At 67.0% G+C, this 57,186-nt stretch carries 52 protein-coding genes (2 of these 52 running past the window's edge); 29 read left to right on the top strand and 23 right to left on the bottom strand.

Translation table 11 applies throughout. From position 1 onward, the window contains the following. On the bottom strand, positions 1-133 hold the beginning of the coding sequence (locus RQG77_RS00765) for an Lrp/AsnC family transcriptional regulator (protein ID WP_311242991.1). 305 nt of this gene lie to the left of the window's left edge; 133 of the gene's 438 nt are visible here — the first part of the coding sequence; the start codon lies at positions 131-133; its stop codon lies beyond the left edge, outside the window. A gap of 151 nt (positions 134-284) precedes the next feature. Here RQG77_RS00765 and pdhA point away from each other — a divergent pair, with 151 nt between their 5' ends. The 3 genes from pdhA to RQG77_RS00750 are packed head-to-tail and all read left to right on the top strand — an operon-like array spanning position 285 to position 3,834. Beyond that, complete coding sequence (gene pdhA / locus RQG77_RS00760) at positions 285-1,412, top strand: pyruvate dehydrogenase (acetyl-transferring) E1 component subunit alpha (protein WP_311242990.1); 1,128 nt, start codon at positions 285-287, stop codon at positions 1,410-1,412. Continuing rightward, on the top strand, positions 1,409-2,452 hold the full coding sequence (locus RQG77_RS00755) for a transketolase C-terminal domain-containing protein (RefSeq protein WP_311242989.1): 1,044 nt from the start codon (positions 1,409-1,411) through the stop codon (positions 2,450-2,452). Before pdhA ends, RQG77_RS00755 begins: the two co-directional genes overlap by 4 nt. Next, positions 2,449-3,834, top strand: a complete 1,386-nt coding sequence (locus RQG77_RS00750; RefSeq protein ID WP_311242988.1) for a dihydrolipoamide acetyltransferase family protein — start codon at positions 2,449-2,451, stop codon at positions 3,832-3,834. The genes RQG77_RS00755 and RQG77_RS00750 overlap by 4 nt, the downstream gene beginning before the upstream one ends. 131 nt (positions 3,835-3,965) lie before the next feature. Here RQG77_RS00750 and RQG77_RS00745 read toward each other — a convergent pair whose 3' ends face one another. Continuing rightward, positions 3,966-4,478: a hypothetical protein gene (locus RQG77_RS00745; protein WP_311242987.1), complete on the bottom strand. Its 513-nt coding sequence runs from the start codon at positions 4,476-4,478 to the stop codon at positions 3,966-3,968. A gap of 138 nt (positions 4,479-4,616) precedes the next feature. Between RQG77_RS00745 and RQG77_RS00740 the strand changes: the two genes are divergently transcribed. Continuing rightward, entirely contained in the window at positions 4,617-5,936 is a 1,320-nt protein-coding gene (locus RQG77_RS00740) for an MFS transporter (RefSeq protein ID WP_311242986.1), read from the top strand. A gap of 37 nt (positions 5,937-5,973) precedes the next feature. On the opposite strand, the gene ptsP is transcribed toward RQG77_RS00740, so the two are convergent. Genes ptsP through dhaK form a run of 3 tightly spaced genes read right to left on the bottom strand, consistent with a single transcriptional unit; the run spans position 5,974 to position 10,183 of the window. Then, positions 5,974-8,529: a phosphoenolpyruvate--protein phosphotransferase gene (gene ptsP / locus RQG77_RS00735; protein ID WP_311242985.1), complete on the bottom strand. Its 2,556-nt coding sequence runs from the start codon at positions 8,527-8,529 to the stop codon at positions 5,974-5,976. After that, positions 8,529-9,191 (bottom strand): dihydroxyacetone kinase subunit DhaL, encoded by a 663-nt coding sequence (gene dhaL / locus RQG77_RS00730; RefSeq protein WP_311243453.1) that lies wholly within the window; start codon positions 9,189-9,191, stop codon positions 8,529-8,531. The genes ptsP and dhaL overlap by 1 nt, the downstream gene beginning before the upstream one ends. Beyond that, positions 9,191-10,183 (bottom strand): dihydroxyacetone kinase subunit DhaK, encoded by a 993-nt coding sequence (dhaK, locus tag RQG77_RS00725; protein WP_311242984.1) that lies wholly within the window; start codon positions 10,181-10,183, stop codon positions 9,191-9,193. The genes dhaL and dhaK overlap by 1 nt, the downstream gene beginning before the upstream one ends. A gap of 157 nt (positions 10,184-10,340) precedes the next feature. Between dhaK and RQG77_RS00720 the strand changes: the two genes are divergently transcribed. Then, entirely contained in the window at positions 10,341-11,108 is a 768-nt protein-coding gene (locus RQG77_RS00720; RefSeq protein ID WP_311242983.1) for an IclR family transcriptional regulator, read from the top strand. Between the two features lie 6 nt (positions 11,109-11,114). Here the strand turns inward: RQG77_RS00720 and RQG77_RS00715 are convergent, their stop codons facing one another. Continuing rightward, positions 11,115-11,726, bottom strand: a complete 612-nt coding sequence (locus RQG77_RS00715; RefSeq protein ID WP_311242982.1) for a TetR/AcrR family transcriptional regulator — start codon at positions 11,724-11,726, stop codon at positions 11,115-11,117. A 111-nt stretch (positions 11,727-11,837) separates the two neighbouring features. Here RQG77_RS00715 and RQG77_RS00710 point away from each other — a divergent pair, with 111 nt between their 5' ends. Genes RQG77_RS00710 through RQG77_RS00675 form a run of 8 tightly spaced genes read left to right on the top strand, consistent with a single transcriptional unit; the run spans position 11,838 to position 19,378 of the window. Then, positions 11,838-13,025: an acetyl-CoA C-acyltransferase gene (locus RQG77_RS00710; protein ID WP_311242981.1), complete on the top strand. Its 1,188-nt coding sequence runs from the start codon at positions 11,838-11,840 to the stop codon at positions 13,023-13,025. Further along, positions 13,022-13,753 carry an enoyl-CoA hydratase/isomerase family protein gene (locus RQG77_RS00705; protein ID WP_311242980.1) on the top strand — a complete coding sequence of 244 codons (732 nt, stop codon included), beginning with the start codon at positions 13,022-13,024 and terminating at the stop codon, positions 13,751-13,753. Before RQG77_RS00710 ends, RQG77_RS00705 begins: the two co-directional genes overlap by 4 nt. Then, a complete protein-coding gene (locus RQG77_RS00700) occupies positions 13,750-14,682 on the top strand; it encodes a 3-hydroxyacyl-CoA dehydrogenase family protein (RefSeq protein ID WP_311242979.1) in 933 nt (310 codons plus the stop codon). Before RQG77_RS00705 ends, RQG77_RS00700 begins: the two co-directional genes overlap by 4 nt. Further along, a complete protein-coding gene (paaZ, locus tag RQG77_RS00695) occupies positions 14,679-16,760 on the top strand; it encodes a phenylacetic acid degradation bifunctional protein PaaZ (RefSeq protein WP_311242978.1) in 2,082 nt (693 codons plus the stop codon). Before RQG77_RS00700 ends, paaZ begins: the two co-directional genes overlap by 4 nt. Before the next feature lie 5 nt (positions 16,761-16,765). Then, on the top strand, positions 16,766-17,149 hold the full coding sequence (gene paaI / locus RQG77_RS00690; RefSeq protein ID WP_311242977.1) for a hydroxyphenylacetyl-CoA thioesterase PaaI: 384 nt from the start codon (positions 16,766-16,768) through the stop codon (positions 17,147-17,149). A 44-nt stretch (positions 17,150-17,193) separates the two neighbouring features. Beyond that, positions 17,194-18,489 (top strand): phenylacetate--CoA ligase PaaK, encoded by a 1,296-nt coding sequence (paaK, locus tag RQG77_RS00685; protein ID WP_311242976.1) that lies wholly within the window; start codon positions 17,194-17,196, stop codon positions 18,487-18,489. A gap of 50 nt (positions 18,490-18,539) precedes the next feature. Then, the gene (locus RQG77_RS00680) at positions 18,540-19,034 is read left to right on the top strand and encodes a helix-turn-helix domain-containing protein (RefSeq protein WP_311242975.1); all 495 of its coding nucleotides are present in this window, start codon (positions 18,540-18,542) and stop codon (positions 19,032-19,034) included. Next, entirely contained in the window at positions 19,031-19,378 is a 348-nt protein-coding gene (locus RQG77_RS00675; RefSeq protein ID WP_311242974.1) for a HepT-like ribonuclease domain-containing protein, read from the top strand. The genes RQG77_RS00680 and RQG77_RS00675 overlap by 4 nt, the downstream gene beginning before the upstream one ends. 21 nt (positions 19,379-19,399) lie before the next feature. On the opposite strand, the gene RQG77_RS00670 is transcribed toward RQG77_RS00675, so the two are convergent. Continuing rightward, positions 19,400-21,523, bottom strand: coding sequence for a RecQ family ATP-dependent DNA helicase (locus RQG77_RS00670; protein WP_311242973.1), 2,124 nt, complete (start codon positions 21,521-21,523; stop codon positions 19,400-19,402). A 136-nt stretch (positions 21,524-21,659) separates the two neighbouring features. Between RQG77_RS00670 and RQG77_RS00665 the strand changes: the two genes are divergently transcribed. The 7 genes from RQG77_RS00665 (at position 21,660) to RQG77_RS00635 (ending at position 26,771) form a co-directional block, all read left to right on the top strand. Then, entirely contained in the window at positions 21,660-22,079 is a 420-nt protein-coding gene (locus RQG77_RS00665) for a hypothetical protein (protein ID WP_056308949.1), read from the top strand. Between the two features lie 87 nt (positions 22,080-22,166). Then, on the top strand, positions 22,167-23,168 hold the full coding sequence (gene paaA, locus RQG77_RS00660; protein ID WP_311242972.1) for a 1,2-phenylacetyl-CoA epoxidase subunit PaaA: 1,002 nt from the start codon (positions 22,167-22,169) through the stop codon (positions 23,166-23,168). Next, on the top strand, positions 23,168-23,473 hold the full coding sequence (gene paaB / locus RQG77_RS00655) for a 1,2-phenylacetyl-CoA epoxidase subunit PaaB (RefSeq protein WP_056308954.1): 306 nt from the start codon (positions 23,168-23,170) through the stop codon (positions 23,471-23,473). The genes paaA and paaB overlap by 1 nt, the downstream gene beginning before the upstream one ends. Further along, positions 23,470-24,312, top strand: a complete 843-nt coding sequence (gene paaC / locus RQG77_RS00650; RefSeq protein ID WP_396653369.1) for a 1,2-phenylacetyl-CoA epoxidase subunit PaaC — start codon at positions 23,470-23,472, stop codon at positions 24,310-24,312. The genes paaB and paaC overlap by 4 nt, the downstream gene beginning before the upstream one ends. Further along, the gene (gene paaD / locus RQG77_RS00645; protein ID WP_311242971.1) at positions 24,309-24,812 is read left to right on the top strand and encodes a 1,2-phenylacetyl-CoA epoxidase subunit PaaD; all 504 of its coding nucleotides are present in this window, start codon (positions 24,309-24,311) and stop codon (positions 24,810-24,812) included. The genes paaC and paaD overlap by 4 nt, the downstream gene beginning before the upstream one ends. Then, a complete protein-coding gene (gene paaE / locus RQG77_RS00640) occupies positions 24,812-25,990 on the top strand; it encodes a 1,2-phenylacetyl-CoA epoxidase subunit PaaE (protein ID WP_311242970.1) in 1,179 nt (392 codons plus the stop codon). The genes paaD and paaE overlap by 1 nt, the downstream gene beginning before the upstream one ends. Positions 25,991-26,000: 10 nt before the next feature. Then, positions 26,001-26,771: an enoyl-CoA hydratase/isomerase family protein gene (locus RQG77_RS00635; RefSeq protein ID WP_311242969.1), complete on the top strand. Its 771-nt coding sequence runs from the start codon at positions 26,001-26,003 to the stop codon at positions 26,769-26,771. 24 nt (positions 26,772-26,795) lie between these two features. Here the strand turns inward: RQG77_RS00635 and RQG77_RS00630 are convergent, their stop codons facing one another. Then, positions 26,796-28,007 carry a DUF4132 domain-containing protein gene (locus tag RQG77_RS00630; RefSeq protein ID WP_311242968.1) on the bottom strand — a complete coding sequence of 404 codons (1,212 nt, stop codon included), beginning with the start codon at positions 28,005-28,007 and terminating at the stop codon, positions 26,796-26,798. A gap of 48 nt (positions 28,008-28,055) precedes the next feature. Between RQG77_RS00630 and RQG77_RS00625 the strand changes: the two genes are divergently transcribed. The 4 genes from RQG77_RS00625 to RQG77_RS00610 all read left to right on the top strand — a co-directional run bounded on the left by RQG77_RS00625 (position 28,056) and on the right by RQG77_RS00610 (position 30,853). After that, positions 28,056-28,421 carry a hypothetical protein gene (locus tag RQG77_RS00625; RefSeq protein ID WP_311242967.1) on the top strand — a complete coding sequence of 122 codons (366 nt, stop codon included), beginning with the start codon at positions 28,056-28,058 and terminating at the stop codon, positions 28,419-28,421. 440 nt (positions 28,422-28,861) lie between these two features. Continuing rightward, positions 28,862-29,542 (top strand): hypothetical protein, encoded by a 681-nt coding sequence (locus tag RQG77_RS00620; RefSeq protein WP_311242966.1) that lies wholly within the window; start codon positions 28,862-28,864, stop codon positions 29,540-29,542. Between the two features lie 15 nt (positions 29,543-29,557). Beyond that, positions 29,558-30,256 (top strand): hypothetical protein, encoded by a 699-nt coding sequence (locus RQG77_RS00615; protein ID WP_311242965.1) that lies wholly within the window; start codon positions 29,558-29,560, stop codon positions 30,254-30,256. 267 nt (positions 30,257-30,523) lie between these two features. Next, a complete protein-coding gene (locus RQG77_RS00610; protein ID WP_311242964.1) occupies positions 30,524-30,853 on the top strand; it encodes a DUF1508 domain-containing protein in 330 nt (109 codons plus the stop codon). A gap of 503 nt (positions 30,854-31,356) precedes the next feature. Here RQG77_RS00610 and RQG77_RS00605 read toward each other — a convergent pair. The 4 genes from RQG77_RS00605 to RQG77_RS00590 form a co-directional block, all read right to left on the bottom strand. Beyond that, the gene (locus tag RQG77_RS00605) at positions 31,357-31,707 is read right to left on the bottom strand and encodes a hypothetical protein (protein WP_311242963.1); all 351 of its coding nucleotides are present in this window, start codon (positions 31,705-31,707) and stop codon (positions 31,357-31,359) included. A gap of 33 nt (positions 31,708-31,740) precedes the next feature. Next, the gene (locus RQG77_RS00600; protein ID WP_311242962.1) at positions 31,741-35,784 is read right to left on the bottom strand and encodes a hypothetical protein; all 4,044 of its coding nucleotides are present in this window, start codon (positions 35,782-35,784) and stop codon (positions 31,741-31,743) included. Positions 35,785-36,144: 360 nt separating this feature from the next. Then, complete coding sequence (locus tag RQG77_RS00595; RefSeq protein ID WP_311242961.1) at positions 36,145-39,315, bottom strand: hypothetical protein; 3,171 nt, start codon at positions 39,313-39,315, stop codon at positions 36,145-36,147. Positions 39,316-39,637: 322 nt separating this feature from the next. After that, positions 39,638-40,459 carry a hypothetical protein gene (locus RQG77_RS00590; RefSeq protein ID WP_311242960.1) on the bottom strand — a complete coding sequence of 274 codons (822 nt, stop codon included), beginning with the start codon at positions 40,457-40,459 and terminating at the stop codon, positions 39,638-39,640. A gap of 428 nt (positions 40,460-40,887) precedes the next feature. On the opposite strand from RQG77_RS00590, the gene RQG77_RS00585 reads away from it, so the two are divergent. Then, a complete protein-coding gene (locus tag RQG77_RS00585; RefSeq protein ID WP_311242959.1) occupies positions 40,888-42,411 on the top strand; it encodes an ATP-dependent DNA ligase in 1,524 nt (507 codons plus the stop codon). A gap of 29 nt (positions 42,412-42,440) precedes the next feature. Here the strand turns inward: RQG77_RS00585 and RQG77_RS00580 are convergent, their stop codons facing one another. The 5 genes from RQG77_RS00580 to RQG77_RS00560 are packed head-to-tail and all read right to left on the bottom strand — an operon-like array spanning position 42,441 to position 47,074. After that, the gene (locus RQG77_RS00580; protein WP_311242958.1) at positions 42,441-43,061 is read right to left on the bottom strand and encodes a hypothetical protein; all 621 of its coding nucleotides are present in this window, start codon (positions 43,059-43,061) and stop codon (positions 42,441-42,443) included. Between the two features lie 12 nt (positions 43,062-43,073). Next, positions 43,074-43,583, bottom strand: coding sequence for a phosphoribosyltransferase (locus RQG77_RS00575; protein ID WP_311242957.1), 510 nt, complete (start codon positions 43,581-43,583; stop codon positions 43,074-43,076). A 49-nt stretch (positions 43,584-43,632) separates the two neighbouring features. Continuing rightward, on the bottom strand, positions 43,633-44,478 hold the full coding sequence (locus RQG77_RS00570) for a transglutaminase family protein (RefSeq protein ID WP_311242956.1): 846 nt from the start codon (positions 44,476-44,478) through the stop codon (positions 43,633-43,635). After that, on the bottom strand, positions 44,475-45,401 hold the full coding sequence (locus RQG77_RS00565; RefSeq protein WP_056308973.1) for an alpha-E domain-containing protein: 927 nt from the start codon (positions 45,399-45,401) through the stop codon (positions 44,475-44,477). Before RQG77_RS00565 ends, RQG77_RS00570 begins: the two co-directional genes overlap by 4 nt. Continuing rightward, the gene (locus RQG77_RS00560) at positions 45,395-47,074 is read right to left on the bottom strand and encodes a circularly permuted type 2 ATP-grasp protein (RefSeq protein WP_311242955.1); all 1,680 of its coding nucleotides are present in this window, start codon (positions 47,072-47,074) and stop codon (positions 45,395-45,397) included. The genes RQG77_RS00565 and RQG77_RS00560 overlap by 7 nt, the downstream gene beginning before the upstream one ends. Before the next feature lie 203 nt (positions 47,075-47,277). On the opposite strand from RQG77_RS00560, the gene RQG77_RS00555 reads away from it, so the two are divergent. Together RQG77_RS00555 and RQG77_RS00550 are read left to right on the top strand one after the other, a co-directional pair. Then, on the top strand, positions 47,278-49,041 hold the full coding sequence (locus tag RQG77_RS00555) for a thiamine pyrophosphate-binding protein (RefSeq protein ID WP_311242954.1): 1,764 nt from the start codon (positions 47,278-47,280) through the stop codon (positions 49,039-49,041). 41 nt (positions 49,042-49,082) lie between these two features. Next, positions 49,083-49,517: an NUDIX domain-containing protein gene (locus RQG77_RS00550; protein WP_311242953.1), complete on the top strand. Its 435-nt coding sequence runs from the start codon at positions 49,083-49,085 to the stop codon at positions 49,515-49,517. A gap of 19 nt (positions 49,518-49,536) precedes the next feature. Here RQG77_RS00550 and RQG77_RS00545 read toward each other — a convergent pair whose 3' ends face one another. Beyond that, positions 49,537-49,917, bottom strand: a complete 381-nt coding sequence (locus tag RQG77_RS00545; RefSeq protein WP_056311863.1) for a VOC family protein — start codon at positions 49,915-49,917, stop codon at positions 49,537-49,539. A gap of 138 nt (positions 49,918-50,055) precedes the next feature. Here RQG77_RS00545 and RQG77_RS00540 point away from each other — a divergent pair, with 138 nt between their 5' ends. Then, positions 50,056-51,270: a hypothetical protein gene (locus RQG77_RS00540; protein WP_311242952.1), complete on the top strand. Its 1,215-nt coding sequence runs from the start codon at positions 50,056-50,058 to the stop codon at positions 51,268-51,270. Between the two features lie 3 nt (positions 51,271-51,273). On the opposite strand, the gene RQG77_RS00535 is transcribed toward RQG77_RS00540, so the two are convergent. The 5 genes from RQG77_RS00535 to RQG77_RS00515 form a co-directional block, all read right to left on the bottom strand. Beyond that, positions 51,274-51,903 (bottom strand): response regulator transcription factor, encoded by a 630-nt coding sequence (locus RQG77_RS00535; protein ID WP_311242951.1) that lies wholly within the window; start codon positions 51,901-51,903, stop codon positions 51,274-51,276. After that, positions 51,900-53,114 (bottom strand): histidine kinase, encoded by a 1,215-nt coding sequence (locus RQG77_RS00530; protein WP_311242950.1) that lies wholly within the window; start codon positions 53,112-53,114, stop codon positions 51,900-51,902. Before RQG77_RS00530 ends, RQG77_RS00535 begins: the two co-directional genes overlap by 4 nt. Positions 53,115-53,150: 36 nt before the next feature. After that, entirely contained in the window at positions 53,151-53,906 is a 756-nt protein-coding gene (locus RQG77_RS00525; protein WP_311242949.1) for an ABC transporter permease, read from the bottom strand. 1 nt (position 53,907) lies between these two features. After that, the gene (locus RQG77_RS00520) at positions 53,908-54,882 is read right to left on the bottom strand and encodes an ABC transporter ATP-binding protein (protein WP_311242948.1); all 975 of its coding nucleotides are present in this window, start codon (positions 54,880-54,882) and stop codon (positions 53,908-53,910) included. A gap of 83 nt (positions 54,883-54,965) precedes the next feature. Then, entirely contained in the window at positions 54,966-56,837 is a 1,872-nt protein-coding gene (locus RQG77_RS00515) for an FAD-dependent monooxygenase (RefSeq protein WP_311243451.1), read from the bottom strand. Positions 56,838-56,969: 132 nt separating this feature from the next. Between RQG77_RS00515 and RQG77_RS00510 the strand changes: the two genes are divergently transcribed. Beyond that, positions 56,970-57,186 carry the 5' portion of an IclR family transcriptional regulator gene (locus tag RQG77_RS00510; RefSeq protein WP_311242947.1) on the top strand. 485 nt of this gene lie beyond the right edge of the window, so the window shows 217 of its 702 coding nt (coding positions 1-217); the start codon lies at positions 56,970-56,972; its stop codon lies off the right edge, out of view.

Genomic DNA, 57,186 nt, shown 5'->3' with positions numbered 1-57,186 from the left:
TGAGTCGTTTGATGCGCGCGTGGGCTCCTGCCCGCGAGATGTGCACCGCCTCGGCTATCGCTGTCATCGAGGCGCGGGCGTCCCGTCTCAGCTCGCCGAGGATCGCGTCATCGGTCTCGTCCAGCGTGATCATGGCACCCCTTCGTCCGGTCACGGAATTCTGACATTTTGGCACAGGAGACAGCAGGGATCGCGCATTCGTCCATGATCCGCTGAATGCTCTTGGATGACTGTCGAGTGCGGGGCAAGCTGTCCCCATCAGGTTCGGCAAGGAGGGCGAACGGATGGAACACGCAGATCTGCTTCCGCGCGACGCGGCGGTGCAGCTGATCGATGCCGACGGTGCGACCGTCGTCGACGAGCACTACGCGATGCCCGGCACCGACATGTTGCTGGCCGCGTATCGGGGCCTCGTCGAGGGACGCCGAATCAACGAACAGGCCAGTGCCCTCGTGCGTCAGGGACGCCTCGCCGTCTACCCGTCATCGCACGGCCAGGAGGCCTGCCAGATCGGTGCCGCGCTCGCCATGTCCGACGATGACTGGCTCTTCCCGACCTACCGAGACTCTGTGGCCGTGATCGCGCGGGGCGTGGCCCCTGCCGAGGCGATGGTGCTGCTGAAGGGCGACTGGCATTCGGGCTACGACGTGCGCGCCCACCACGTCGCTCCGCAGGCCACTCCCCTGGCCACGCAGCTGCTGCACGCCGTGGGTTTCGCGTATGCCGCGAAACAGCGAGGAGAGGACACCGTCGTCATCGCCCTGTGCGGAGACGGCGCGACAAGCGAGGGTGACTTCCACGAGGCCCTGAACTTCGCCGCGGTCTTTCACGTGCCCGTCGTCTTCTTCGTGCAGAACAACGAGTTCGCGATCTCCGTTCCGCTCAGTCGACAGACCGCAGCACCCTCTCTCGCGCACAAGGCGATCGGCTACGGAATGCCGGGTCGGCGCGTCGACGGCAATGACGTCGCCGCGGTACTGGCTGTTCTCGGCGAGGCCGTCGACCGTGCCCGCTCAGGCGGCGGCCCCACCCTGGTCGAGGCGCACACCTATCGGATGCAGGCGCACACGAACGCCGACGACGACACCCGCTACCGCGAGCGCGCCGAAGTCCAGGCGTGGGTCGCCCGAGACCCCCTGGCACGTCTGCGAGCGCACCTGAGCGATATCGGCGCACTCACACCCGAGCTCGAGACCGAATTCGCGGCCGGGGCCGAGCGCATCGCGGCAGCGATGCGGGAGGCGCTCAACACCGACACCGACATCGACCCGGAGGATCTCTTCCGCTTCGTGACCGAGACGCGTTCCCCGCAGCTCGAGGAGCAGTGGCGGATGCTTCGAGGCGAGATCGAACGGACCCGTGCCGCGGAGGCCGGATCGACCGCGCAAGCGCTCCCCGGAGGTGCCCGATGACCATCGCACACGACGACATCCGCGTCGATGAGCGCTCGACGAGCGTGTCGACCATGAGCATGGCGGCTGCGCTGAATCTCGCCCTCGCAGACGCGATCCAGTCCGACCCCGAGGTCGTGGTCTTCGGTGAGGACGTCGGCGCCCTCGGCGGAGTCTTCCGCATCACCGACGGGCTCACCGCACGGTTCGGCGAGGAGCGCTGCTTCGATACCCCGCTCGCCGAGTCCGGCATCGTGGGCACCGCGGTCGGAATGGCCATGAACGGCATGCGACCCGTCGTCGAGCTGCAGTTCGACGCGTTCGCCCTGCCGGCGTTCGAACAGATCGTCAGCCATGTGGCGAAGCTCGGCAACCGCACCCGCGGAGTCGTGCGGATGCCGCTGGTGATCCGCATCCCGTTCGGCGGCGGCATCGGCGGGGTCGAGCATCACTGCGACTCGTCGGAGGCCTACTACGCGCACACTCCGGGACTCACGGTCCTCAGCCCGTCGACGCCACAGGATGCGTATTCGATGCTCAGAGCAGCCATCGCTTCGCCGGATCCGGTGATCTTCCTCGAGCCGAAGAAGCTCTACTGGACCAAGGGCGAGGTCGACACCTCCGTCTCGGCAGAGATCGGCACCGCCCGCATCGCTCGCGACGGTACCGATGTCACGCTCCTGGCTTACGGCGCGTCCGTGCCGCTCGCTCTGGAGGCGGCCGAGGTCGCCGCATCCGAAGGGCGCAGTGTGCAGGTCGTCGACATCCGCTCGCTCTCGCCCTTCGACGATGCCACCGTGACCGCAGCCGTGCGCGCGACCGGTCGTGCCGTCGTGATCGCCGAGGCGCCCGGCTACGCCAGCGTGGCATCGGAGATCCAGGCACGGGTCTTCGAGCGCTGCTTCGAATACCTCGAAGCACCCGTTCGCCGCGTGACCGGCTTCGACACCCCCTTCGCACCACCGAAGCTCGAGCACTGGTATCTGCCGGATGTCGACCGCGTCCTCGACGCGATCGACTCGCTGCACTGGGAAGACGAGTGCGGAGAGGACGAGTCATGACCGCCCTGACCGCCCGGGTCTTCCGCCTGCCGGACCTCGGTGAAGGACTGACCGAAGCGGGCCTCGTGCAGTGGCTCGTCGCGGTCGGCGACACCATCGTCACGGATCAGGCGATCGCCGAGGTCGAGACCGCGAAGAGCATCGTCGAGCTGCCCTCGCCGTTCGCGGGAGTCGTCACCGCCCTGCACGGAGAGCCGGGCGAGACCATCGACGTCGGAGCCCCCGTGCTCGAAGTGGACGACGGTGCGGACGCGAGTCCCGATGCGTCGGATGCCGTCGAGCGCGACGCGTACCGCGAGGAGGAGCGCGCGGGCTCCGGCAACGTGCTGATCGGCTACGGCACGTCCGAGCGGGCAACATCCGGCCGGAGGCGGCCTCGTGCCGACGTGCAGGTCGATTCTGCAACCGCACGGCCCACGACCGAGCAGGCTCGGAGCACGCCCGAATCGGATGCGCCTGTACGACGCCCCGTGGCAGTCCGCTCACCGCTCGTCCGACGCCTCGCACGCGACCTCGGACTCGACGTGCACACCATCGCCGCAACAGGACACGACGGTGCCGTGACCCGCGCCGACGTCCTCGCCGCAGCTGTCGATGTCGCGGTCGACGGCGTCACCGCCCAGCATCGCGGCGCGGGCGTGGGCGCGCCTGCAGATGCGAGCACCGCTGGAGATGTGCTCGACGGCCTTTCCGTCGCCTCACGCGAGCGCCTGTCTCCCCTGCGCAAGGCCGTCAGCGCCAAGCTCGCCCGCAGCCGCTCCGAGATCCCCGAGGCGACCGTCTGGGTCGATGTCGATGCGACCGAACTGTGGAACCTGCGCTCGCACATGGCTCCCGAAGGAGGCAGAGCGCCGTCCGTCACCGCACTACTCGCGCGATTCGTGCTCCTCGCTCTCGAGGATCACCCTGTGCTCGCGTCCCGTCTGAGCGACGACGCCTCGGAGCTCATCTCCTTCGAGGGCGTGAATCTGGGCGTAGCTGCAGACACCGCGCGCGGCCTGATGGTGCCGGTCATCCCGCGCGCGCACGACCTCAGCATCGATCAGCTCGACACCACCCTGCGCGAACTGTCGGAGACCGCACGATCCGGGTCAATGCCGGCCGAGCGCCTGCGCGGATCGACCTTCACGCTGAACAACTACGGCGGGCTCGGCGTCGACGGCTCCGCAGCCATCATCAACCACCCCGACGTCGCGATCCTCGGAATCGGACGCATCATCGAGCGCCCCTGGGTGGTCGACGGGCAGATCGTCGCGCGCCGCATCGTGCAGCTCTCACTCGTGTTCGACCACCGGGTGTGCGACGGCGGCTACGCGGCGAGCTTCCTGCGCCGAGTGACGGAGCTCATCGAGCATCCGCTGCGCGCATTCGGGAGGGTGTGAGGGGCGGGCGAGAACACCCGCCCCTCACGGTCACTCCACGGTGAGGTCTCCTCGCAGGGTGGTGTCAGCGGTCGTGATCCCGATGATCCGAGCCTCCGTCGAGTCGGTGTCCTCGCGCGTGGTGTGGAAGATCAGGAGACGCCCCGCTCTGTCGGCGACGAAGTAGGCCCATTGCCCTGACGAGACGACGTGCACCCGGGTTCCGGTCCAGGCAGTGTCGCCACGATGTCGTCATACGTCTCACCGAGGCGGATCGGGCCGACGCCCTGCCCCGTGATCGACCACTCGGCCCAGTCAGTGGACGCATCGCCCACCGGTTCCGTCGTCCCTGTCGGAGGGGCCTCAGTCAGAGTGTCGATGAGTTCGGACTTCGCATCGATCGCGGTCGCCTGCAGCAGCTCGACCGCGGCCGCCGCGTCGATCGGCGCGGAATCGGGAAGCGACGTGCTCAGGTGCACGAGCGTGTTGCCGACTGCGGCGGATCCGTGGAAGACCCGCCACCCGTCGGAGGCGGGGTCGGCGTTCATCGTTCCCGCCAGCGCACGAACGCCGCCTTCCTCCTCCGCGACGACCGCCTCGAAGGTGTTGAGCCCGTCATAGTCGAGCTCTCCGCAGTCCGCCGCTGCGCGCTCGAGCTGATCCATGCGCGCGGCGACGTGTGCCTCCTGCCCTTGGACTGCCCGCCCGCGTGCGCTACTCTCGCTTTACTGACCGATCATTCGGTAAGTGACCCGGGGCGATGGTGCATCGCTCTTCCCCCACCGCAGAACAATGGAGTTCGCATGACGTCAGCAGTGTCCGCACGCAGTTCGACCACCCGGATGCCCTCCGAGGAGCGGCGGGTTCTCGCCAGCACCCTCGTCGGCACCTCGATCGAGTGGTACGACTTCTTCATCTACGCGCAAGCCGCCGGCCTCGTGCTCGCTCCCCTGTTCCTTGCGCCGATCGCCGAGGAGAACAAGGGGTTCGCGCAGATCCTGTCGTTCGCCACGATCGGAATCTCCTTCCTCTTCCGTCCACTCGGAGCCATCGTCGCCGGGCACCTCGGCGACAAGCTGGGCCGCAAGAAGATGCTCGTCTTCACGCTCGTGATGATGGGACTCTCCACCTCCCTGATCGGCCTGCTGCCGACCTACGCGGCGATCGGCGTCGCCGCACCGATCCTGCTCATCGTGCTCCGCATCCTGCAGGGATTCTCAGCCGGAGGCGAATGGGGCGGGGCAGCACTGATGGCCGTCGAGCACGCGCCGACCACCCGCCGGGGGCTCTTCGGTGCGTTCCCTCAGATCGGTGTCCCGATCGGCATGATCCTCGCCACAGCCACGCTCTGGGTCCTGACAAGCTCGATGTCACCGGAGGACTTCCTCGCCTGGGGATGGCGCATCCCGTTCCTGCTGTCGATCGTGCTGATCGCCGTCGGCTACGTGATCAGGCGCGCGGTCGACGAGAGCCCGGTCTTCGAGGACCTCCGCCGTCGCCGGCAGGAGGCGTCGGCACCGCTGGGGCGTCTGTTCCGAAAGAACACCAAGCAGGTCGTGCTCACCGCGCTCATCTTCATCGGCAACAACGCGGCCGGTTACCTCCTCATCGCGTTCTTCGCCACCTACGCCGTCACGGCGCTGGGCATGGAACGACCTCCCGTGCTGCTGGCCACGACCCTCGCCTCGTTCGGATGGCTCATCTTCACGCTCTGGGGCGGCCACCTCTCGGATCGCCTCGGTCGCGTCCGCACCTTCCAGATCGGGTACATCGCGCTCGCGGTCTGGGCGGTGCCGATGTGGTTCCTGATCGATACGGCGAACATCTTCTGGTATTTCGTGGCGCTGTTCGTCATGACGTTCGCGCTCGGACTCTCGTACGGTCCGCAGGCGGCCCTCTATGCCGAGATGTTCCCCGCCAACGTCCGATACTCGGGCGTCTCGATCGGTTACGCACTGGGTGCCATCCTCGGCGGGGCGTTCGCCCCGATGATCGCGGAGGCTCTGATGAACCAGTTCCAGGCAGCCTGGACCATCGGCGTCTACATCGCCATCACGGCCGTGATCTCCCTCATCGCCGTCTCGATCGTGAAGGAGACGAAGGGCGTGGACCTGCACGCCTGAGCGGAAGCTCGCCAGACACTGTCGGCGGGTCGGTCGTTCAGACGACCGGTCCGCCGACGCTCTCGGACCCGAGGATCGCGAGAGCCGCTGAACGGGCGTCCGCGGTGGTCGCCGCCTTCAGCACGGCCTCCGCCGCCGCTCGACACTGCGCTTCGGTGACGGCCTCGAGTGCTGCTGCCACACGACCCAGCGCCCGCGGCGTCATCGACAGCGAGGTGACGCCGAGGCCCACGAGCACCGGTGCGAGAGCGGGGTCCGCTGCGGCCTCGCCGCACACCCCGACCGGAAGATCCCACGTGCGCCCGGCGGCGCCGACCGCCCCGATCAGCCGGAGCACAGCTGGCTGCCACGGGTCATTCAGCTCACCGAGCTCGGCGAGCAGGCGATCCGCCGCCAGTGTGTACTGGGCGAGGTCATTGGTGCCGAGGCTGACGAAGTCGACGACCTCGAGCATCTCCGAGGCGAGCAACGCCGCCGACGGCGTCTCGATCATCACACCGACGGTCATGAGCCCGACCGCACGCGCGCTCTCGGCGAAGGCACGCGCCTCGTCGACCGTGGCCACCATCGGCGCCATCACCTCGACGACCGCCGACTCCGCCTCGGCTGCCCGTGCCAGCGCGCGCAGTTGATCGTCGAGCAGCACCGGCGACCGCCGGGCGATGCGCAGGCCACGAACCCCCAGAGCGGGATTGTCCTCGTGATCCGCGTTCGCGAACGGCAGAGGCTTGTCGCTGCCCGCATCGAGCGTGCGCACGACGACCCGACGCCCCGGGAAGGCTGCGAGGACACCGCGGTAGGACGCCACCTGCTCGTCGATCGACGGCGCGTCGACGCGATCGAGGAAGCAGAACTCGGTGCGGAAGAGTCCGACGCCCTCTGCTCCGGCGGCAGCAGCGGTCACCGCCTCGGCCGCTCCCCCCACATTCGCGAGCAGACGGATGCGGTGCCCGTCGCCGAGCACACCCTCTCCCTCGAAGGGCACGACGACCGCTTCGGCCCTCGCCGCCTCCGCGCGCGCCGGGTCGGGTTCGACCTCGACGGTGCCCCGGTCGCCGTCGACGAGCACGACGGCATCGGGCGTGATCCGTGTCGCCCCGGCCGCCCCGACCACGGCGGGGATCCCCAGAGATCGGGCGATGATCGCGGTGTGCGAGGTGGGACCCCCCTGCTCGGTCACCAACCCGACGCAGCTGCCGCCTTCGAGGGCGGCGGTGTCGGCCGGGGCGAGGTCGACGGCCAGCAGCACGAACGGCTCCTCACGCTCAGGGACGCCAGGGACGTCGACGTCGAGGATCTCCGCGACGATGCGATCGCGGACGTCGCGGATGTCCGCCGCCCGCTCGGCCATCCGTCCGCCGAGTGCCGCGAGGCCCTGCTCGTGCGAGACCGCGGTCTCCCACACGGCCCGCGCCGCTGTGCGCCCCTTGATCCGGACGAGCGCCGAGGCCTCGGCCACGAGCTCCGGATCGGAGGCGAGCAGACGCGAGGCATCGAGGATCGCCCGCGCTTCCCCGGTCGCTGTGGACGTACGCGCACGCAGCTGATCGGCCACCGCCACCGCAGCCCACTCGATCGCGGACACCTCGCTCTCGCGATCAGCCGGCGCGACGACCGCGCTCGCATCGGGCTCGTCGAGTGGCGCGGCGAGGATCACCGCCGGGGCCGCGACCCGTCCACCGCTCACTCCCCTCCCGCGCAGCACGGTTCCCGCCGCGATCGGCGAGGGAGCCGGCGTCTCCGTCTCGACCGACGGCGTCGTTGCAGCTACCGGAGACTCCGCAACCTCGGTGACTCCCTCCCCGACCCCCTCGCCGAACCCGTCGCCGAAGAGAGCCACGAGACGCTCGACGACGCGCTCCGCGTCGGCCCCCGTCGCAGACAGCTCGATCTCGTCGCCCTGTCGAGCGCCGAGGATCAGCAGTCGCGAGAGGCTCGCGGCGGCGGCGCCGGGTCCGTCCGGCAACTTGCGAAGTCGCACATCAGCTCCCGCCGATGTCTCGGCGATGAGTGCGGCCGGACGCGCATGGATGCCGAGCGGATTCCGCACCGTCACCACGCGCACGACGGCATCCGGCCGAGCAGACGCATCCGGCTCGACGGAAGGTGCATCGGCGCCGTACTCGCTGGCACCGTGTGCAGGAGGGATGCGGCCCTCGTCACCGTCGGCGTTCGCGTCGCCGAGCTGGCCGGTCTTCGCGCCGAGGGCGGCCGAGGCCTCCTGCGCGACGACGTCGAGCGATCCGCCCGCCGCGGCCGACACGACCGCCGCGAGCAGTCCTTCCACGAAGGGGGCGGGTGCCAGGCGCACGGGCACGTCGCTCATCCGCAGCTCGAGTGCGAGCTCGGCGCTGAGCACCGCAGACCCCAGGTCCATCAGCACGAGCACCCCGTCGCAGTCCGTCGCGAGTTCGTCGATCGCCGCGGCCACTGCGACCGCGTCCGTGCCGAGGACGGGTGCGCCGTCGGCATCCGATCCCGCACCGGCTGCGACCCGCACGCGCACTCCCCCGCCGTGCACCATCTGCAGGGCGAGCTCCAGCGCCGCCTCCCCGAGTCGAGCGCTGTGGGAGACGGCGACGATGCCGATCATCAGGACGGTTCCGCGGCCGGTGAGGCGCTCAGCGCGGTGGCCTGGGCGAGTGTCTCGAACAGCAGCGTGGTCGATGCGGCGCCGGGGTCGAGATGACCGGCGCTGCGCTCACCCAGATAGCTCGCACGTCCCTTGCGGGCGACGAGAGGTTCGGTGGCGTCCCGGCCCGCAGCAGCAGCCGTCGCCGCGGCCGCGGTCGCCGCCCCGAGATCCGCTCCGCCGGCGATCGCCTCATCGAGCGCGTCGACCGCCGGAGCCATCGCGTCGAACATGGTCTTGTCCCCCGCTTCGGCCTTGCCGCGAGCGACGATCCCGTCGAGTCCTGCCCGCAGTGACGCGGCGAGCGCGGAGGAATCGAGCTCGGTGACCGGGCCCGCGGCCATCCCCATGCGCAGGAACAGCGTTCCGTACAGGGGGCCGCTCGCGCCGCCGACGGAGCTCACCAGGGTCATGCCCACCGTCTTGAGCAGCTCGTCGACGGTGGCCGGCGCTCCTGCGTCGAGCTTCGCGACGACCGCCTCCATTCCTCTCGACATGTTCGCGCCGTGGTCGGCGTCGCCGATCGCCGAGTCGAGCTCGGTGAGCCACTCGCGCTTCTCCGCGATCACGTCGCGGAAGCGGTGGATCCACTCGATGAGCGCTGCCGTGTCGACGCCCGTCATCATGCTCCCCACCGGAGGCCCGGCGTGCTGACCGGAGCATCCCACAGCCGCAGCAGCTCGTCGTCGGCCTTCAGCACCGTGAGCGAGCAGCCGGCCATGTCGAGCGAGGTGATGTAATCGCCGACCAGGTTTCGGGCGATCTGCACGCCGGCCTTCTCGAGCAGCGGCACGACCTCGCCGTACATGAGGTACAGCTCGATAAGGGGCGATCCGCCCATGCCGTTCAGCATCACGATCGCAGGGCCTGCGGCGTCGAGGTCGGCGAGGATCGGATCGACGAGCTGGCGGGCGATCTCGGATGCCGGAGCCAGCGGCTCCCGGTGACGACCGGGTTCGCCGTGGATGCCGATGCCGATCTCCATCTGATCCTCAGGCAGGTCGAACGTCGGCTTGCCGGCGGCGGGCACGGTGCAGCTCGTGAGCGCCATGCCCATCGAGCGGCCCTGGCCGTTGATGCGCTTCGCGAGCTCGACGATCGAGGCGAGATCCTGCCCCTCCTCCGCGGCTGCGCCGACGAGCTTCTCGAGCAGCACGGTGAGTCCGACGCCCCGGCGACCAGCCGTGTAGAGCGAGTCCTGCACGGCGACGTCGTCATCGACGATCACGGTGCCGACCTCGATGCCCTCCATCTCGGCGAGCTCAGCGGCCATCTCGAAGTTCAGCACGTCTCCGGTGTAGTTCTTCACGATGTGCAGCACTCCGGCACCCCGGTCGACCGCCTTGGTCGCGGCCTGCACACGATCGGGAGTCGGCGAGGTGAAGACCTCGCCCGCGACGGCGGCGTCGAGCATCCCGACGCCCACGTAGCCGCCGTGCAGCGGCTCATGCCCGGACCCTCCGCCCGAGACCACCGCCACCTTGCCCGCGTCCTTCGGCGTGGCCCTGGTGATCACGCTGTTCTCGACGTCCACCGACAGCTCCGGATGCGCGAGTGCGACGCCCCGCAACGATTCGGCCAGCACATCGGCGGGGTTGTTGATGAGCTTCTTCATCGTTCGATCTCCCTTGATCTCTGCGGTGGCGATCTTTCGCAATATTGGAAAGTTATTCGTCAATGTCGAATATGCTCGGGCGCAGTCGAGTTGTCAAGATCTACCTGGCGGCCGACGAGACCACCCGGCTCGACGTCGACCGGAGGGAGGAGCCGCTGTGATCCAGGCCATCGATCGCGCAGCCAAAGTGCTCGAACTGCTGCAGGGCGCGCGCCACCTCGGCATCACCGATCTGGCTCTCGCACTGAACCTTCCGCCGTCGACCGTGCACGGGATCGTCAAGTCCCTGCGCGAGCATGGACTGGTCGCGAAAGAGCGCGGAGGGCAGCGCTACATGCTCGGCCCGACGCTGCTGCGCCTGAGCAACGTGTACCTCGACACCCTCGATGTCAGGGCGCGCGCCATGCGGTGGACGCAGGAGCTCGCGCGCCGCACGAACCTCCCCGTGCGGCTCGGGGCGCCGCACTTCCACGAGGTCCTCGTCATCCACCACGACCTGCGCCCCGATGACAGCCAGCAGATGCTCGAGACCGGCGTCGCCATCCCCGCTCACGCCTCGGCGATGGGGAAGGTGCTGCTCGCGCACGATCTCGGCTTCCAGCGCACGGTCTTCGAGCGCCCGCTGCCCAGCCTCACCGGAGACACCATCACCGATGTCGCCCGTCTGATCATGGAGCTGCCGACGATCGCCGAGCGCGGCAGCGCCACCGAGGTCGACGAGGCCGTGCTCGGCGAGTCCTCTGTGGCGGCGCCGGTGGCCGACTCCTCGAACGACATCGTCGCGGCGGTCGCCGTCGTGATGCCCACCTCTCACGCTCCCGCCCCGGATGCCGTGCTCCACGCGCTGCGAGAGACCGCGCGGAACATCTCACGCGAACTCGGGGCCACCAGCTGGCCTCCCCGGGTGGCTCCGGCCGACGACTGAGTCGACTCAGCGAGACTGCAGACCGTCCAGGCTCACCCGCAGGATGTCCTCGCCCAGTTCATCCGGGTCGACCGGACCACCGGGCCGATACCACTCGACGACCGAGTTGATCATGCCGAAGATCAGCCTGGTCGCGACCGCGGCATCGACGTCGTCGCGGATCAGCCCCTCTGCCTGAGCCTCGGTGACGATCGCGGTGACCCGCTGGTCGAACGCGCGGCGGCGCACGAGGGCCGCCGTCTCGACATCGCCGTTGCCCCGAACCCGCAGCAGCAGCGTGACCGACGGGAGCTTCTCGGTGAGCACGCGCACCGCCCCGCGGATGATCGATCGCAGCCGATCGGCGGCGAGCGGATGCCGTGCTGTCGCGTCGTCCACGACGGCCTCGAGAGCGTCGAGGGCGTCGGTCAGCGCGAGCTCGAGGATCGCCGACTTGGATTCGAAGTGATGGTAGAGCGCGGACTTGGTGAGCCCGAGGGTGGCGCTGAGGTCGGCGACGCTGGTCGCGTCGTACCCCTGCTCGTTGAACACCTTCACGGCGACCGCGAGCACCTGCTCGCGGTCGTAACCTGGCCGGCCGCGCTTCGGGGCCGGCGCGTCGAATCCGGGCTGCGCCATGGGCCCAGTCTGTCATTCCCGATGAGTTGCCATTCGTCCGCCGATCTGAGATCGTATTCCTGACCGATCGGTCTGAAATTATCGCCAGCGTTGGTGATCGAGAGGATGACGATGTCCGAGGCCTATCTCGTCGATGGCGTCCGCACCCCCGTCGGCCGCTACGGAGGCGCACTCGCGTCCGTCCGTCCCGACGATCTCGCAGCCCTCGTGGTGGGCGAGACTGCCCGCAGATCCGCGGTGCCCGTGGAGGAGATCGACGAAGTAATCCTCGGAGCCGCGAACCAGGCGGGCGAGGACAACCGCAACGTCGCACGCATGGCCGTGCTGCTCGCGGGCCTGCCCGACTCGATCCCCGGCCTGACCGTCAACCGCCTCTGCGCCTCGGGGATGTCGGCCATCGCCCTCGCCGCGAACGCCGTGCGCGCCGGAGACGCCGACCTCGTCGTCGCCGGCGGCGTCGAATCCATGACCAGAGCGCCCTGGGTGCAGGCCAAGCCCGAGAGGGCCTGGGCCAAGCCCGGTGCGGCCTTCGACACATCGATCGGCTGGCGCTTCGCGAACCCCCGGCTCAGCGAGCGCGACAAGGCGACCTTCTCGATGCCGGAGACGGCGGAGGAGGTCGCCCGCGTCGACGCGATCAGTCGGGCGGATGCCGACGCCTTCGCGTTCCTGAGCCATCAGCGTGCCATCGCGGCGATCGATGCGGGGCGCTTCGCCCCCGAGATCGTCGGAGTCGAGACGGGCCGCGGAATCGTCGACACCGACGAGGGGCCGCGACGGGACACCACCCTCGACGCGCTCGCGAGGCTGCGCGCCGTGGTTGCGGGCGGCGAGGTCGTCACGGCCGGCAACTCCAGCTCGCTGAACGACGGCGCCTCCGCGATCGTCGTGGCAAGCGCCGAGGCCGTCGAGCGGCACGGCCTGCGTCCGCGCGCACGGATCGTCGCGTCGGCTAGCGCCGCACTCGCTCCCGAGATCATGGGACTGGGTCCGGTGCCGGCCACGCAGAAGGCGCTCGCGAAGGCGGGCCTGCAGGTCTCCGACCTCGGGGCCGTCGAGCTGAACGAGGCCTTCGCGTCGCAGTCCCTCGCCTGCATCCGCCGCCTGGGGCTCGACCCGGCGATCGTCAACGCCGACGGCGGCGCCATCGCGCTCGGCCACCCGCTCGGGTCCAGTGGGTCTCGCCTGATCGTGACGCTGCTCGGTCGACTCGAGCGCGAGAACGCACGCTACGGACTGGCCACGATGTGCGTCGGCGTCGGGCAGGGCACCGCCATGATCGTGGAGCGTCTGACGTGACCCTGCACATCGACGAGCAGGACGACCGGATCGTCGCCACACTCGACCGACCCGACAAGCGCAATGCCATCGACCAGGCGACGGTCGATGCGCTGCACGAGCTGTGCGCGATGCTCGAAGAGGCTCCGCGCACGCTGATCCTCACGGGGTCGGGCGGGGTCTTCGCCGCCGGTGCGGACATCGCCCAGCTGCGCGATCGCACCGCGGACGACGCCAGGCGCGGCATCAACGCGACCGTGTTCATTCGCATCCAGGAGCTCCCGATGCCGGTGATCGCGGCGATCGACGGGTACGCGCTCGGGGGCGGAGCCGAGCTCGCCTACGCCGCAGACATCCGCATCGCGACGCCGTCGCTCCGCATCGGCAACCCCGAGACCGGGCTCGGCATCATCGCGGCGGCCGGTGCGACCTGGCGGCTTCCCGAGATCGTCGGCGACGCCCGGGCGAGCGAGCTGCTGCTCACCGGTCGAGCGCTCGATGCCGAGGAGGCGCTGCGCTGGGGGCTCGTCTCGTCACTGCATCCGGCCGAGGAACTGCTCGCCGCCGCGCACGGGATCGTCGACCGGATCGCGGCGAACGACCCACTGGCGACGCAGTACACGAAGCGCGCGCTGCGCGCCCCGCGAGCGCAGCATCCGGCGATCGAGCTCGAGCTGCAGGCCGAGCTCTTCGAGTCGACCGAGAAGCGCCGACGCATGACCGCGTTCCTGGAGAGGAAGAGCCGATGAGCGACACCCATCCCCGGTCGTTGAGCGACACCCATCCCCGGTCGTTGAGCGAGCGAAGCGAGACGAAACGCCCAGACGGCGCGCCCGCGAACGTCGGCGTTCTGGGCGGTGGGCGCATGGGAGCGGGCATCGCGCATGCGTTCCTGCTCGCGGGCTCGCACGTCTGCGTGGTCGAGCGCGATGCGGCGAGCGCTGACGCGGCGCACGCCCGCATCGGCGACAGCATCCGCAGATCTGTCGAACGTGATCCCTCGCTGGACGAGACGGAGCTCGCCGGCCGCCTCACGACCGGCAAGGATCTCGCATCCTTCGCCGCCGTCGACCTCGCGATCGAGGCGGTGCCCGAGGACCGTGCTCTCAAGGATGATGCACTCGCCCGCGTCGAGGCGGCGCTGCCCGAGCACGCGACGCTGGCGAGCAACACCTCGTCGATCTCGATCGACGACCTGGCCGCGGGCCGCCTGCGCCCGGAGCGATTCCTCGGTCTTCATTTCTTCAACCCCGTGCCCGCGTCGAGCCTCGTCGAGATCGTGCGCGGCACAGCGACCGACGCGGCGACCGTCGAGAGCGCGAGCGCATGGGTGGCCGCGCTCGGCAAGACGCCGATCGTCGTCAGCGACTCCCCCGGGTTCGCATCGTCTCGACTCGGCGTGATGCTCGGCCTGGAAGCGATCAGGATGCTCGAGGAGGGGGTCGCGTCGGCGGCCGACATCGATGCGGCCATGACACTCGGATACCGGCACCCGATGGGCCCGCTGCGCACGACCGACGTGGTCGGGCTGGATGTGCGACTCGGCATCGCCGAGGAGTTGGAGCGCACGCTCGGCGCTCGGTTCGCCCCGCCGGATCTGCTGCGACGAATGGTCGCCGAAGGAAAACTCGGCCGCAAGAGCGGCGAAGGGTTCTACGCATGGAACGAGGAGAGATGACCGAGTATCTGCCGAGTTACGTCCGGGGTGAGTGGTGGACGCCGTCGTCGCCCGAACGCTCCGCCGAGGTCCGCGACGCGTCGACCGGCGACGTCGTCACGCTCGTCTCCACCGAAGGCCTGGATCTCGCGGGGGCGCTGGAGCACGCTCGCTCCGTGGGGCAGAAGAGCCTCGGGGCGCTCACGTTCCACCAGCGCGCCGTACTGCTCAAGCAGTTCGCCCTCGCACTCACCGAGCGCAAGGACGAGCTGTACGCGCTGTCCTCCCGCACCGGTGCCACGAAGAACGACTCGTGGGTCGACATCGACGGCGGCATCGGGGTCCTGTTCTCCTACTCCGGCAAGGGTCGACGTGAGCTGCCGAACAGCCGCGTGCACGTCGACGGCCCGGTCGAGCCGCTCTCGAAGGACGGGTCTTTCCTCGGGCGCCACGTCTACACGACGCTGCCCGGCGTCGCCGTGCAGATCAACGCGTTCAACTTCCCGGTGTGGGGATCACTCGAGAAGTTCGCTCCGGCATTCCTCGCCGGCATGCCGACCGTCGTGAAGCCCGCGACCCCCACGGGGTACCTCGCCGAGGCCATGGTGCGCATCCTGGTCGAGTCCGGACTGCTGCCCGACGGATCGCTCCAGCTCGTCAGCGGCAGCGTTCCCGACCTCTTCGAGAACCTGAGGCTGGGCGACATCGTCGGCTTCACCGGCAGCGCATCGACGGCGGAGAGCCTCAAGGCCCACCCTGCGGTGCAGACCGGCGGCGTGCGGTTCACCGCCGAGACCGATTCGATCAATGCCTCGGTGCTCGGCACCGACGCGGTCGAGGGCACTCCCGAGTTCGACGCCTATGTGCGCCAGCTCGTCACCGAGATGACGACCAAAGCCGGTCAGAAGTGCACGGCCATCCGTCGCGCGATCGTGCCCACCGGGTCGGCGGATGCCGTGATCGCCGCTGTGCAGGCGCGCATCGCCGACAAGACCGTGCTGGGCGACCCGCGCGCGGAGGGCGTCACCATGGGCCCGCTCGCGTCGACCGCACAGCGCGACGAGGTGCTGCGACAGGTGGGCAGGCTGCAGACGGCGGGAGGACGCATCGTCGTCGGAACGACGGATGCTCCCGAGGTGCGGCTCACCGACGGGGGCACGGGTGTCGCTCCCGAGGGCGCGTTCGTCTCGCCGCTGCTCTTGCAGTTCGACGACTCGCGGACAGACGCAGCGCACTTGATCGAGGCCTTCGGCCCGGTCTCGTCGCTCCTCACCTACGACACCACCGCCGACGCCGCAGCACTCGTGGCACGAGGCGGCGGCTCGCTCGTCACCAGCATCGCGACACACGACCCGGTGCAGGCTGTGGATCTCGCGGCGCGCATCGCCCCGTTCAACGGTCGAATGCTGCTGCTCGACCGCGACGACGCACGATCGTCGACCGGTCACGGCTCGCCGCTGCCGAACCTCGTGCACGGCGGCCCCGGCCGGGCCGGAGGCGGCGAGGAGCTCGGCGGCATCCGTGCGGTGCTCCACCACATGCAGCGCACCGCGGTGCAGGGTTCGCCCGAGATGCTCACAGCGCTGACAGGCGTGTGGCATGCGGGGGCCGCCGCGCACAGCGACGGACGGCACCCGTTCCGCAAGTCGCTCGCAGAGCTCCGCATCGGCGACCAGATCGTCTCGGCATCGCGTGAGGTGACGCTCGCCGACATCGAGACGTTCGCGCACTTCACGGGTGACACCTTCTATGCGCACATGGACGAGACGGCCGCTGCGGCGAACCCGTTCTTCCCCGGACGCGTGGCGCACGGCTACCTGCTCGTCTCGTGGGCGGCCGGTCTCTTCGTCGACCCGGAGCCCGGGCCCGTGCTCGCGAACTACGGGCTCGAGAACCTGCGTTTCATCACGCCTGTCTCTCCCGGCGACACGATCCGGGTCGAGCTCACCGCCAAGCAGATCACTCCGCGCGAGACCGACGAGTACGGCGAGGTGCGCTGGGACGCCGTGATCCGCAACCAGAGCGACGAGCTCGTCGCGACCTACGATGTGCTCACGCTGGTGAACAAGGAGCCGACGCCCGAGGTCGCGGCCGCATGAGGCCCATGATGCAGCGCGATGCGGCGTCGGCGATGCTCGGCATGGTCGTCGAACTCGACGCGCCGGGAGAGGCCGTGGTGTCGATGACGGTGCGCGATGACATGCTGAACGGCTTCGCGATCACGCATGGCGGGCTGGTGTTCACGCTCGCCGACACGGCCTTCGCGATCGCCTGCAACGAAGACGAGCGCGTCACGGTCGCCGGCGGCGCCGACATCACGTTCCTGAAGTCGACCACTTCGGGCGACCGTCTGACGGCTCGAGCCGTTCGCCGGGTCGTCAGCGGCCGGAACGGGCTCTACGACGTGACGGTGACAGACGAGTCGGGCGATGTCGTCGCCGAGGTCCGTGGCCGCTCGCTCACGACCAACCGATCGCACCCGGGCTGAGCGCCCGAACGCTCAGTGTCCCGTTCATGACGAAGGAGTCGACGATGATCACAGCACGTTCCGAGATCGGCACCGAGGCGCACCTGCACTCGCCCGACCGGCTCGCCCGGCTGCAGCTGGAGCGCCTGCAGTGGACGGTGCACCACGCGTACGAGAATGTGCCGGTCTATCGCCGCAAGTTCGATGGGCACGGTGTGCACCCCGACGACATCCGCACCCTCGACGACGTGCAGAAGCTGCCTTTCACCACCAAGGCCGATCTGCGCGAGAGCTACCCGTTCGGGATGTTCGCCGTTCCCATGCCCGACGTCCGACGCATCCATGCGTCCTCCGGAACGACGGGGCGTCCGACCGTCGTCGGCTACACCGAGGGCGACCTCGACCGCTGGAGCGACCTGATCGCGAGGTCGCTGCACGCGGCCGGCATCCGGGCGGGGATGAAGGTCCACAACGCATACGGCTACGGACTCTTCACCGGAGGCCTGGGTGCGCATGCCGGCATCGAGCGGCTCGGTGCCACGGTGATCCCCGTGTCGGGCGGACAGACAGCGCGGCAGGTGCAGCTGATCACCGATTTCGAGCCGGACGCGATCCTCTGCACCCCCAGCTACCTGCTCACGATCGCTGACGCGATGGAGGCGGCGGGGATCGATCCGACGACCACGTCGCTGCGGGTGGCGGTGCTCGGCGCAGAGCCCTGGACGAACGAGATGCGGCGGGAGATCGAGCGACGGCTGAACATCGACGCGGTCGACATCTACGGGCTCAGCGAGGTCATGGGACCAGGTGTCGCGAGCGAGAGCGTGCTCACGAAAGACGGGCCGCACATCTGGGAGGACCACTTCCTGCCCGAGATCGTCGACGGCGACACAGGCGATCGCCTGCCGGACGGAGCGCTGGGCGAACTGGTGTTCACGTCTCTCACCAAGGAGGCGTTCCCTGTCATCCGATACCGCACACGCGACCTGACGCGACTTCTTCCCGGCACGACCTACCCCGCTCTGCGGCGCATGGAGAAGATCACCGGACGCAACGACGACATGATCATCCTGCGCGGCGTGAACCTGTTCCCCACGCAGATCGAGGAGCTCGTGATGGGGATCGAGACGCTGACGCCGCACTTCGTGCTCGAGCTGCACCATGTCGCGCACCTCGACACCATGACAGTGCGCATCGAGCGGCACCCGTCGTTGAGCGCCGAGGAGTGCGACGCCGCGGCGGCGGTGCTCCACCACCGCATCAAGATGCACATCGGCACCAGCGTCGACGTCAAGGTCGAGGAGCCGGGCACGCTGCCCCGCAGCGAGGGCAAGTACAAGCGCGTATACGACCTGCGCTGAAAGCGGTATCACATCTACGCAATATCGCGAATATGCGATATTGTCGATTTATGAGTCGCGCCGCCGAGCTAATTCGCTACGCCCGCCGCCAGAGCGGGCTGACGCAATCCGCGCTGGCCCGGCTCGCCGGCGTGACGCAGAGCGTCGTCAGCGAATATGAGAACGGCAGGCGCGAACCGTCGTTCGACGCAGTCGACAGGCTGATCTCGGCTGCCGGGCTGGTCGTCGAGATCGCGCCGCGGACTTCGGAGGAGCAGAGCGCGCGCGACCGAGTGATCGCGCTTTCCGGCGAACTCCGACGCGCGCTCCTGCCGCTCGGGGCGCAGCGCATCCGCCTCTTCGGCAGCGTCGCTCGCGGCGATGAGACTCCATCGAGTGACATCGACCTGGCCGTCGATGTCACGCCGAGCGTCGGCGTGTTCGATCTGCTGCGAATGCGGCGAGAGGCAGAGCAGATACTCGGCCGGCGCGTCGACCTCGTTCCCATTGACGGCCTCAAACCCGCAGTGGCAGAAGCGGTCGAGCGTGAAGCCATCACGCTGTGAGCCGACACACCTCTGAGCGGCTTGAGGACATCGCCTCCGCCTGTGACGCGGTCGCTCGCTATGAGAGACGTATCGACAGCGATGACGAGATCGTGTTCGACGCCATTCGTGCACGGCTCATCGAGATCGGCGAGGCGGTCAAGGGCCTCAGCGAAGCCGCGACCGCGGCCGAGCCCGGTATCCCGTGGGCGGAGATCGCTGGAATGCGCGACTACCTCGCGCACCGCTACTTCGACACCACGCATGCCATCGTCATGACGACTGCGAGGTCCGACGTACCGCTGCTTGCCGCAGCTGTTCAGAGGATGCGGTCGAGAGAACGGGACGCATCGACGAAGCGCTGATCGATGCTGCTGACGCAGGCGTCAGCCGCGGAGCGCGAGCACGAACGGAAGGACCTCCGTGGCGCCCGCATGACGTAGCGCGCGTGCGGCGACCGTGAGAGTCCATCGACTGTCGGCCATGTCGTCGACGAGGAGCACCGGGCCCTCGGGAATGTCGAGACCCTGCGCGCTGAATCTGTCCCACAGGCCCGCCAGACGGAAGACGCTGTTGCCACCGGGCTGCCCCGTGGGTCCCCCGTTCACCAGGTCGAGCGCACCGAGGTACGGCAGCCGCCCGATCTCGGAGATTCCGCGGGCGAGCGAGTCGACGAGCAGCGGATGCGAACGCGATGGCATGGCGACCACGGCTACCGGGCGTTCTGCCCACCCCCAGCCGGCGAGGACCCGCACACAACCGCCGAGCACCTGCGGAGTCACCGCGACGTCGGGTGCTCCTGCCGCGAAGAGCTCCCGCAGAGTGCCGCCCCAGCCGAGGTCGGTCAATCGGGCGAGGGCGCGCCCCTCGCCCGCCTGCTCCCCCGCCGGGATGCGCCCCTTGACCGGGACGTCGAGCTTGTCGGCTCCCGTCGGCCAGGCGCGTCGCGGTTCGACCGGTACCCCGACCCGATCGAGCGACTCCGCAGCCTGCGTTGTCGCTGCCTCGCCGATCTCGCTCGGGAACCAGATGCGCGCGCAGTTGTCGCATCTGCCACACGGTGCAGCGGTGTCATCGTCGAGAGAGCGCTGGAGGAACTCCATGCGGCAGCCATCGGTCTGCTCGTAGTCGATCATGTGCTGTTGCTCGGCCCGGCGCTCACCCGCGATGCGCTCGTAGCGCTCGGCGTCGTACGTCCACGGCTGACCGGTCGCGACCCACCCGCCCTGCACCCGCCGCACCGCACCATCGACGTCGAGCACCTTGAGCAGAAGTTCGAGGGGTGTGCGCCGGATGTCGACCATCGCCTCGAGAGCAGGAGTCGAGATCGGCTGGTCTCCGAGCGCCCCGATCACGCGCTCGGCGCGCTCGCGGTCGGGCATCGACGCCGTCGCGAAGTAATGCCAGATGTCGCGGTCTTCGACACCCGGCAGCAATAGGACGTCGGCGCTCTCACTCGCACGACCGGCACGACCGACCTGCTGGTAGTACGCGACAGGCGACGACGGCGCCCCCAGGTGCAGGACGAATCCGAGGTCGGGCTTGTCGAACCCCATGCCGAGTGCGCTCGTGGCGACGAGCGCCTTGACCTCGTTGCGCTTCAGCATCCCCTCGGACTCGGTGCGCTCGTCGGTGTCGGTCTGCCCCGTGTACGCACGCACCTCGTGGCCGTGATCGCGCAGCAGCCGCGCGGTGTCGACCGCCGCCGCGACGGTGAGCGTGTAGATGATGCCGGAGCCGGGGAGGTCGTCGATGTGGCTCAGCAACCACGCCAACCGGCTCGCCGAATCGCGCAGGCGCAGGACCCCCAACCGCAGCGAGGTGCGGGCGAGCGGGCCTCGGATCGTCAGCACCTCTGGTCGGTCGCCTACGGATTCCACACCGCCGGTGCCGAGCTGCTCGGCGACGTCTGCGACGACTCTGCTGTTCGCCGTCGCCGTGGTGGCGAGCACCGGAACCTGAGGCGGCATCTGCTCGATCAGATCGCGCAGCCGCCGATAGTCGGGGCGGAAGTCGTGCCCCCAGTCGCTGATGCAGTGCGCCTCGTCGACTACCAGCATTCCGATGCGCCGCACGAGTGCCGGCAGCTGCTGCTCGCGGAACGCAGGGTTGTTCAGTCGCTCGGGAGACACGAGCAGCACGTCGACCTCGTCACGGTCCAGCTGCTCCATCACCTCCGACCACTCGTGCGCGTTGGTCGAGTTGATCGCGACAGCGCGCACACCCGCCCGCTCGGCGGCGGCGATCTGATCTCGCATCAGCGCCAGCAGCGGCGAGACGAGCACGGCGGGGCCGGCGCCCTGTCGCCTCAGCAGCAGGGTCGCGACGAAGTACACGGCCGACTTTCCCCAGCCCGTGCGCTGCACGACGAGCGCGCGGCGTCGCCCCTCGACGAGAGCCTCGATCGCCTCGTACTGGCCGTCGTGGAAGTCGGCATCGGAACGACCGACCAGCTCGCGGAGCGCCGAGAGCGCAGCGGTGCGGGTGTCGACAGCGGCGGGGGAAGTCATGTCTCCACTGTGCCTCATGCCACCGACGTCAGGGCCTCATGCCACCGACGTCAGGGGCCCGGGCCACCGACGCCCGGGGGCCGTTCCCCACACGCAGAACGCCCCCGCGCCCGATCGCGTCGTCTAGCGTGGAACGATGATCACCCGAGAACTGGCCGTATCCCTGCGCGACGCCGGTCTCGTGTGGCATCCGGCCGAGGGCGATCGATTCCAGCTCGATCTGCCGGACGAGGTCGAACTCGAAGCCGAGGCCGATGTCTTCACGGTCAGCGAGATGACGATCGAAGCTCGTCAGACGCCCAGCGGCACGGATCTGGCGTTCAACGGCACGACCGAGTGGGCGCTTGACGCCGTCACCCTCGCCGATGCGGTCTGGCTTCCGCGCGAGGACCAGCTGCGCGAGCTGTTGCGGGGCACCTTCCGCGCGCTGACCCGTGTCGCCGATGCGTTCGTCGTCGAGGTGGAGATCGCCGGCGAGGCGCTGAGATTCGAGCATCCCGATCCTTCTGAGGCCTACGGCAGAGCTCTTCTCGACCTCGTCTCGCGCTCTCGTTGAGCCCTTCGCCTTGCGAACAGACGACCTCCATGTGAGAATTACCTAACGACCGGTCAGTAAAGCCGGTGGGACACCGAGGAGTCGATGATGACCAGCCCCGCAGATCTCTCCCTCGTCGAAGACGAGCTCTCCGATGACGAGCGCCTGTTCGACGAGCTCATCGCGAACGAGCAGCGCATCGAGCCTCGCGACTGGATGCCCGACGCGTACCGCAAGACGCTGATCCGTCAGATCTCGCAGCATGCGCACTCGGAGATCATCGGCATGCAGCCGGAGGGCAACTGGATCACCCGGGCGCCGAGCCTCAAGCGCAAGGCGATCCTGATGGCGAAGGTGCAGGACGAGGCGGGGCACGGGCTCTACCTCTACTCCGCCGCGCAGACCCTCGGGATCACGCGTGACGAGATGATGGATCAGCTCATCAGCGGCAAGGCCAAGTACTCGTCGATCTTCAACTACCCGACTCCCACCTGGGCCGACATGGGCGCCATCGGATGGCTCGTCGACGGCGCCGCGATCTGCAACCAGGTTCCGCTGTGCCGCGCGTCGTACGGCCCCTACGGACGCGCGATGGTGCGCGTGTGCAAAGAGGAGTCGTTCCACCAGCGCCAGGGCTTCGAGATCCTGCTCTCCCTGATGCAGGGCACCGACGAGCAGAAGCAGATGGCGCAGGATGCCGTGAACCGCTGGTACTGGCCGAGCCTGGCGATGTTCGGGCCGCCGGATGACCAGTCCCCCAATTCCGCCCAGTCGATGAAGTGGAAGATCAAGCGCTTCACCAACGATGAGCTGCGCCAGCGTTTCGTCGGCATGCTCGTGCCGCAGGCCGAGATCCTCGGCGTCACCCTTCCCGACCCCGATCTGCGCTTCGACGACGAGACCGGCCAGTACGTGATCGGCGAGATCGACTGGGAAGAGTTCTTCGAGGTGCTGCGCGGCAACGGCCCGTGCAACGCCGAACGTCTCGAGCGCCGCCGCACGGCGCACGAGGAGGGCGCATGGGTGCGCGAGGCCGCGGCCGAGTACGCCCGCAAGCAGCGATTCGGCTCGCCTGCGGCTCGCTCGACGACCGGCATGGGAGTGGCGTGATGGCGACGCCGGGAGCCGATGAACGCGAGCCGTGGCCCCTCTGGGAGGTCTTCGTCCGCGCGAACCGGGGTCTGAGCCATGTCCACGTCGGGTCCCTGCATGCTCCGGATGCCGACATGGCGATCCGCAACGCCCGCGACCTCTACACGCGCCGAGGCGAAGGTGTCTCGATCTGGGCCGTTCCCGCCGACGCGATCACCACCAGCGACCCCGACGCCAAGGGTGCCTACTTTGAGAGCCCCGCCGGCAAGAACTACCGACATGCCGTGTACTACACCGCTTCCGAGGGAGTGCCGCACCTGTGAACGACATCCATGCGGACATTCACGGCGATGTGCACGGCGACGTGTCGGTCGACGCGCTGCGGCTGAGCGAGGAGCTCACCGGATCAGGCTCCACGGCGGCATCCGCCGACATCGCCGAGTACGCGCTGTGGCTCGGCGACGACGCCCTGATCCTCTCTCAGCAGCTCGGCGAGTGGATCGCCCGCGCACCCGAGCTCGAAGAGGACGTCGCGCTCGGCAACATCGCCCTCGATCTGCTCGGACACGCCCGCTCGTTCCTGCACTTCGCCGGATCGTTCGACGGACGCTCCGAAGACGATCTCGCGTACTTCCGCGACGAGCCCGAGTTCCGCAGCTCCTGGATCGTCGAGCAGCCCAACGGCGACTTCGCTCAGACGATCGCGCGTCAGTTCATCGTGTCGACCTACATGTTCGAGCTCTACTCCGCCCTGCGCGCGAGCACCGATCCGACCTTCGCCGCGATCGCCGAGAAGTCGCTCAAAGAGGTCGACTACCACCGTGACCACGCGGTGCAGTGGGTGCTTCGCCTCGCCGGCGGCACCGATGAATCGCGCCGGCGGATCATCCGCGCACTGGGCGGTGTCTGGCCCTACGTCGACGAACTCTTCCGCGATGAGCCCCTGATCGAGCGGCTCGGTGCTGCCGCGGTGCGGCCGTCGACGCTGCGCCCCGGTTTCGACGCGGTCGTCGACACCGTGTTCGCCGAGGCGGAGCTCGAGACACCTGCCGTCTCGGCATCCTCTGCAGGCGGCCGGCGCGGCGCTCACGCGACACCGCTCGGCCACCTGCTCGCCGAGATGCAGGTGCTCGCGAGGCGCCATCCGGGAGCATCGTGGTGAACGGCACGCTGCACACCGATGCGCAGGCGACGGCCTGGCGGATCGCCGCGGCCGTGGCCGATCCCGAGGTGCCTGTGCTCACGATCGAGGATCTCGGCGTGCTCCGTGCCGTCGCGGTCGACGGCGATACGGTCACGGTCGACATCACGCCGACCTACAGCGGATGCCCGGCGATGGACACGATCCGCGACGACGTCATCCTGGCCCTGACCGTGGCCGGCTACGAGAAGGTCGAAGTGCGACTCGTGCTCTCGCCCGCGTGGACGACGGACTGGATGTCGGATGCCGGCAAGCAGAAGCTGTCGCGGTACGGCATCGCCCCTCCGTCCGGACGCTCGGCGATCTCATCGGGCCCGATCCGCCTCGCGATCAGCGTGCGCTGCCCCCGGTGCGGATCGCTGGACACCCGCGAGGTGTCTCGCTTCGGATCCACCTCGTGCAAGGCGCTGTTCGAATGCCGTGCCTGCCTCGAGCCCTTCGACCACTTCAAGGTGCACTGATGTCACTGTTCGCCTCCCCCGGCATCGCTCCGGCGGCCGCCGCTCACCGAGCCGCGTCGACGACGAAGAAGCGCGCACGCTTCCATACGCTGGCCGTCGAAGAGGTGCGGCCGCTCACCGAAGACTCGGTCGAGGTGACCTTCACCGTCCCCGCCGAGCTGGCCGATGACTACGACCACCTGCCCGGCCAGTACGTGGCGCTGCGCACGACGCTCGAGGGCACCGAGGTGCGCCGGTCGTACTCTCTGTGTCGGGCCCCCGAGCATCGCACGGATGAGCAGATCGCGGCCGGAATGCCGACTCGGCTGAGCGTCGCCGTGAAGCGCGACGAGGGCGGCCTGTTCTCCACGTGGGCGCAGACGGGCCTGCACCCGGGCTTCGAGATCGACGTGATGAGCCCGCAGGGCACGTTCACCTCGGGCCTGGACGACCTCGATCAGCGCCACGTCGTCGGCATCGCCGCGGGCTCGGGAATCACACCGCTCATGGCTCTCGCGCACACCGTACTGACCCGCTCCGAGACCTCGCGTTTCACGCTCCTGTACACGAACCGCTCGACACTCGACGTGATGTTCCTCGAGGACCTCGCCGATCTGAAGGACCGATACCCGACTCGCCTGACGCTGCACCATGTGCTCTCCCGCGAGCAGCGCACGGCGCCGGTGCTGTCCGGCCGGATCGACGAGGAGAAGCTGCGGACAATCCTGCGCATGCTGATCGACCCGACCGACGTCGACGAATGGTTCCTGTGCGGACCGCTCTCGCTCGTCGACCTGTGCCGGGAGGTGCTCGCCGACGTGGGGGTGCCGCGGGAGCACATCCGATTCGAGCTCTTCACGACCGGGGATGAGCCGGTGCGCGCGGCCCGCCCCGTCGAAGTACGCGCTGGCGAGATGACGATCCGCATCGAGGTCAACCTCGACGGCGTCTCCTCGACCGTCGAGAGCCCCGTCGATGCGCATGAGTCGGTGCTGAACGCCGCACTGCGGGTGCGCCCCGACGCCCCGTTCGCCTGCGCGGGCGGCGTCTGCGGTACGTGCCGCGCACGAGTCCTCGAGGGCAGTGTGACCATGACCGAGAACTATGCCCTCGAGCCCGACGAGCTCGACCGCGGCTACGTGCTGACCTGCCAGTCCCACCCGACGAGCGACCGCGTCGTCGTCGACTACGACGTCTGAGGAGCATCCGATGATCGATCTCACCATCGACGACGACGTCGCGACCGTCGTCCTGAACGCACCGTCGAAGCTGAACTCGCTCGACGAGCAGGCGCTCCACGATCTCGGACGCGCCTACGACGAGGCCGATGCCGCAGGGGTGCGTGCGCTCGTGCTGCGCGGCGAGGGACGCGCGTTCTGCGCCGGCCGCGACATCTCGGCAGTGGACCCGCGCGACGATGACGTGATCGGCTATCTCGGTGGCCTCGTCACGCCGCTGTTGCAGAGGATGTCGCGCTTCCCCGCGCCGACCTTCGCGGTCGCGCACGGCGCCTGTCTGGGCGTCGGACTCGGGCTCCTGATCTCCACGGACGTCGTCTACGTCGCGGAGTCGGCGAAGATCGGCTCGCCGTTCGCCGCGCTCGGGGCCACGCTCGACTCCGGAGGCCATGCGCTCTTCGTCGAGCGGCTCGGAGCGCACAAGACGCTCGATCTCATCTACACGGGGCGGCTGATGAGCGGCACCGAAGCTGTGACATCGGGGCTGTTCTCGCGCGTCCTCCCCGACGACAAGGTGCTGCAGGCGACGACGGATGCCGCGGCGACCGCCGCACGAGGTGCCACAGCGGCGTTCCTCTCGAGCAAGCAGCTGGTCGCCCGGATCCGTGACGAGCGGCTCGCCCTGTGGGACTCGATCGAGATCGAGAACGCCGCGCAGGCCGCGCTCTGCGACACCGATGACTACCGCGAGGGCTTCGCGGCGTTCCAGGAGAAGCGCAAGCCTCAGTTCCGCGGGCGCTGAGCCTGTAGCACCGCGATCCGCCGCTCAGTTCACGAGCTGGCTGAGGATCGTCGGATCCTTGATCCTGTCGTCGGCCGCCAGCATCACGACCTTCGAGACGATCTCGGCCGTGCGCGGATCGTCGTCCACGAACGGCAGGAAGATACGTCCTCGGTGCTGCGCCCCGACCGGGATGATGAACAGCGTGTTGCCGGGAACCCGGTGAACGATGCCTGAGCCGAGGTGTACCGAGTACGTCCCGAGGACTCCCTTCACGCGGACGTGGTGACCCGACATCTCGACGCGGTCGATCCCGAGCAACATGCACGTCTCGTCGACGATCCGGCGTCGGACCTCGACGGTCGACTCGGATGTCTGCGGATCGACACCGCTGGAGTGACCGACTGACACCACGAGGTCGAGGTCTCGCATCGCCTCGGAGTACACCCGCGGCGGCACCTGCTCGAGCGGGATCGCCCGCCAGGAGCCCACCGGCCCGAAGCGCACGTCGTCGATCGCGGCGTCCTCGACCTCGCCCGCCGTCCCCCAACCTCCCTCGACATTGCAGAAGACGTGGATCCGCTCGTTGTGGAAGGTGCGCTCGAACCCCTGGCCGAAGTCTCGCACCCAGTTCCGGGCCGTGAACAGCCCCGAGGCCCGTCGCGCGTCGATCTGATGTCCGACATAGCGCCGGGACGACATCCCGCCCTCGCCTCGCTCATTCTCGGTGGGCACGTAGAGCTCCCGGAACACCTGCTTGAACGGCTGCGGGCGTCCTCGTGTCATGACCTCGTGCTGCAGGTCGGGCCAGTCCCCGCTCGCGAGGAGGTCGACCGGGTGCGCGATGCGCAGTCCGCCGGCGGGAGTGTACGCCGCGCCGTGGGCGCCGACCAGGTCATCGCCCGACGCAGCGATGAAGCCGGCGCGACCCTCGGCGTCGACGAGCACGACGTCGGCCAGCATCCGCCCGAGAAGCGGGTGCTCGCGCAGGAGCACGATCTCCTCGGCCTCGAACACATCGCCGAGCACGCACGCCGCCTCGAGCGACGACCGCATCCGCTGCGCCTGCTTCTTGAGTTCTTTGGCGCGGACCGTGAGTGCAGCGATCCCCTCGACCTTGCGGCTCTTGGCCGGCACCGCCGCGAGCACTTTGCCGGCGCGGTCGACCGCGATCACCGGCATCCCCTGATCGTCGATCGACAGGCTCACGGTCACGTCTCCGTCCACGGCGGTGACGGACGCCAGGGAATCGATCATCGGTTGCGGACTCTCGACCCGCTTATCCCCGCGGTCGGAGCCACAGTCTTGTTTTGGGCGGAAAAGGAGAACGCCCCAGTTGAGCTCGTCCATGACGCTGCCTCGGAACTCGCCCCCGAGTGCATCAATGCAATCAAGCATTACCTTGCCCGGCCCGAGATCGTTTCTCCTCAGAGAGCCGGACGGGGAGTTGCGCTCACGAACATCGCGCTGGTCGACTCTCAACATGATGAGCGCGTTCAGGTGGCTGACCTTGTCGCTGGACTGGCTCGCGCCGCCGCTGAGCAGCTGACCATGGGTAAAGAGCAACCTCTCTTCACCGCAATCGAGCCAATCATCAGCCAGTACAGCATCTGGCCAGCAGAGCGACTCATGAACCCGGAGGAAGCGCGCGCTGTCGCGACGCGAGCCTAGGTCAACGCCGAATCGCACCGACCGTGAGGCGCCTGAGATACCCGTGGTGGTGCGCAACACGCTCCGTCGCACTCCCCCGCTAGGGTCGGAGCATGTCGCTGACTCGTCATCTCAGAGATTTGAGTTCGCCGGTGCGGCGGTTCGTCTACGCGAGCGCCCCTGGCCTCGCCGCCGCGGGGACCCGAGGAGGAGACGGCGCAGCGGCTGCGACGCGATTCGACTTCGGCTCGCTCACCTCTCTCGAGACTCAGATACCAGTCCCCGCCGGGGTCAAGCCAGCGCAGCGCAAGCCTCACGCGATTGTCGCGGGGATGGCTCTCGACTATCGACTGCGAATGGATCTACCGGGCTTCGATATGGTCGAGACGACGGCCTGGAGAGGGCTCGAGCGGCTACAGGCGAGTCCGGATGCCATACATCGTGGTGAACACATCGCGAGAATGCTGCAGGATGCGCTCAACTTCGGGTATTTGACCCTCAAGGAGAAGGACCCGCATCCCCTTAGCCTCGCACGGATCTCGATCCCGCTCGCCTGGTGCGAAGCCATCTACCGTGCCGGCCCTGTGGCAGCGCTGACGAACGATCTCGGGCGTCGCATCAAGCGAGCGAAGGATGCCGTTGAGCTGACCATGAGCATCCCCGAAGAGCTACTGTTCGACGTGGTGCGGATGCACATGCCGCTCGCCTCACTTCTCGAGGAATGGAACGGCGCGATATCGGGCGGAACTGACTTCACGTCCAATCCGACGTTCGTCGGCAGCGCCGCAGTGGGCGGCGCGGACGCTGATCTGGTCGTCGGGGATCTGATCGTTGAGATCAAGACTCGCGAGCAGATCACGAACCCGTGGATCCGAGACACCCTCTTTCAGCTGCTGGGATATGCCCTGCTCGATATCGACGACTCGCACGGCATCCGCCGCGCGGCGATCCTGCTACCGCGTCAGCCGCACATCGCGATCTGGACCCTGGACGACCTCCTCGGTCGAGATGCCGACGAGGCGCTGCCTGAACTACGGGAGGAGTTTACGAGTTTGCTCACCGAAATGCTCAAGACCCGACTCGGTGAGGTCGAGGGAGACGATGACATCGGTGTCGACGATCCTGTCGCTGAACTCGGCTGACGAGCTAAGGAAGACATGATCGGCGACTCCGTTCCCTGGAGAGAAGAACTCCTGAAGTCCGCGGCGCGACTCAGACGCTGGAACACGCAGAAACGCTGGACCAGCCGCACATACTTCAATGCCGAGCGCGACATCATGATGGGCGCGTACTCGATCCGTCGTTTAATCGATTCCGAGAAGTCCTCGTCGCGTCTGTCGATTCGACGGGTTCCGACCCGCAGATACGCCCTGATCGACCGCGTTCCCATGCTGCTCGACCACTTCAACCCCGAGCAGTTCTATAACCTCAACGAACCGACGAACTCGGAACTCGCGGTCGGGTGGCTGTGTAACCAGGTCATCCACAGCTTCGTTTTCCAGATCTACCTCGAGGAGGATTCGACGACGAGCGTGGTCTTCACCTCTGACCGCGACCGAGGAAAGCACCTCCACGGAATCAGCTTCACGGCTCTCGCTGACCTCTTCGCCTACGTAGGACGAGAGGACATAGTCGAACGCTCGGGCACGATGATCGACGGAAACCAGACAGTAGTGAATGTATCCAACCACGATGCCGTGGAAAGCGGACGTGCGGTCTATTTCGACGACGACCGAGTGACTATCCAGTGGACCCCAGAGGAATTGCCGGCCTTCGAGCAGCGGATCCTCGACATGGTTGCGCGCCGACTCTCTGAACAGTCGACGGACCACAATCTCAATCGCGAAGACAACTAGCGGCGGGTATGTCGAATGCGCGCGAGATGTTGAAATCGTCCCTCGAAGGAGCGAACCGTGACCGCACCCGAAGCGACCCTCGTCGCCGCCATCGTCGCCGACAGCGTCGCCTCCCTCGGCCTGCTCTGATCGATCGGGAGCTTCTTCATCTCAAGACATCTCACGAAGACCACTGCGGCACGAAGCGAATGGAGGAGCCAGTTCGAGCAGGCACATACCCTCGCGCTGAGCACCGATCCAAACCAGGCTCGAACCGGCGCACTGTGGATGAAGTCGTTGTCCACTGCGAAGTGGGTGACGGATGCCGACCGAACCTTAACAGCTACCGTGCTACTTGCGTTGCCGCCGGGTGTCAGCGCACCCACGGAGGTTAGCGAGGTTCTCTCGAGCATCCGCAACAAGAGCGTTGCCTCAGCGCTAGCCCGCGTTAGCCCGGGACCGAAGGGTCGATTCGAGCTTTGGACGAACGCCAAGGGACGATGGCGCTGGCGTGCGAAGGCAGGAAATGGCGAAGTGATCGCGGTGTCCCCGGAGGGATATAGCTCGCACCAGGCGGCGATGGAAGCGATGCGCGTCTTCCGGCCCGATCTTCCCTGAATCGCTCGGCATCGCCCTTACCTTGAGTGCATTTGCCTCGAAATGCAAGTGGCGGGACTTGTCGGGATCATTCCGCAGAGCCGGGATTCTCAAGAGATATAGGGCAGAGAACGCTTGACGAGTCCGCGAAAGGCAGGGAGCGGCGTCCCATCGCGTCTACGCTTCTTTTCTTGAGAGAGAAAGGAACCCGTTCGGTACGTGCGACCTCTGTCGCGAGACTCGACCGACATCACCGATGCCCATCGACGTCTAGCTCCTATGTCGTGTCCACGCGGTGTACTGCCGTTCGCTGATCTCGTAACGGCTGCCGTCGCCCATTCGAAAGAATGCGGCACGGCGTCCCGGTGCTCCGAACGGTTCGCCGTCGATCTGAACATCTCGGAAGTAGGGCTCGGCATCGGGCCCATCGTTGCCGACCCGAAGATGTACGGTGTTCGTGCCGATGCTGTCGAAGGATGCGTATGGGAATGGCTGTGTCATGCGCCCGCTGCGAGATTCAGTGCTCACAGAAGCCAGCTCTCGAGGTTCCATACCGGGAAGCTGTCCGCGCCGAAAGGTTGGCCGCACGCCCGGCCTTGCAGCTTGAAGGTCATCGTCTGATCGCCAGCCGCCCCGACGGCACCGCCCGTGACCTTCACATACTTATGCACGGGTTCGACGCTTTCGTCGTCACCGACGTGGCGGAGGTGCACTGCAGTCACATCGTCAGCGTCGATCTCGATGAACGATTTGTACTGGCACGGGAATTTACTAGACATGCATCCATCATGTCGGTGCGTGAGCGAGCCATCGAGCAGAAGTAGGCGACCGCCGGTCAGGGCGACCGGGCCGGATCGGGAAGCGGCGACGACCATCTGAGCGAGCTGAGATCGGTTGATGTCGTTCTATCACCGTGCGGCCGCCTCGACGCCAGCTTGGGCCGCAAGTTGTACTGCCTTCACCGGCGCGAAAGTCCATTGATCAACCGGGTCGATCTGCGCAAAGGGGTTCCCTGATTCAACCAGTCGCACGAATCGACTCAGGTCGGCATCCGATTCGTGTATGTGGGATTTCATCTCCAGGAGTATCTGCCTCGCGATGCCCCATGACTCTGGCCCCTCCATCGGAAGGTTGGGGAACGGCCGATGAATCTGAGGCGACACCGGCCAATCTGCCGGCCGCCGCGCGGCGCGTACTCTGTCCGCGAAGATGGCAATCATGACAGTCAGCGCCTCGTTTGCGTGGCGCGTCCACTCTCCATCTGGCGACGCGACCCCAACTCCGACCGCGAACCGCGCAGCGTCTTCAGGAGTGAGCGGGAAAGTTCTATCACGCTGACTAGACATACGCCAGCCACCGATGGCGACTCCATCGCTCACGCTCACGAAGATATGTCGACAGGTACCCACGAACGACGAATACACACCGCTAAGCACCTGCCCGACCGCGCCCATGTCCTCTTCCCGCACGGTGACAACGATCGCTTTGGTCTCACGCGGGACGATTGGATCTTCGTCAGCGATCAAAGCTCCTTGCGCGTGTACCCCAGCCGCGTGAAAGGTGTTCAGGACGTCCGTGAGCTCCTGCGCCGCACGCTGATCAGCCTCCGCCTCGACCCAATGATCGACCTCCGAAAAGGGCAGCGACCCGCCTGGGAACTGAGGTAAGTCAGCAACGGAGAGTGCACGGGCAGCGGTCTGACACCGAGCGATGAGCTCATTTGGGATGACGTCGCCGATGTCCGCGAACATGGGCATGGGGTGCTCGTCGCGAATCTTTACCAGGTCCCTCGAGGCTTCAAGAAGTCGCATAGCCGCACCGGCATACCGATAGCCCGGACGCGTCGTACTACGATCAGGGCTGCTTGCTTGCAGCAACGCAGAAGCCACATTCTCCAAGCACGCCTTCGCTCTATCCTTCGATCGCTCCCGGAGGTCACCATCGAGTTCAATCGATCGTCGCGTCCGATGGTGCAATCCGGTGGAGCTTGGAACGGGCGGGATCCCGGGGAGCGAGGCGATTGATCGGAATACGCTCGAGGCACGCTGCAGCCATCGTCGGCGTCGCCCTGCGTTATCTCTCACGCTCAATCGGTTCGGAAGTTCCTCCAGCAACTCGCCCAGCTCCTCGACGACCGCACGTTGAGCGCGAAGCCGTTTGGTCCAACGCTCTCCTTGAGACAGTTCAGACAACACGGAGCCAACGGCAACGTTGCGTTGAGTGTCAGCATGGCGGGGCACAACTCCTGCTCTGATTCGCTTGTAACCATCTGGCTGGATCGCATCGTCAGAGTCGACCCCCGTGCCCGCGGCGTCAAGCACGCGAGCAGTGACCACATCGGCTTCCGGGCAAGCGTCGAAGAGGCGCCGGACCAACTGCATAACCTGCGCGTTGACTGGATTTCGTTCCGTTGCGGCGGACTCAAGCGAGCTTCGATGCAGTTCGGGATCGTTGCTACGTCTGTAGAACGTCGAACTCTCGACTTCGAGAAACTCGGTCGACGACACTGTCTCGATCCGGGCGAGCCCGCTCGTGGTCGAGGGCAGTTCTTCAACGGGCCGACGTCGGACGTTGCAGCTCAGTGCAAAGTCATCAGCTGCTGTCGCAGCGATGGCCCGCTCAAGCACTGGCCCAAGGGCCGTCTGCGCGCTTTCTGGCGTGAGATTGCCCAGTCGGTAAAGCGACGCGATCAGACGAGAACGATTCGTGACTCCCATGATGTCGTCGGACTCGACATCATGAGATTGCAACACTTCCGCGATGGACGACGACGACGAGTCAAAGTCGTATCCTTCAAGAGCTTCGCAGTAGTCCACCGCGTCTTCGAGCGAGCTACTCCGCAAGATGCCCGCGACATCTTCCCAAGGCATCTCGTCGAGGACTGCCCTTGCGGAGGGATCACGCCACTCAGGCAGGGACGCGGCCGCCGCAGTAAGGGCTTCGAGCCCGACTAGATCAAGCGAGATTCCAGAGAAACGCTTGGCAAAGGCCATGAGATAGAAAGACTCCCGGTCGACCGTAGCCGCCGCATAGCTGCACACGTCATCTCGCGTGGCTGCCACGTATGCCACCACATCGCAGCGCTGCGCGACCTCGAACAGGCGGCTGAGTACTACAGCCTCTCCGCCAGCTTTGGCAAGAATTACGTCGCGTACGAGCGCGTCCCGAATCGGCGAGAGAAGCCTCAGAGTTCGGTCCAGGCGCTGGGCGGGCGGTTCGGTAGTCGCTCTCAATGTCGCCTCACGTAGCAAGCGTGACAACGCGCTCCTATACAGCGTCGGACGATCATCCAGGGGCGCGGCGGCGATGCACGATACATATGAGTCGGCGCGGGTTGGAGGAGGCGACTCGTGAAGTAGCTCCTCAAGCGTCTCAGCACGAAGGTCGTGAATAGCGGCCCAGGCATCGCCATCATCAATCAGTACTAGGTGCTCGTCACGAAGGATTCGGAGAGCTCGACCGATGTCAGCCAGCTCAGAATCGACTACGGCCGAGAGTTCTTCAGGTCTCGTCTTGCGCCCCAAGAGGTGCTGTGAGACAACAGCTCTGAGCAACTCGATCGCTAGGATCTGACCGGTATCCTCAAGTCGTTGGAGTTGCTCGGCGAGTACTTCGCGCAAGCGGCGCCCTGTTGTGGCGATCGCGATGAACTCCATCAGCAACCCGGAGGCGAGTTGCAGCGCCTCCTCACTCTCGACTGCCAGTTCAAGGCCCGACTGGCGCATGCGCTCGAAGAGCATCCCCGCGGAAGAGGCGGTCAGTTCCGCATTGACTACTGTTGCGCCAACAGCGAGGGCGGGCGTGAACTCGTCATTGCGACAGGTGGCCACGAGACTCACGTTCGGCAGCTCGAGTAGCTGGTCTCGAGCCGTAGCCCACTCCGCGGTGTTCGAGCGTCCGAGATCGTCGACGCAGACGACAACAGGTCGGTGCTCGGCAGGATCAAGGTGACGTACGAATCGAACGAGTATCGAAACGTCGTCGGACGTAGCAACTCGTAGGAGACGAACGGCAATCTCTCCGCCCGTGAGCGACGCAACCCAGCGCCACATGAGAGTCGATTTGCCAGCACCGCTCGGCGCCGCGACAATTACGTTTCGTGAGCCCGTCGCGGCGTTCGCGAGTACCGCCTGCTCTTCCGCTCGCACTACGTCGAGCCCCGCAGCGATGTGCGACGGGCCAACCCGCACGCCTGCGTAGAACGCTCCGACGGAGATCGTTGCTTCGTCGAGATAGTTCGCGATCTCACATACGCCGCGCTCAACTGCCTCATCCAGAATGTTCGTGTCCGCGGCAAGTTTGACGCGCTGCACGAGCGCATCTACCTCGGATCGAGACCGAGTCAAGGCGGACACGACGTTCGCCCCGCGTTGACGAGCACCCAGTGCCGCGAGATCAGCGAACAGCTCGGCACGGACGAGATTTGCAACGCGATGGGAAAGTCGCCATTCCGTTGCAAGTGAGTCCGAACTTCTCTGGAACTCAGGCGCGTCCGCGACAACCAACCGGGCAAGTCGGACAATGGACTCAGCCTGGTCTCGAGTGGCCGCCCCCTCGAGTCGGGTGCGCACGGCCTCGATCAACGGGTCAAGCGCCGGCGCGGGCCAACGATCACCGAGCGACCTTTGCCAACCGGTTGGTGGGAAGTTTTCGGGGAAGCGGCCGCTCGTCACGACTACGAGTCCGGTGACGTTGCCGTCATAGTCTCGAGAGTGCAGCGAGACACTAGCGTGAACAAGAATGTCCGCGAGTTCGGCAACTCCTATGGGGGAACGTCCCGTAGAGCGTTGCTTACACTGCACCAGGAGCCATGTGCCATCGGAGAGCTGACAGTCGATATCCTCGAAGCCCTCCGGTCGCAGTCTTGTGACGGCTGGCAGTCCCGAGTCGACGTCACGTGCCGCAGACAACAGCATTACCCCGACGGCGATCTGATAGGAAACTCCTGCCATGTTGATCGCCCCCGATCGGAGTCTGGCAAAGGTCTCATCTGAGGTGCGCGCCGCAGCAGCCTGAACAGCGGCCCTGCTGCGCTCAATCGAGGACGCACCCGAATCAGGACTCAAAGGAGATCACCGCCGCTTCTCGTGTCGCTTCCACTGTTGCGACTACGAGTACTGCTGCCTCGCGGCCCCTCAATTTTCTCTTCACAAACAAGCTTCATCTCCCCCGCACTCAACAAGACGGTATGGCGTGATTGCACTTCTTTCAGCCTGAGATCTAATGGGACCGCGCTGCAGGTGTGTGTTTGCCTCACAGGGCCCGCGTTGTGACATCTACGCCTCGGTCGATGCAGCCCTCGCGCGGCATGTCTACGCGGGGGGCTGGTCCCTTGTCTGGAACCCACGTTCGAGGAGCGCTATCCGCAAGGATCGGTACGCTGCCGAATCTTGAAGCTCTGAAGCCCGAGAAAGGTGAGCGATAGCAAGTCGATCGACACCCCAGTAGTCCGAGCTGGGTTGTGTCGTGCGAATCAGCATGTCAAAGATGCTAAGCGTGGTTTCGTCTGGGTGAAGGCGCTCGACTCGCTCTGCTACGTCCGACGCGTACGCAAGTCGTCCGTCACTCTTCTCCAATGTTCGCCTCGTGCACTCAAGCCATTGACTGTCAGGGAGCGAAGTCAGCAAGCAAAGACGACCGAAGTTTGCCAGGTCATCGATGTCAGCTTGCTCAAGGGCAAACGACCACAAGGCGAAAATCTGCGTGATGATGGCATCGGTGAGCGTGTCGAGTGGCTCTACCACCCATGCGATATGCTCACCGATCTGGTCATGGCCCGGAGAGTTCAGCAAGCGGCCAGCGACTGTGGCGACAGAGTAGCCGGGGACAAGTCGTAGGCAGGCCGCGATCATCTGCTCAGATGCACGTTCAGCACCGCGATTGACAGCGTCCTTCACCAACTCAACGTAGTCCTCGAAGATTTCCCGGCTCGGTGTACTCCACGCCAACAGCATGTCGAACGCGTCCCTCGCGGGTTCGCTCCCATCGTTCAGTAGCACTGCACTCGCAGCCTCCCACCACGACGGAGCCACAGAGCGAATGAAGTCGTGGTGGACGGCGATCAACGATCGGTACTCAGAGCCGTCCGCGCCGGCCAAATCTAAGCTCTTGCTAAGAATCTCGGTTCCGGAAAGTGAGCACTCCCCGACACTCCGGTACTCAGCGCCCATCAACGCAAGAACGGCGAGAAGAGCACGGGTGGAGTACCGGTGCAGTGCACGATGGAGAGCGTCACCACTCGCTCTCGGGCGATCACCTAGCTCCCACTCTTCTGCGCTGTCTCGGACGAACGGCCACAAGCTTTCGATGACGGGAGCCAAAGTGAAGTCAGAGCGGTTCGCGTAGTGCTCAATCAAGTCGACCGCTGGCGCACGGACTCGCTCCCAGTCCTCGACGTAGTCCCAGTCACCTCTGGCACCGATTTGCTCTGGGACCTGCCCCTGTCTACTCCAGACGTAGTCACTAATCTCGACGATCTCATCGGGGCTGAGCACCCTGCTGGAATCAGCGGACCTGAATCCGTCGATCATCGCTGCCACGTAGGTCGGATGGCGTAAAGCGTCAAAAACGACAGTTAGCGATGGGACTTTCCAACGACTCGGATCGGCCGCAACGACTTTCTCAAGGACGCGCCCTACGTCCGAGGGACCTGAGGGCCAGTCGTCAGGACTCGCTCGCCACTCGCGCAGGACCCTGCACACTTCTAGCACGTCCCCGGCCGCAAGGTACGCCTCAGAAAGGGGCGATACTGCAGTCCTCGACACCACCCGAGACGGTGTCTGCCAATAATCTCGATCCCGCGGCGGCGCGTCTCGCGCAAGCGCTTCGAACGCCTGGTGCCACGCGGGCAGCGCGCCCTGGGGTAAGACCCTGACCCAGCGGTTGAGGTGCCAGTGGGAATGTTCGAGGTCGTGCACTACCGCTTGCTGCTCTATGTCATCAAGAGCGGGCGGCGGCCCGATAAGTCGCTCCAGTTGTTCGTTGAGATCGGCAGCGCCTATCTGCGCGACGAGACCGTCGAGGAGCGCGAGGCCATCTACGTTCGGACGATCTGCGCAGACATGCTCGGCAAGAATGGCCGCTTTCGATGAAGGTTCGAGCGAACTGGAGCGAGCGGCGAATGCAACGCGCAGCCGGGAGCTGATGCCGGCGGGAAGGCGCGAGATCGAGCTAAGGACACTGGCCGAGCCGAGAAACGGTTCGACAGCAAGCATCGTGTGTGCGTAACAGTCCAAGATCTCTTCCGGTACCGAGTTTCCGGACGCGCGGTGACGTTCGAGTATCGATGTTCCCACTTCGAAGTAAAACAGACGGTAGAAGGTGCCGTCGGGGACTCGCCGAAGTTTCCATTCGAGACATTGCAGTCGCGACGCCGCGTTCTCCGCGTCGACCCCCTCGAGCATCAGTGACAGCAAGGCTGAAACACCCCACGCCCTCTCAAGAACTCCCTCGTTGAGCACAACATCCGCGACGTCGGAGACAAATTCCGACCGACTGGCGAGCGTGGTTGCCCAGCGGAGCGCGATCCGCGCGATTGCTCCGGGACTTTGTCGCAGCAAGGGCAGAATGATGCGAGCTGCGTGGTCGCCACTGTCCATCGAGGCGATCGCAACAGCCGCACATAGGTCGATGTCTGTTGTGTCGAGGCCCTCAAGCACGCGCGCGGCAAACTTCGTCACTGCCTCAGGCTCCTGTTGGAACGAGTAGAAGATGTCACCCATCGCTCCCCAAGTCTTGATCATCTCGGTCGTCAGCCAGTTGGACTGCGCGATCACATCAAGCCACTCAACCGAGCTCAGAGACCGGAGGAACTGGCGCGTGTGTGCAGGGGTCAGCGCGTGGATCTCGACTTCAGCCATGTCCGTCAGTGACGGGTGTTCAAGCGCTGCCAAATCGTCCAGCGCACGGACACGCTCTGCCGGCGAGCTGAAGAGCGACGTTATCAGCTCCATGAACTCGACCCAGATGTCTTGAGCCTCAGACATTGACATCTCGGAATGTAGTGCGGATGCCGCTCGCTCTCGCAGACTCAAAAGGTCTTTGATCTTGCCGACAAGAGCGGGTCCGACCGCTCCCATACGCCTTGCAAAGACGTAATGGTAAGCCTGTTCCGCTCGACTCGCCGAGTTCCGCGATTCGATCACCGCATCGATGCGTGGCCTGATTGCTCCAAACAGCTCCTCGACCGAGCCACCCAAGCCGCGCTGAGAATCGAACAATTCCATTGCTTCGGACAACCGATCGACTGACTCGCGCGTCGTATAGGCGATCGGAAACCCAGATCTATCGAAGAGAGCGTCCGCCGCGGTGCGCACGCTGTAGGCGAACGTCATCGCCTGGAGAGGGAGGAACGAGCCCTGCGCGAGGACGGCTCTGGCGTTGTCGAGAGCGTCGAGTATCCGCGATGACTGCGGGCCGTACTCGTCGCTGATCGTACTCCTGATCTCCGGCGTAATTTCTGGGTAGTCCTCGGCGTTTGGCATCATCCACTCCCCGCGGTTCCGTGAAAATACTCTGCATACCGAGCGCCAGCGCTCACCACACCGAGTCTGCCAGAAGACGAGAGACTACCCCACGGCAGGTAAGCCAAGCCTCACGCGTGTTGACGCTACGACTTTGGATGAAGATTCAAGGTTCACAGTGAACCCGCCCCGCAAATCAAGGTCAGCCTGCCAGTCAGGCCGGCCGTCAAGGCGCGGAATGTCTGGGAAGGCCGACGACCGCCTGGATAGAGCGCAGAGGTCTCAAGCGCCCTCATTCCGCGCTCGTTAGAGGGAACCGAGGAAACGTGTCAGGCGATTGCGCCTAGCATCCGCCGATGGCCAGAGGAGTCGTGAGCTCCTGGCTGTATGTCCTCCGTGCGATTTGAGCAAGCTCCGCGGTTGAGGAGCATTGCAACTGGTGTCGAGTCTGAGGCTGCTCGTGACAGAACAAGTGGCCGAGATTCGCGTTCCGAACGAAGTAGGCCAACGCACCTGGGGTGTTCGCACTGCCTACCAGCACCTGCAGTTGAAGTGGTGGCTCGCTGATAACTCCGTCAATGATTGGGTTGAAGCGGGTGACAGGCATGGCTGAGTACCGAAACGAAACCAAGTCGGAGGCCCCCGCAAGCACCACGAAGCCCCCGACCGTTTCCGGCTGTCGCAGAAACACGATGTTCTGGAGCGTCGACTCGAGACGAAAGGCGACTTCACAACTTGGAAAGTCGTGCTCGAACATCTGCTTGGCTCGCGTGAAAAGCGAGAGACCAGGCTCTATCTCGTAGTCGTCGCCGATCATTGAAACGCCCGAGTTTGATACGTCGCCCCATTGCCCATCCTCGACGCGCCAGAGCTTTGCCGGCAAACGTTGCGCGACGAGGAACGCGGCTCCATCGATCTCGCAGAGTCTGTCTAGCACTTCGGGAAGATCGAGCCCTCGAAGACTTACGACTGAAGCGGCAAGCATCTCAGGTCCAGAGCCGGCGTAGCCGACGACGAGATCCTCGTTCAGGAGGACGATCTTGAGCACAGGCTCCGCAAAGATCTTGCGAGACCTCGCCTCGTCCTCTTTCCACCACACTTTTGAGTCACCGCCGATGCAGACCGATGCGCCGTCAGGACTGAGGGCTCCCATGATTAGCGTCACATAGCGATCATCGGGGCATCGCCACGCACACCGCAACCCTGACCATGCCGACTGCAGTCCCCGGCAACGAGCCTAGATTGACCGGTCAGGAGGCATGCTCGGGGACGCGAAGAGATTTTGGCGGCAACGCCCTCTATGCGCGTGTCTTCACCCCTGGATGCCCAACAACATGTTTTGGGAGACAGAAAGTACTGTGCGTCGAGTACGCCGCGAGCTCAGGCTCGACCAAGATGCGCAGCAGCGCGCGTAGGGTGTACTCCCCCTCGATGCCCCGGATCGCCAGCGGTTCACCGTGCGTTCGTCTTCCCATGACGGCGGTCTCGACGAGCATGCGCTCAGTCTGGCATGCAGCGGCGACATCCCTCGGATCTCCCCCTGGACAGCAGTTGTCGGAGGCTGGTGTCGGAGGCGGGTGCCAGACTGCACTCATGATCCTTGCCGACGTCGTGACCACGATCGAGGCCGTCGCCGCGACGTCCTCCCGTCTCGCGAAGATCGACGCGCTCGCGCAGCTGCTCGCTCTGGCGGATGCAGCCGAGCTCCCCACCCTGGTGGGGCTGTTGCTCGCGAGTCCGCGACAGGGGCGTCTCGGCGTCGGCTGGCGCGGGCTCACGACGCTGGATGTATCGCATGTCGACGCGTCCACGCTCGCGCTCGCAGACATCGATGCGGCATTCGACGAGTTGGTCGCCACGTCGGGTTCAGGGGCGGCAGCGGCGCGCACCGGGGTTCTCACGTCCCTCGCCTCCCGGGCCACCGCGGCCGAGTGGGACTTCCTCACCAGGGCGATGATCGGCGAGCTCCGAACGGGCGCGCTGTCCGGCGTACTGCTCGACGCGATCGCGAAGGCTTCAGACCGACCCGTCGCCAGCGTGCGCCGTGCCGCGATGCTGTCCGGCGACCTGGGCGAGACCGCCGTGCTCGCCCTCGCCGGCACCGCGGCAGAGCTCGAGGCAGTCGGCCTGCAGGTCGGGCGCCCGGTCCTTCCCATGCTCGCCTCGACCGCAGCCACGCCCACCGCCGCGCTCGAGATCACGGGCCGCGCCTCTGTCGAGTATAAGCTCGACGGAGCGCGCATCCAGGTGCACCGCCACGGCGACGACGTGAGCGTCTACACCCGCAGCCTCGCCGACATCACACACCGCGTGCCCGAGATCGTCGAGATCGTGCGAACCCTCCCCGCTCATGACCTGATACTCGACGGCGAGACGCTGTCGCTCGACGAGGACGGCGGCCCTCGCCCGTTCCAGGAGACCATGTCGCGGTTCGGAGCCGACGTCTCGCGCGACCTCGTACTGCGGCCCTGGTTCTTCGACGTGCTGCACGTCGACGGCCGCGATCTGCTCGACGACCCTCTGTCGACCCGCCTGATCGAGCTTCAGAAGGTCGTGGGCGAGTGGCGCATGCCGGGCATCGTGACCGACGACCCCGCAGCCGCCGAGCAGCTGTCCCGAGACGCTCTGGCTGCCGGACACGAGGGCGTGCTCGTCAAGGGAGTCGACGCTCCCTATTCCGCTGGGCGCCGCGGCAAGTCCTGGGTGAAGGTGAAGCCCGTCCTGACGTACGACCTCGTCGTGCTCGCCGCCGAGTGGGGTTCGGGTCGTCGCCAGGGGTGGCTGTCGAATATCCACCTCGGCGCCCTCGATCCCGACGGAGAGTTCGGCGAGCCGGGTGGATTCGTGATGGTCGGCAAGACCTTCAAGGGACTCACCGACGAACTGCTGCGCTGGCAGACCGAGAACTTTCCACCACTCGAGACACGGCGCACCCAGAACACGGTGTTCCTGCGCCCCGAGTTCGTGGTCGAGATCGCCATCGACGGCGTGCAGCGATCGCCCCGCTACCCCGGTGGCATCGCCCTGCGTTTCGCTCGAGTGAAGGCCTACCGAGCCGACAAGACGCCGTCCGGTGCCGACACGATCCAGACGCTGCGCGCGCTGCTGCGAGGGTGATCGACGGCACGTCGACGACGACGACCTGACTAGCGGGTCGACGAGGTCGATCGCATAGCCGCAGGCTCCGTCGCGGCGCTATAGGTGCGTCCGTTCAGAGCCCAGACGCCGAGCCCCACCACGATCGCCGCGACGCTCGTGGGTAGGTACGTGTAGGGCGGCGCCCAGATCGGAGAGCCGAACGCGATGGCCCCGGTCCAGAGCGAGCCGGCGCACAAGAGCAGGCTCGCGAGGCTGAAACCCGCTTGTCTTTCGACGGCATATGCGGCGCCCGCACAGAAGAATGCGAGGGCCGTCGCGGCAGACCACCCCCAGATCGGCACCTGGAAGACCAGCCCCAGGTGCAGGAACCAGGTGAATCCGAAGAGGGCCACCGCCGCTCCCGCGATCAGGATGATCCGCCCGGCGAGCGCTGATCCGGTGCTGATCAGGACGACGCCCGCGAGGAGCACAGCGAACCCGAGCAGATCGCCCAGAAGGCCGGCCCAGAAACCACCGCTGGTCTCGTTGCTGATGAGCGGCACGACACCCAGGAGGATCCCGCTGACGATCAGCGCGATCGAACCGAGCGTTCGCAGGCGAGAGGCCCGCGAATGCCGTCGAACAGATTCGTCGAGGCCCACCGCCGGTGGTTCCGAGGTTCCGTGCATGGTCTGGCGTGTTCAGGCGCTCGGCGCGAGCCCGAGGTCCTCTTCGCGGACGGTGCCCTGGAACGACCACGGGAAGTTGATCCAGAGATCCGTGTCCTTCCAGGCGTAGTCGGGCTGGATGATCGTGGAGGGCTTCGTGTAGATCGTGACCGAGCGCACATCGGCGCCCTTGTCCTTCAGCAGCTGCACGGCGAGCGCGAGGGTGCGCCCCGAGTCGGCGACGTCGTCGACGAGCAGCACGCGCCGCCCGTCGAGATACGCCATGTCGAGCTCGGGCGGCAGCACCTCGGGCGCATCCAGGACCGTGCCGATGCCGGTGTAGAACTCGACGTTGATCGCCCCGCAGTTCTTCGCGCCGAGGCCATAGGCGATCGCACCGGCCGGCAGCAGACCGCCTCGGGCGATGGCCACGACGACCTCGGGCACGAAGCCGCTGTCGAGGATGCTGCGCGCGAGATCTCGCGTCGCCGATCCGAAGCCGTCCCAGGTGAGCGTCTCGCGCTCGATCGAAGCATCCGTCATCGTCTCATTCTTCCCCACTGCCGCCCGCCGTCCGTCCACGTCGTTCGGATCATCCCAGGCGAGTGATCTCGACCGAGACGAAGAGCTCGGATGCACTGGGCCCCGCGTACACACCCCGAAGAGGGGCGACATCGGCGTAGTCGCGGCCGTGCCCGACGTACACGTGCGACTCCCCGACCTCGACGAGGTTGGTCGGATCGTAACCGCGCCACTCGCCGGAGTACCACTCCACCCAGGCGTGCGACTCCCCTGTCACCGACTGCCCGATCGCCGCCGTGGGGTCGGGGTGGAGGTAACCGGAGACATACCGCGCCGGGATCCCCGCCGCCCGGAGCACCCCGAGCGCGACATGCGCGATGTCCTGACAGACACCCGAGCGCGTCGGCCAGGCATCGCGTGCCGTGGAGCTCACCCCGGTCACGCCGCTCCGATACTCCATCGCCTCCCCCACGGTCTTGCAGATCTCGAAGGCCGTCTCGTTGACTCCGCCGCCCTCGGCCTCGATCCTCAGCGCGAGCTCGTGCATCTCCTCGTCCGGGGCGGTCGCCGGCGTCTGCGTCACGCACTCGGCGAGAGCGAGCGACAGCGGAATACGAGCCGCGAGCTCATCCCAGTCGATGCCGATCCCCGTCTGGGGCAGCGGTCTGACGTCGACCACGCTGGTCGCCGTGACAGAGAGCTCCTGATGCGGGGTGAGCACCTCGAAGGTCGAGACCCGCGTGTCCCAGTAGTCGGCATACGAGTGCTGCGTCGCCGTCGGCAAGATGTCGAGGGTCGCCTGCAGCACGAACTGCCCGTCACGCGAGTGCGGCAGCATCCGCGCCTCGTTGTACGACGCGGTCGCCGGCTGCTCGTAGCGGAATCCCGTGCGGTGCACGATCCGAAGCCGGCTCACAGTGCCTCTCCGATCCACACGGGCATCGCGATCGACGGGAAGTACCGCTCTCTGATCGCATCACTCGCCATCGACATCCCCACCTGGACCTCCTCCATGCTCTCGGACAGACGATGCACGGTGTCGCCGATCGGTCGGTACTCCAACTCGGAGCGCATGCGACCCAGCACCCTGTGGGCGCGATCCGGGGTTCCGAAGGCGCCTGCCGGATCGATCCCGCGCAGGCAGTCCTCGGCCTGGAGGATGCTGGAGAGCACCGAGCGCGGGAACAGCCGATCGACGAGCAGGAACTCCACCGCGGAGGCCCCGGTCGGCACGGCCCGATGGCTGCGCAGATGGGCCTCGTACGCACCGCAGCTGCGCAGCAACGTCGTCCAGCTGGGTCCACCGGCCTCCGTGAGCGACCGCGTCGCCAGCAGACGAGCCGTCATGTCGGCGCGCTCGATCGAGCGGCCGAGCACGAAGAAGTGCCACGCCTCGTCCCTGCTCGTCGACGAGTCCACGACCCCGAAGGCGAGCGCCGACCGATCGCGCACCCACCGGAAGAACGGGTGCGTCTTGTCGGAGGCGATCCGCCGCGGCATCCGCGCGTTCGACTCGTTGAGCGTCTCCCAGAGATCCGTCGAGATGATCTCGCGCGCACGGCGCGCGTTCTCCCTCGCGGAGGCGATCGAGTGGGCGATCGAGGCGGAGTGGTCCCGATCCAGCGCGAGCAGCCGCACCACGTCGTCACGGCTCAGCACGGTGTCATCATCGGCGGTCGTGCCCATGACCGAGAGCAGCGCACGGCAGGCGGTGTCCTCCTCGACCCACGGATCCTCGAGCAGCAGCTGCAGGTGCACATCGAGGATGCGTGCGGTGCCGTCCGCCCGCTCGACATATCGTCCGATCCAGAACAGCGCCTCCGCGATACGACTCAGCACGACGCACCCCCCTGTTGCTGTTGCTGTTGCTGTTGCTGGTGGTGACGCAGCTCGAGGTCCTCGTCCTGCGGAGAGGAGAGGAACGGCTGATGCGACTCCTCCCGATGCGGTGAGACGATCGCGATAGCCCCGGTGGCGAGAGACACCTCATCGGCGGCGGGATCGGGCTCTCCCGTCACGGTCGTCGTCGGTCCTGTGAACAGAGACGGGTCCAGCACCCAGGTGTCCTTCGATCCTCCGCCCTGACTGGAGTTCACGACCAGCTGCCCCTCGGGCAGCGCCACCCTCGTGAGTCCACCGGGGAGCACCCAGATGTCCTGTCCGTCGTTGACGGCGAACGGGCGCAGATCGACGTGCCGCGGACGGAACCCGTCTTCGACGAGAGTGGGGATGGTCGACAGCTGCACGACGGGCTGCGCGATCCACCCTCGCGGATCCGCGAGCAGAGTCTTGCGGAGCTCGTCGAGCGTCTCGCGCGAAGCGTCGGGCCCGACGACGAGCCCTTTGCCGCCCGAGCCGTCGACCGGCTTCACGACGAGTTCGTCGAGCCGATCGAGCACCTCCTCGAGAGCATCCGGCTCCTCGAGCCGCCAGGTGTCGACGTTCGGGAGCACCGGCTCCTCGCCCAGGTAGTAGCGGATCAGGTCGGGCACGTACGTGTAGACGAGCTTGTCGTCCGCGACCCCGTTGCCGATGGCGTTCGCGAGGGTCACGTTGCCGAGTCTGGCTGCGAGCATCAGCCCCGGCGCCCCGAGCACGGAATCCGGTCGGAACTGCTGCGGGTCGAGGAACTCGTCATCGACCCGTCGGTAGATCACGTCGACGCGGGTGGGTCCCGCTGTGGTGTGCATCCACACGCGACCGCCCGAGCAGAAGAGGTCGCGACCCTCCACCAGCTCGATGCCCATCATGCGGGCCAGCAGCGTGTGCTCGTAGTAGGCCGAATTGTGCACACCGGGGGTCAGCACCACCACCGTCGGATCGTCGACACCTGCGGGCGCTGCCGCGCGCAGAGCCTGCAGCAATCGCCCGGGATAGTCGACGACCGGACGCACCCGCAGACTCGTGAACAGCTCGGGGAGCGTCTGCGCCATCACCCGACGGTTGGCGAGCACGTAGCTGACCCCGCTGGGCACGCGCACGTTGTCTTCGAGCACCCGCCAGGCTCCCGCCTCATCGCGGATGACGTCGATGCCCGCGACGTGGATGCGGACGCCGTTCGCCCCCACGATTCCCGCCGCCTGACGATGGAAGTGCGATGACGAACTGATCAACGGCGCGGGGATCACTCCGTCCTGCACCGCGAGCTGCGGCCCGTAGGCGTCGGCCAGAAAGGCCTCGAGCGCCCGGACGCGCTGCTTCACCCCGGATTCGACCAGCGTCCAGTCGTCCGCGGCGATCACTCGAGGCACCACGTCGAGAGGGAACGGGCGCTCTTCGCCTGCGAAGTCGAATGTCACGCCCTGCGCGAGGTAGGAGCTCGCGAGCGCATCCGTGCGGGCGCGCAGCTCGGCGTCGTCCATGCCCGCGAGCGCCGGATACATGTCCTTGTAGGGAACGCGAACTCCCTCGCCTCCCGGAGCGGCATCCGCGGGGAACATCTCATCCCACGGGGCGACTCCCGCCCGCTGCGGTGATCGACGCGAGGTGTATCCGTTGAACAGCGACTCCATGACCGCATGTTTCCCTGTCACCGTTTCCGCGGTGTTACGCCCGCGAGACGGGGCCGCGTCAGTGACCGCGGCTGTAGGATCGACTCGTCCGGCGCTCTCTGTCGCCGGTGCCTGAAAAAGAGGCACGAAGCACCCCACGACGACGCGGGGGCGAGACACATACGGAATCGCACGTCTCCGTCCCTGTCTCGAAAGGCTTCCCCATGCCCACCGTCTCCGCGCACGTCGCCCACACCCTCGCCCAGCACATCGACGCCGTCTTCGGCGTGATGGGCAACGGCAACGCCTACTTCCTCGACGCGATCGAGACGCAGACGGATGCGGTCTTCACGGCCGTCCGCCACGAACAGGGCGCTGTCGTCGCGGCCGACGCGCACTTCCGGGCCTCCGGACGCATCGCCGCCGGGACTTCGACCTACGGCGCGGGCTTCACGAACACGCTGACGGCTCTCGCCGAGGCCGTGCAGGCCCATGTGCCGCTCGTTCTCGTGGTGGGCGATGAGCCGACGTCCGGCCCTCGCCCGTGGGATGTCGATCAGATCGCACTCGCCTCGGCCGTCGGCGCCCGTACCTATACGGTCGGTCGCGCGGATGCCGCCGCGACCACCGTGATCGCGATCGAGCACGCGCTGACCTACCGCGTGCCGGTCGTGCTGGCCATCCCCTACGACGTGGCCGCGCTCGAGGCCGGTGCCGTGCCCGAGGCGCCGGCGCCCCGCCTCCCCGCGCCGCTCGCCCCTCGCGGCGAGTTCGCCGAAGGGACGCTGGGTGAGATCGCCGCGGCGCTGGCCGGAGCATCCCGCCCGTTCCTGCTCGCCGGTCGTGGCGCCTGGCTGGCTGGCGCAGGTGACGCGCTGGGCGAGCTCGCCCGCCTGACCGGTGCCCTCACCGCATCGTCGGCCCTCGGTCGCGGCGTGTTCCCCGAGTCGCAGTACGACCTCGGCGTCACCGGCGGATTCGGTGCCGACGGCGCCATGGAGCTCGTGCGCAGCGCTGACGTCGCCGTCGTGTTCGGTGCATCCCTCAACCAGTTCACGATGCGCTTCGGCGAACTCTTCGCGCCCGGCACCCGTGTCTTCCAGATCGACATCGCCCCGGCTGCCACGCATCCTCATGTCGGCGGCTTCGTCCGTGCGGACGCCCGCCTCGCCGCCGAGGAGCTCGTCACGCGGGTCGTCGCCCTCGTCTCCGGCTCCGCTCCCGAGACCCCGCCTGCCGAGCACAGCTTCGGAGCTGAGGCACGCCACACCGAGACATCAGGACTCGCGGACGGCGAGTCGCGGCCTGCATCCGAAGCTGTGCCCGGAAGGCCGTGGCGCGAGACCGTCGACGTCGCCGCCGCACGCACGTACGACGAGGGCGACGACCTCGCCGCAGACGGCCGCCTGGACCCCCGGTCGGCCGCACGCCGCATCGCCGAGCTGCTGCCCAGCGACCGAGTCGTCGTCTCCGATGGCGGACACTTCATCGGCTGGGCGAACATGTACTGGCCGGTCGAGGCCCCCGACCGCATGATGATGGTCGGCACCGCTTTCCAGTCGATCGGACAGGGCTGGCCGAGTGTCGTCGGCGCGGCTCTCGCCCGCCGTGAGTCGACCGTCGTGCTGACGTCGGGCGACGGCGGCGGCCTGATGGCGATCGCCGACCTCGAATCGGCCGTCCGTGCCGCCCAGGGCCGTGGCATCGCCGTGATCTGGAACGACGCGGCGTACGGCGCCGAGGTCAACCTCTACGGCCTCAAGGGACTCGCAGAGGGGCCGATGCGGATCCCCGAGGTCGACTTCGCCGCATTCGGCGCCGCTGTCGGAGCCGAGGGCGTCGTCGTGAAGACCCTCGCGGATCTCGACCGGCTCAGCACCTGGGCACTCGAGGATGCCGCGACGCGACGATTCCTCCTGCTCGACCTCCGCATCTCGGGCGACGTGATCGCGCCGTACCAGCAGGAGATCATCCGCGTGAACTCGTGACCCTGCAGGGTCGCCAGGCTCACCTGCGTTAGCCTTCCGGGATGCCTGCCATCCGCAACATCGCCGTCGGCCTCCCCGTGAAGGACGGGCATCTGCTCGCCCTCGAAGGACACGACCGCTCACGCCGACTCGACTTCCTCCGCGCGATCGGCGGGGGGATCGAGTTCGGTGAGACGGCGGTGGAGGCGCTCCGGCGAGAGTTCATGGAAGAGCTCGGCGTCGAGCTCGACGGCGCCGAGCCGCTCGGCGTCTTCGAGAACATCTTCATGTACGAGGGCGCACCCGGGCATGAGATCGCGCACGTCTTCGCAGTGTCGTCCGCAGCGCTCGATGCTGTGCCTCTCGACGCAGAGCTCCGCATCCTCGACGAGGGCAGTCCTGTGCGCTGGGTGCCCCTCGCGGACATCGAGTCCGGCGTCCGCGTGCTCTTTCCGGAGGGCGCACCAGAGGCCCTACGCACGATCGCCGCACGCTGACCTCGGGCCTCCCGCCGCGTCAGGCCTGCGCGCTGTAGTCCGGCAGTTCCTGAAGTGTCCAGGTGTTGCCGTCGGGGTCGTCGAACCAGACGAAGCGCCCCCAGCCCAGGTCTTCGACGCCCTTGGTCGTCACGCCCACGGCTTCCAGTTGTGCCTTCGCCTCATCGGCGTTCGGCACCACCACCTGGATCGTCTTCTGCTGCCCCGGCTCGAGAGGAATCTCGAGCCCCGTGCCGAAGGCTATCGAGCAGGCGGACCCCGGCGGAGTCATCTGCACGAAGCGCAGCCCCTCGTACGGAACCTGGTCGTGGTCGGGGTTGAATCCGATCTTCGTGTAGAACTCCTTCGAGCGGTCGACGTCGGTCACCGGCACGAAGATGAGCTCGATCTTCCAAGTCATCATGCGCTCCTCGCTGTGGGCGTCGGCGCCCATCGGCCCTCAGGCTACGCGGGGCTTCCGACACCCGCCAGAGCGATGGCGCATCCCGAACCCGATGACTGGCCGCGCGTGTGCTCATCGGTGACGGATACTGGTCCGGTGACGCGACGACGAGAGCATGACCGGGTGCAGCTGATCATCGATGCACTCGGCATGCCGCAGGGCGACGTCGCCGTGAGCGATCTGATCGCTGAGTTCGGCACCGCACCTGCAGAGACGGCCGCGTATCGGATCGGGGAGCCGGTCGTGCTCTCGCAGCACCTGCGATTCGGATCCGGTGGTGAGATCGTGCTGCATGACGACGCGGTCTTCGCCGTGATCCTGCACCTCACCCCCACTTCGTTCGCCCCGCGGGGACTCGACGTGGCCGAGTGGATCCCCGGGATCGGCAACAGCGCGACGTTCGCCGACTTCAGAGCGAGCTTCGACGTCCCGTGGAGGTTCGCAGAGGGCGACCGCTACTTCGTGCTCGACGCCGCCTACCTGCGCCCGGAGTTCGTGAAGTACGGAGGCCGCCGAGCCGGTGATCTCCAGCGGGTGGCCTTCACCGTGGAAGACCCGAAAGACACGTGCCGTCCGGCCCACGACGGCTGCCAGGTGTGCCGCGAGCTGGTGGCACGCACCGAAGCCGATCTCTTCGATCTGGACGGCACGATCGACCGCCTCATCGACGGCCTCGAAGCAGGAGTGCTCACGAGCAGGGACGGGCCAGTTCCCCTCACCGACCTCCGTCTCCTGCACGACTCCGCCCTGTTGGAGCGAGTGGAGAGCCAGGTCACGTGCACCGCGTGCGGTCGGGTCGCCTGTCTCACCCTGTATCGCGACTCCTCACCGACATTCGACCATCTCCCTCTGGATGCCGCACTGCGACGACCCCACGAAGCGATCCCACCCGTCGAGGAATGGGGCGATGCCGCTCGCATCGCCGCAGCGCGAGAGGCCATGCGCTACGTCGACCATGAGCCCGGCTCGTGGTTCCTGGTCGAACAGCACGGCGACCTCTACCTCAGCTCCCGGTACACGATCAGCTCGATGCTCGACGACTCGTGCCTGATCCGCCTCGACGACACCGAGCGCCGCCGGTACCACGACACGGGCCGCGACAGCCTCACCGACCTCGCCCGGCGCATCGACAGCAGCAGCCCCCACCGCGAAGGGTCGCCCTTCCACCTGCGAGACCTCCACCGACACTCCGACGACGAAAGGGACTACTCCGCCGAGTTCCGGGCAGCCATCGCCGACCACACCTGGCTCGCCCGGCAGAAGCAGGCCGCGGCGGAGCGGGCACGGAACGCATCGTCTCCCGAGGGATGAGCGTCAAATCCAGCCCTTGTCGAGCGCGATCCGCACGGCCTGCGCCCGGTTCGCCGCGCCCGTCTTCCCGATCGCCGCGGAGAGATGATTTCGCACCGTTCCCGCCGACAGGAACACCTCGGCCGCGACGGCAGCGGCCGATCGGCCGTCGGCGGCGAGACGGAGCACCTGACGCTCCCGCTCGCTCAGCGGGTTCGCTCCGTCGAACAGGCTGTCTGCGGCGAGCGCCGGATCGAGCACGCGATCCCCGCGGTGCACCCGACGCACCGCCTCCGCCAGTTGCTCAGCAGGGGTGTCTTTCACGATGAACCCGCTGGCTCCGGCATCCAAGGCCGACCGCAGATATCCGGGGCGCGCGAACGTGGTCACGATGAGGATGCGCGTCGTCGGGCTCGCCTCCCGTACCCGACGCGTCGCCTCCACGCCGTCTATGCCCGGCATCTGGATGTCCATCAGGCACACGTCCGGCCGCAGCTCCTCCGCGAGCCGCAGCGCCTCCGCACCGTCTGAGGCCATGCCGACCACGATGAGGTCGGGCTCCAGATCGAGCAGCGCGCCCAGTGCGCCGCGTACCAGCGCCTGGTCGTCGGCGATCAGCAGACGGATGCCTGCCCCCTCGCTCGCGGTCGTCACCAGGTCACCTCCACCCTGGTTCCCGAGACCTCGGTGTCACGCGCTCCGGCGATCATGAAGGCCGCTCCTGCTGCCGCCGCACGCTCGCGCATGCCGCGGATGCCGTTGCCCGCGCCATCGCCTGCCCCCTCGGCCATGCCGATCCCATCGTCGTCGACCACCAGCCGCCCGGGCGCCAGCAGCACTCCCACCGTGCGAGCCTGCGAATGACGCAGCGCATTGGTCGTCGCCTCACGCAGGATCCAACTCGCGGTGATCGCCTGCACCGGTGAGAGGGCATCGGCCTCGCCGACTACCCGCAGCTCGATGTCGGCGGCGCGGAGCGACTCCCGAGACGACGCGAGCTGCTCGACGAGCGTGGTCGCCCGCGCACCGGACACCGACGACCTCACCCCGGCGATAGCCTCGGTGGTCAGCCGCTCGATGTCGGCGAGCTCTGCCTTCGCGCGCTCCGGATCGGAATCCATGAGGCGGCGCGCGAGCTGCGCCTTGAGACCGACGACCGTGAGCGAGTGGCCGATCAGATCGTGCACGTCGCGTGCGACGGATTCGCGCCCCGCACTCGTCGCCAACTCGAGCCCGAGCTGCTCGGCCTCACCCGAACGGATGATGAGCCAGGTCGACACCGTGTTGATCACGCCCAACAGTCCGATGATCGCCAGCACCGACAGATAGCTGAGACCTCCGGGGAGGAGGAAGACGCACAGCGCCGCGACCGTCAGTGCGGCGACCGTCGTGATCCAGTGCCACACACGCGTCAGCCCGTACGAGGCGAACGACATGATGAACGGAAGGAAGCTGAGCGCGGACCCGCCTTCCGCCGGCACGGAGATCAGTGCGCAGACGATGAGTATCGCGAACGTGACCCACTGCCGCACAGTCGGTGGTCGCCCCAACCCGCCCCCACCGCGCATCCCGTGCATGAAGCCGGTGACGTACAGCACCACGAACGCGACCAGCGCGATCCAACCCACGACGATCCACGCGGGCGGTGCCTCGGAGCGCAGCAGCGCCAGCACCGGATAGACGAGAAAGACCAGCCAGATCACGGCCATCAGCCAGCCGAACCGCGCCCAGGGATCCTTCCCGACCGGTCCACGGGGGGCGCGCGCTCCCGGTGCCGACCATGCGGCCGGCGGGGCTCCCAGGGCGGCGAACCGCCGGGCCTCCCCGGATGCTTCCGAGGATCCCCGTTTCGAGTGCTGCGTCATCCGTCCAACCTATCGACGAGGGGTAGTGCCGGGCTCCTACTGCCGCGCCCGGGAGCGCTTCATCCCCATGGTCACCAGCAGCGCGAACAGCCCGAGCCACACGATGACGTTCAGGAACAGCATCCACAGCTCATCCGTCTGCCCCGTGGTGAGGACACCGTCGGTCAACGGCCAGCGGCTGAGGGCCACGAAACCGTAGAGTGGCGTGAAGCGGGCGATGTCGAGCATCACCCCGTCGAGCGGCATGAAGACATTGCCGAAGAATGCGAAGAACGTCATCGAGATCGAGGCCAGCGCCGCGGCGGAGTCCGAGCTGAAGAACAGGCCGACGCCGAGTCCGAACAGCCCGTACATCAGGCCGATCCCGAGGATGATGGCCGCGGTGGCGACCCAGTGCCAGGCATCCTCGACCTGCGCGCCGGTCATCATGCCTGCGGAGAAGACCGCCACCAGTGCCAGCGCAGCGAAGACGACGGATGTGAGCAGCTTGGTCAGCGCGTAGCCTGCGGTCGTCAGCGGGGTCATCGCGAGCTGACGACCCCAGCCCTGTTTCGCCTCAGTCGCCGCGAGCGAGGTCAGCGAGCTCATCGCGACCGCCGTGCCGTAGGCGGCCATCGACGTCATCACGGAGAAGGAGACGTTGCCATGGCCGGCAGAGAGCGAGCCGTAGCCCATCCCCGCGCCGAACAGCAGGTACATCGCGACCGGCATCGCCAGCGTGAACGCGAGCGTGTACGGGTTGCGCAGCTGACGAATGCCTTCGATGCGCAGCATGGTGGGTGAGACGAGCATGTCAGTTCTCCGTCAGGGCCGTGAAGGCAGTTTCGAGGGTGGCGGCGGCGATCTCGATGTCGTGCGCGCCGTTGTCGAGGAGGATCCGGGCGGCGGCGTCCGAGTCCGCTGCGCGCAGGCTCAGTCGGTCCCCGTCCAGTCGCACGTCGACGACGCCGACTTCGTATTTCAGCGTCGCGACGAGCGCTGCATCGGCCGGATCGATGGTCGCGGAGAGGCTCCGCTCGCCCAGACTCGCCCGCAGCAGTGCCGTGGGGGCGTCCGCGACGATCGCGCCGCGGTGCATCACCACCGTCCGGCGCGCGAACTGCTCCGCCTCTTCCAGGTAGTGGGTGGCGAAGACGATCGTGCGACCGGCATCCGCATCCGCCCGCATCACATCCCAGAAGTGCCGCCGGGCTGTGACGTCCATGCCCGCTGTCGGCTCGTCGAGCACGAGGATGTCGGGGTCGGAGACCATCGCGAGTGCGAACTTCACCCGCTGCTGCTCTCCACCGGAGCACTTCGACACCCGGCGGCGGGCGAGGTTCTCGAGATCGGCACGGGCCATGACCTCGGGGACGCGTGCGGCGGCTTCTGCTCCGTACAGCGAGGCGATGAGGCGCACGGTCTCGCCCACGGTCAGGTCGCCCAGCAGGCCGCCGGATTGCAGCACCGCGCCGATCGCGCCGCTCGATGTCGCCTGCTCGGGCGTGACCCCGAGCACCTGGACGCTGCCGGTGCTCGGATGTGTCAGCCCCAGGAGGATGTCGAGCGTGGTCGTCTTGCCCGCGCCGTTCGGCCCCACCAGTGCCACGACCTCCCCTCGGCGGATCGACAGATCGACGCCGGCCACGGCCTGCACGCGGCTGTCGCCCGAGCCGAAGTGGCGCGTGACGCCGCGCAGCTCGAGCACGACCGGATCATGGTTCGAGGCTTCGGATGCCGGACGATCGGCGGCCTGCGTCACCGGACGGCCCACGGAGGTGTTGTTCATGCCTCCAGCCTTCCGGAGCGGCGACGATGGCGCCGGAGGGCGGTGTCATCTCCTTGCCATGACACGTGTCATGCTGCGGGCGCTCAGGATGCCGGCAGCAGTGCTCCCTCGAAGAACGACGTCAGCTCATCGACGGCATCCAACGGCAGGATGGCCGCGACGTACTGGTCGGGGCGCACCACGACCACGACGCCGTCCCGCGACAGCTCACGCGCCTCGAAGATGTCGGTCTCCGTCCACTTCGACGGCCCCGCGGCGTAGACCTTCTCCCAGTCGGTGAGCCCGAGCGGACCGGTCTTCGGCTGGAACAGCGCGGGAGCAGAGGTGACCTCGACCTCTTCATAGGGCTGCTGGTAGATCGCCTTGACGTCGAAGACGGCATCCTGATCGGCATCCGCCCGCGTGAAGCGCGCCAGCACCGGCCCCGCCTGTGATGCCCACGCGTCGAGCGTCGAGGCATCGCGGCCCCCGAACGCATAGACGCGCCAGCGTCCGTCGGCCTTGGCATGGTGTCCGAGGTGCACGACGTTGCCGTCGCCCACCCGCACGACCTCTGCCGACTTGAAGCGCTTGCCGAGGGGGAACCCTGCGGCGAGGTCCTGGTGCGCGTCGGATCCCGTGATCATGGACGACGTGTACTGCGTCATGAACCCGGAGGGGAACTCCGCGGTCGCGAGGTAATAGGTCGCGAGATCTGTCGGGTCGGTGATCTCCGAGGGCTTGCGCGCCATGAGCGTCGACCATTCCCGGTCGAAGTCGATGAGCTGCTGTGCCACCGGTCGGCGTTCGGCGCCGTAGGTCGCGAGCAGCGCTTCGGGCGCTCGCCCCGTGAGCACCGATCCGAGCTTCCACCCGAGGTTGAAGCCGTCCTGCATCGACACGTTCATGCCCTGACCCGCCTTGGCGCTGTGGGTGTGGCAGGCGTCTCCCGTCAGGAAGACGCGCGGGGTGCGACCTGACCCGTCGATGACGTCATCGAAGCCGTCGGTGACGCGGTGCCCGACCTCGTAGACGCTGTGCCAGGCGACCTCCTTCACATCGAGCGTGTAGGGGCTGAGGATCGCGTTGGCCTTGGCGATGATCTCCTCGATCGGCGTCTGCCGCACTCGGTGGTCGTCGTCTTCGGCCACCTCGCCGAGGTCGATGTACATCCGGCTGAGGTAGCCGCCCTCGCGCGGGATGTGCAGGATGTTGCCCGCCTCCGAGTTGATCGCGCACTTGGTGCGCCAGTCGGGGAAGTCGGTGTTGACCAGAACATCCATGACGCCCCACGCGTGCGCGGCGCTGCCGCCGACGTGCGTGCGCCCGATCGCCTGGCGCACACCGCTGCGCGCACCGTCGCACCCGGCGACGTACTTGGCACGGATCGTGCGCTCCTCGCCCGCCCGCTCCCCCGCGACGTATCGCAGCGCGACCTCGACCGGGTACTCGCCCTCGTCGTGCACGGTGAGTCCTGCGAACTCGATGCCGTAGTCGGGTGCGATACGGCCGGGACCGTGCGCCGCGGCCTCTGCGAAGTAGTCGAGCACGCGAGCCTGGTTGACGATCAGATGCGGGAACTCGCAGATGTCGTAGGCGTAGTCCGCCGTCCGCGAGGTGCGCACGATCTCGTTCGGCCGCTCGGGGTTCGGTCCCCAGAAGTTCATCCAGCCGATGTTGTACGCCTCGGCGATGATGCGCTCGGCGAAGCCGAAGGCCTGGAACGTCTCGACGCTCCGCGGCTGGATGCCGTCGGCCTGCCCGAGCACCAGACGCCCCTCACGCTTCTCGATGATGCGAGTGGAGACATCGGGGTACTGCGACATCTGCGCGGCGAGCAGCATGCCCGCCGGGCCGGAGCCGACGATCAGGACGTCGATCTCGTCGGGGAGGTCTGCGGGCCGTTCTGTGCCGATGCCGTCGGCATCTTTCACGCGGGGGTCTCCGGAGACATAGCCGTGGTGGTGGAACTGCATCGTCGTCGATTCCTTCCGGACTTCTCTGTCAGGTGTTGCCATCGAACGCATCGTGTTCTATATTCGAACAGATCGTTCTACTATTGAACACAGCCTAGAGCCACCCGTCGACCAACGCAAGGGAGCGCACGCATGCCCGAAGGCACTCCGGCCTCGCAGACCCTCAGCCGCGGCATCCGCATTCTCGAAGTGCTCGCCGACGCACGCGCCCCCCTCACGATCGACGAGATCGCCGTGCGGCTCGACGTGCATCGCTCGATCGCCTACCGACTGCTGCGCACGCTCGAGGACCACCGACTCATCGGGCGCGACGCCTCGGGCTCCGTCACGCTCGGCCCGCGCATGGCCG

It is taken from the genome of Microbacterium sp. WCS2018Hpa-23 (assembly GCF_031843845.1).
GTDB lineage: Bacteria > Actinomycetota > Actinomycetes > Actinomycetales > Microbacteriaceae > Microbacterium.
The sequence above is the reverse complement of the archived record's forward strand: the minus strand, read 5'-3'. Positions and strand labels throughout refer to the sequence as shown.

Excerpts from the sequence above, each read along its gene's own strand:
- pdhA (WP_311242990.1), top strand. The coding sequence starts at position 285 with ATGGAACACGCAGATCTGCTTCCGCGCGACGCGGCGGTGCAGCTGATC.
- RQG77_RS00755 (WP_311242989.1), top strand. The coding sequence starts at position 1,409 with ATGACCATCGCACACGACGACATCCGCGTCGATGAGCGCTCGACGAGC.
- RQG77_RS00750 (WP_311242988.1), top strand. The coding sequence starts at position 2,449 with ATGACCGCCCTGACCGCCCGGGTCTTCCGCCTGCCGGACCTCGGTGAA.
- RQG77_RS00745 (WP_311242987.1), bottom strand. The coding sequence starts at position 4,478 with ATGGATCAGCTCGAGCGCGCAGCGGCGGACTGCGGAGAGCTCGACTAT.
- RQG77_RS00740 (WP_311242986.1), top strand. The coding sequence starts at position 4,617 with ATGACGTCAGCAGTGTCCGCACGCAGTTCGACCACCCGGATGCCCTCC.
- ptsP (WP_311242985.1), bottom strand. The coding sequence starts at position 8,529 with ATGATCGGCATCGTCGCCGTCTCCCACAGCGCTCGACTCGGGGAGGCG.
- dhaL (WP_311243453.1), bottom strand. The coding sequence starts at position 9,191 with ATGACGGGCGTCGACACGGCAGCGCTCATCGAGTGGATCCACCGCTTC.
- dhaK (WP_311242984.1), bottom strand. The coding sequence starts at position 10,183 with ATGAAGAAGCTCATCAACAACCCCGCCGATGTGCTGGCCGAATCGTTG.
- RQG77_RS00715 (WP_311242982.1), bottom strand. The coding sequence starts at position 11,726 with ATGGCGCAGCCCGGATTCGACGCGCCGGCCCCGAAGCGCGGCCGGCCA.
- RQG77_RS00710 (WP_311242981.1), top strand. The coding sequence starts at position 11,838 with ATGTCCGAGGCCTATCTCGTCGATGGCGTCCGCACCCCCGTCGGCCGC.
- RQG77_RS00700 (WP_311242979.1), top strand. The coding sequence starts at position 13,750 with ATGAGCGACACCCATCCCCGGTCGTTGAGCGACACCCATCCCCGGTCG.
- paaZ (WP_311242978.1), top strand. The coding sequence starts at position 14,679 with ATGACCGAGTATCTGCCGAGTTACGTCCGGGGTGAGTGGTGGACGCCG.
- paaI (WP_311242977.1), top strand. The coding sequence starts at position 16,766 with ATGATGCAGCGCGATGCGGCGTCGGCGATGCTCGGCATGGTCGTCGAA.
- paaK (WP_311242976.1), top strand. The coding sequence starts at position 17,194 with ATGATCACAGCACGTTCCGAGATCGGCACCGAGGCGCACCTGCACTCG.
- RQG77_RS00680 (WP_311242975.1), top strand. The coding sequence starts at position 18,540 with ATGAGTCGCGCCGCCGAGCTAATTCGCTACGCCCGCCGCCAGAGCGGG.
- RQG77_RS00670 (WP_311242973.1), bottom strand. The coding sequence starts at position 21,523 with ATGACTTCCCCCGCCGCTGTCGACACCCGCACCGCTGCGCTCTCGGCG.
- RQG77_RS00665 (WP_056308949.1), top strand. The coding sequence starts at position 21,660 with ATGATCACCCGAGAACTGGCCGTATCCCTGCGCGACGCCGGTCTCGTG.
- paaA (WP_311242972.1), top strand. The coding sequence starts at position 22,167 with ATGACCAGCCCCGCAGATCTCTCCCTCGTCGAAGACGAGCTCTCCGAT.
- paaB (WP_056308954.1), top strand. The coding sequence starts at position 23,168 with ATGGCGACGCCGGGAGCCGATGAACGCGAGCCGTGGCCCCTCTGGGAG.
- paaE (WP_311242970.1), top strand. The coding sequence starts at position 24,812 with ATGTCACTGTTCGCCTCCCCCGGCATCGCTCCGGCGGCCGCCGCTCAC.
- RQG77_RS00635 (WP_311242969.1), top strand. The coding sequence starts at position 26,001 with ATGATCGATCTCACCATCGACGACGACGTCGCGACCGTCGTCCTGAAC.
- RQG77_RS00630 (WP_311242968.1), bottom strand. The coding sequence starts at position 28,007 with ATGATCGATTCCCTGGCGTCCGTCACCGCCGTGGACGGAGACGTGACC.
- RQG77_RS00620 (WP_311242966.1), top strand. The coding sequence starts at position 28,862 with ATGCTGCAGGATGCGCTCAACTTCGGGTATTTGACCCTCAAGGAGAAG.
- RQG77_RS00615 (WP_311242965.1), top strand. The coding sequence starts at position 29,558 with ATGATCGGCGACTCCGTTCCCTGGAGAGAAGAACTCCTGAAGTCCGCG.
- RQG77_RS00610 (WP_311242964.1), top strand. The coding sequence starts at position 30,524 with ATGAAGTCGTTGTCCACTGCGAAGTGGGTGACGGATGCCGACCGAACC.
- RQG77_RS00605 (WP_311242963.1), bottom strand. The coding sequence starts at position 31,707 with ATGGTCGTCGCCGCTTCCCGATCCGGCCCGGTCGCCCTGACCGGCGGT.
- RQG77_RS00600 (WP_311242962.1), bottom strand. The coding sequence starts at position 35,784 with ATGGCAGGAGTTTCCTATCAGATCGCCGTCGGGGTAATGCTGTTGTCT.
- RQG77_RS00595 (WP_311242961.1), bottom strand. The coding sequence starts at position 39,315 with ATGCCAAACGCCGAGGACTACCCAGAAATTACGCCGGAGATCAGGAGT.
- RQG77_RS00585 (WP_311242959.1), top strand. The coding sequence starts at position 40,888 with ATGATCCTTGCCGACGTCGTGACCACGATCGAGGCCGTCGCCGCGACG.
- RQG77_RS00580 (WP_311242958.1), bottom strand. The coding sequence starts at position 43,061 with ATGCACGGAACCTCGGAACCACCGGCGGTGGGCCTCGACGAATCTGTT.
- RQG77_RS00575 (WP_311242957.1), bottom strand. The coding sequence starts at position 43,583 with ATGACGGATGCTTCGATCGAGCGCGAGACGCTCACCTGGGACGGCTTC.
- RQG77_RS00560 (WP_311242955.1), bottom strand. The coding sequence starts at position 47,074 with ATGGAGTCGCTGTTCAACGGATACACCTCGCGTCGATCACCGCAGCGG.
- RQG77_RS00555 (WP_311242954.1), top strand. The coding sequence starts at position 47,278 with ATGCCCACCGTCTCCGCGCACGTCGCCCACACCCTCGCCCAGCACATC.
- RQG77_RS00550 (WP_311242953.1), top strand. The coding sequence starts at position 49,083 with ATGCCTGCCATCCGCAACATCGCCGTCGGCCTCCCCGTGAAGGACGGG.
- RQG77_RS00545 (WP_056311863.1), bottom strand. The coding sequence starts at position 49,917 with ATGACTTGGAAGATCGAGCTCATCTTCGTGCCGGTGACCGACGTCGAC.
- RQG77_RS00530 (WP_311242950.1), bottom strand. The coding sequence starts at position 53,114 with ATGACGCAGCACTCGAAACGGGGATCCTCGGAAGCATCCGGGGAGGCC.
- RQG77_RS00525 (WP_311242949.1), bottom strand. The coding sequence starts at position 53,906 with ATGCTCGTCTCACCCACCATGCTGCGCATCGAAGGCATTCGTCAGCTG.
- RQG77_RS00520 (WP_311242948.1), bottom strand. The coding sequence starts at position 54,882 with ATGAACAACACCTCCGTGGGCCGTCCGGTGACGCAGGCCGCCGATCGT.
- RQG77_RS00515 (WP_311243451.1), bottom strand. The coding sequence starts at position 56,837 with ATGCAGTTCCACCACCACGGCTATGTCTCCGGAGACCCCCGCGTGAAA.